This window comes from Hyphomicrobium sp. ghe19 (genome assembly GCF_902712875.1).
GTDB lineage: Bacteria > Pseudomonadota > Alphaproteobacteria > Rhizobiales > Hyphomicrobiaceae > Hyphomicrobium_B.
Genome location: NZ_LR743509.1, coordinates 115,344 through 173,014, shown reverse-complemented (window position 1 = coordinate 173,014; position 57,671 = coordinate 115,344). Strand labels below are relative to the sequence as shown.

General features: G+C 56.7%; 51 protein-coding genes and 1 pseudogene (2 of these 52 cut by a window edge). 27 read left to right on the top strand and 25 right to left on the bottom strand.

What is annotated here, in order from left to right; all coding sequences use genetic code 11:
* The 5 genes in view from AACL53_RS00795 to AACL53_RS00775 are tightly spaced (at most 13 nt apart) and all read left to right on the top strand, a layout consistent with a single transcriptional unit that may run on beyond the window.
* Nucleotides 1-444 carry the 3' portion of an SDR family NAD(P)-dependent oxidoreductase gene (locus AACL53_RS00795; RefSeq protein ID WP_339081493.1) on the top strand. Its footprint begins 327 nt before the window's first position, so only the last 444 of its 771 coding nucleotides appear in the window; its start codon lies off the left edge, out of view; the stop codon is at nt 442-444.
* Nucleotides 441-1,157, top strand: a complete 717-nt coding sequence (locus tag AACL53_RS00790; protein ID WP_339081491.1) for an SDR family NAD(P)-dependent oxidoreductase — start codon at nt 441-443, stop codon at nt 1,155-1,157. The genes AACL53_RS00795 and AACL53_RS00790 overlap by 4 nt, the downstream gene beginning before the upstream one ends.
* Nucleotides 1,158-1,170: 13 nt before the next feature.
* On the top strand, nt 1,171-1,971 hold the full coding sequence (locus tag AACL53_RS00785; RefSeq protein ID WP_339081489.1) for a creatininase: 801 nt from the start codon (nt 1,171-1,173) through the stop codon (nt 1,969-1,971).
* On the top strand, nt 1,968-2,561 hold the full coding sequence (locus tag AACL53_RS00780; protein WP_339081487.1) for an urea carboxylase-associated family protein: 594 nt from the start codon (nt 1,968-1,970) through the stop codon (nt 2,559-2,561). The genes AACL53_RS00785 and AACL53_RS00780 overlap by 4 nt, the downstream gene beginning before the upstream one ends.
* The gene (locus tag AACL53_RS00775; protein WP_339081485.1) at nt 2,558-3,448 is read left to right on the top strand and encodes a dimethylarginine dimethylaminohydrolase family protein; all 891 of its coding nucleotides are present in this window, start codon (nt 2,558-2,560) and stop codon (nt 3,446-3,448) included. Before AACL53_RS00780 ends, AACL53_RS00775 begins: the two co-directional genes overlap by 4 nt.
* Before the next feature lie 166 nt (nt 3,449-3,614).
* Here AACL53_RS00775 and AACL53_RS00770 read toward each other — a convergent pair whose 3' ends face one another.
* Nucleotides 3,615-4,364: an FkbM family methyltransferase gene (locus AACL53_RS00770; protein WP_339081483.1), complete on the bottom strand. Its 750-nt coding sequence runs from the start codon at nt 4,362-4,364 to the stop codon at nt 3,615-3,617.
* Between the two features lie 309 nt (nt 4,365-4,673).
* On the opposite strand from AACL53_RS00770, the gene AACL53_RS00765 reads away from it, so the two are divergent.
* Nucleotides 4,674-5,378, top strand: a complete 705-nt coding sequence (locus tag AACL53_RS00765) for a tetratricopeptide repeat protein (protein WP_339081481.1) — start codon at nt 4,674-4,676, stop codon at nt 5,376-5,378.
* A 68-nt stretch (nt 5,379-5,446) separates the two neighbouring features.
* Here AACL53_RS00765 and AACL53_RS00760 read toward each other — a convergent pair whose 3' ends face one another.
* Nucleotides 5,447-5,662: a hypothetical protein gene (locus AACL53_RS00760; protein WP_339081479.1), complete on the bottom strand. Its 216-nt coding sequence runs from the start codon at nt 5,660-5,662 to the stop codon at nt 5,447-5,449.
* 170 nt (nt 5,663-5,832) lie between these two features.
* Between AACL53_RS00760 and AACL53_RS00755 the strand changes: the two genes are divergently transcribed.
* From AACL53_RS00755 to AACL53_RS00745, 3 genes are all read left to right on the top strand, one after another.
* Nucleotides 5,833-6,420: a glutathione S-transferase N-terminal domain-containing protein gene (locus AACL53_RS00755; RefSeq protein WP_339081477.1), complete on the top strand. Its 588-nt coding sequence runs from the start codon at nt 5,833-5,835 to the stop codon at nt 6,418-6,420.
* A 233-nt stretch (nt 6,421-6,653) separates the two neighbouring features.
* Nucleotides 6,654-7,604: a sulfonate ABC transporter substrate-binding protein gene (locus tag AACL53_RS00750; RefSeq protein WP_339081475.1), complete on the top strand. Its 951-nt coding sequence runs from the start codon at nt 6,654-6,656 to the stop codon at nt 7,602-7,604.
* A 767-nt stretch (nt 7,605-8,371) separates the two neighbouring features.
* Nucleotides 8,372-9,730 (top strand): porin, encoded by a 1,359-nt coding sequence (locus AACL53_RS00745; protein WP_339081473.1) that lies wholly within the window; start codon nt 8,372-8,374, stop codon nt 9,728-9,730.
* A gap of 119 nt (nt 9,731-9,849) precedes the next feature.
* Here the strand turns inward: AACL53_RS00745 and AACL53_RS00740 are convergent, their stop codons facing one another.
* On the bottom strand, nt 9,850-10,137 hold the full coding sequence (locus tag AACL53_RS00740; RefSeq protein ID WP_339081471.1) for a hypothetical protein: 288 nt from the start codon (nt 10,135-10,137) through the stop codon (nt 9,850-9,852).
* 347 nt (nt 10,138-10,484) lie between these two features.
* Between AACL53_RS00740 and AACL53_RS00735 the strand changes: the two genes are divergently transcribed.
* The 3 genes from AACL53_RS00735 (at nt 10,485) to AACL53_RS00725 (ending at nt 13,811) form a co-directional block, all read left to right on the top strand.
* The gene (locus AACL53_RS00735; protein WP_339081469.1) at nt 10,485-11,480 is read left to right on the top strand and encodes a LysR substrate-binding domain-containing protein; all 996 of its coding nucleotides are present in this window, start codon (nt 10,485-10,487) and stop codon (nt 11,478-11,480) included.
* Between the two features lie 334 nt (nt 11,481-11,814).
* Entirely contained in the window at nt 11,815-12,627 is an 813-nt protein-coding gene (locus AACL53_RS00730) for a hypothetical protein (protein ID WP_339081467.1), read from the top strand.
* Between the two features lie 161 nt (nt 12,628-12,788).
* Nucleotides 12,789-13,811 carry an HAD family phosphatase gene (locus AACL53_RS00725; RefSeq protein WP_339081465.1) on the top strand — a complete coding sequence of 341 codons (1,023 nt, stop codon included), beginning with the start codon at nt 12,789-12,791 and terminating at the stop codon, nt 13,809-13,811.
* 1,596 nt (nt 13,812-15,407) lie between these two features.
* On the opposite strand, the gene AACL53_RS00720 is transcribed toward AACL53_RS00725, so the two are convergent.
* Both AACL53_RS00720 and katG read right to left on the bottom strand, forming a co-directional pair.
* A complete protein-coding gene (locus AACL53_RS00720) occupies nt 15,408-15,578 on the bottom strand; it encodes a hypothetical protein (protein WP_339081463.1) in 171 nt (56 codons plus the stop codon).
* A 189-nt stretch (nt 15,579-15,767) separates the two neighbouring features.
* The gene (gene katG, locus AACL53_RS00715; protein WP_339081461.1) at nt 15,768-17,954 is read right to left on the bottom strand and encodes a catalase/peroxidase HPI; all 2,187 of its coding nucleotides are present in this window, start codon (nt 17,952-17,954) and stop codon (nt 15,768-15,770) included.
* A 413-nt stretch (nt 17,955-18,367) separates the two neighbouring features.
* Between katG and AACL53_RS00710 the strand changes: the two genes are divergently transcribed.
* Entirely contained in the window at nt 18,368-18,637 is a 270-nt protein-coding gene (locus AACL53_RS00710) for a sulfite exporter TauE/SafE family protein (protein ID WP_339086846.1), read from the top strand.
* Nucleotides 18,638-19,052: 415 nt separating this feature from the next.
* Here the strand turns inward: AACL53_RS00710 and AACL53_RS00705 are convergent, their stop codons facing one another.
* The 5 genes from AACL53_RS00705 to AACL53_RS00685 form a co-directional block, all read right to left on the bottom strand.
* Complete coding sequence (locus AACL53_RS00705; protein ID WP_339081459.1) at nt 19,053-19,952, bottom strand: HNH endonuclease; 900 nt, start codon at nt 19,950-19,952, stop codon at nt 19,053-19,055.
* 525 nt (nt 19,953-20,477) lie between these two features.
* On the bottom strand, nt 20,478-20,633 hold the full coding sequence (locus AACL53_RS00700) for a hypothetical protein (protein ID WP_339081457.1): 156 nt from the start codon (nt 20,631-20,633) through the stop codon (nt 20,478-20,480).
* A gap of 748 nt (nt 20,634-21,381) precedes the next feature.
* Nucleotides 21,382-21,732, bottom strand: coding sequence for a hypothetical protein (locus tag AACL53_RS00695; RefSeq protein ID WP_339081455.1), 351 nt, complete (start codon nt 21,730-21,732; stop codon nt 21,382-21,384).
* 133 nt (nt 21,733-21,865) lie between these two features.
* Nucleotides 21,866-22,171, bottom strand: coding sequence for an RHS repeat domain-containing protein (locus AACL53_RS00690; protein ID WP_339081453.1), 306 nt, complete (start codon nt 22,169-22,171; stop codon nt 21,866-21,868).
* 277 nt (nt 22,172-22,448) lie between these two features.
* A complete protein-coding gene (locus AACL53_RS00685) occupies nt 22,449-23,339 on the bottom strand; it encodes an amidohydrolase family protein (RefSeq protein ID WP_339081451.1) in 891 nt (296 codons plus the stop codon).
* Between the two features lie 475 nt (nt 23,340-23,814).
* Here AACL53_RS00685 and AACL53_RS00680 point away from each other — a divergent pair, with 475 nt between their 5' ends.
* The 5 genes from AACL53_RS00680 (at nt 23,815) to AACL53_RS00660 (ending at nt 28,517) form a co-directional block, all read left to right on the top strand.
* Nucleotides 23,815-24,558, top strand: coding sequence for a sulfite exporter TauE/SafE family protein (locus AACL53_RS00680; protein ID WP_339081449.1), 744 nt, complete (start codon nt 23,815-23,817; stop codon nt 24,556-24,558).
* 663 nt (nt 24,559-25,221) lie between these two features.
* Nucleotides 25,222-26,475 (top strand): aromatic ring-hydroxylating dioxygenase subunit alpha, encoded by a 1,254-nt coding sequence (locus AACL53_RS00675; RefSeq protein ID WP_339081447.1) that lies wholly within the window; start codon nt 25,222-25,224, stop codon nt 26,473-26,475.
* An 87-nt stretch (nt 26,476-26,562) separates the two neighbouring features.
* Nucleotides 26,563-27,045 (top strand): aromatic-ring-hydroxylating dioxygenase subunit beta, encoded by a 483-nt coding sequence (locus AACL53_RS00670; RefSeq protein ID WP_339081445.1) that lies wholly within the window; start codon nt 26,563-26,565, stop codon nt 27,043-27,045.
* Between the two features lie 19 nt (nt 27,046-27,064).
* Entirely contained in the window at nt 27,065-27,436 is a 372-nt protein-coding gene (locus AACL53_RS00665) for a Rieske 2Fe-2S domain-containing protein (RefSeq protein WP_339081443.1), read from the top strand.
* Nucleotides 27,402-28,517, top strand: coding sequence for a 2Fe-2S iron-sulfur cluster binding domain-containing protein (locus AACL53_RS00660; protein ID WP_339081441.1), 1,116 nt, complete (start codon nt 27,402-27,404; stop codon nt 28,515-28,517). The genes AACL53_RS00665 and AACL53_RS00660 overlap by 35 nt, the downstream gene beginning before the upstream one ends.
* A gap of 675 nt (nt 28,518-29,192) precedes the next feature.
* Here AACL53_RS00660 and AACL53_RS00655 read toward each other — a convergent pair.
* The 4 genes from AACL53_RS00655 to AACL53_RS00640 form a co-directional block, all read right to left on the bottom strand.
* Entirely contained in the window at nt 29,193-29,516 is a 324-nt protein-coding gene (locus tag AACL53_RS00655) for a cytochrome c (RefSeq protein ID WP_339081439.1), read from the bottom strand.
* A 12-nt stretch (nt 29,517-29,528) separates the two neighbouring features.
* Nucleotides 29,529-30,737, bottom strand: a complete 1,209-nt coding sequence (locus AACL53_RS00650) for a molybdopterin-dependent oxidoreductase (RefSeq protein ID WP_339081437.1) — start codon at nt 30,735-30,737, stop codon at nt 29,529-29,531.
* Between the two features lie 540 nt (nt 30,738-31,277).
* The gene (locus AACL53_RS00645; protein WP_339081434.1) at nt 31,278-32,618 is read right to left on the bottom strand and encodes an MFS transporter; all 1,341 of its coding nucleotides are present in this window, start codon (nt 32,616-32,618) and stop codon (nt 31,278-31,280) included.
* Nucleotides 32,619-33,127: 509 nt separating this feature from the next.
* Nucleotides 33,128-34,183: a YeiH family protein gene (locus AACL53_RS00640; RefSeq protein WP_339081432.1), complete on the bottom strand. Its 1,056-nt coding sequence runs from the start codon at nt 34,181-34,183 to the stop codon at nt 33,128-33,130.
* 521 nt (nt 34,184-34,704) lie between these two features.
* Between AACL53_RS00640 and AACL53_RS00635 the strand changes: the two genes are divergently transcribed.
* The gene (locus AACL53_RS00635) at nt 34,705-35,517 is read left to right on the top strand and encodes a hypothetical protein (protein ID WP_339081430.1); all 813 of its coding nucleotides are present in this window, start codon (nt 34,705-34,707) and stop codon (nt 35,515-35,517) included.
* Nucleotides 35,518-35,618: 101 nt separating this feature from the next.
* Here the strand turns inward: AACL53_RS00635 and AACL53_RS00630 are convergent, their stop codons facing one another.
* The 3 genes from AACL53_RS00630 to AACL53_RS00620 all read right to left on the bottom strand — a co-directional run bounded on the left by AACL53_RS00630 (nt 35,619) and on the right by AACL53_RS00620 (nt 40,758).
* On the bottom strand, nt 35,619-36,749 hold the full coding sequence (locus AACL53_RS00630) for a LysR family transcriptional regulator (protein WP_339081428.1): 1,131 nt from the start codon (nt 36,747-36,749) through the stop codon (nt 35,619-35,621).
* Between the two features lie 1,745 nt (nt 36,750-38,494).
* Nucleotides 38,495-39,775 (bottom strand): porin, encoded by a 1,281-nt coding sequence (locus AACL53_RS00625; protein ID WP_339081426.1) that lies wholly within the window; start codon nt 39,773-39,775, stop codon nt 38,495-38,497.
* Between the two features lie 473 nt (nt 39,776-40,248).
* On the bottom strand, nt 40,249-40,758 hold the full coding sequence (locus AACL53_RS00620; protein ID WP_339081424.1) for a terminase small subunit: 510 nt from the start codon (nt 40,756-40,758) through the stop codon (nt 40,249-40,251).
* 160 nt (nt 40,759-40,918) lie between these two features.
* Between AACL53_RS00620 and AACL53_RS00615 the strand changes: the two genes are divergently transcribed.
* The 6 genes and pseudogenes from AACL53_RS00615 (at nt 40,919) to AACL53_RS00590 (ending at nt 45,460) form a co-directional block, all read left to right on the top strand.
* Entirely contained in the window at nt 40,919-41,800 is an 882-nt protein-coding gene (locus AACL53_RS00615; protein WP_339081422.1) for a serine protease, read from the top strand.
* A gap of 146 nt (nt 41,801-41,946) precedes the next feature.
* Nucleotides 41,947-42,297, top strand: coding sequence for a hypothetical protein (locus tag AACL53_RS00610; RefSeq protein WP_339081420.1), 351 nt, complete (start codon nt 41,947-41,949; stop codon nt 42,295-42,297).
* Between the two features lie 143 nt (nt 42,298-42,440).
* A complete protein-coding gene (locus AACL53_RS00605) occupies nt 42,441-43,493 on the top strand; it encodes a sensor histidine kinase (protein WP_339081418.1) in 1,053 nt (350 codons plus the stop codon).
* A 66-nt stretch (nt 43,494-43,559) separates the two neighbouring features.
* Complete coding sequence (locus AACL53_RS00600) at nt 43,560-43,934, top strand: response regulator (RefSeq protein WP_339081416.1); 375 nt, start codon at nt 43,560-43,562, stop codon at nt 43,932-43,934.
* A gap of 293 nt (nt 43,935-44,227) precedes the next feature.
* Nucleotides 44,228-44,377: a hypothetical protein gene (locus AACL53_RS00595; protein ID WP_339081414.1), complete on the top strand. Its 150-nt coding sequence runs from the start codon at nt 44,228-44,230 to the stop codon at nt 44,375-44,377.
* A gap of 27 nt (nt 44,378-44,404) precedes the next feature.
* A pseudogene (locus AACL53_RS00590) lies at nt 44,405-45,460 on the top strand (cyclopropane-fatty-acyl-phospholipid synthase family protein).
* A gap of 230 nt (nt 45,461-45,690) precedes the next feature.
* On the opposite strand, the gene AACL53_RS00585 reads toward AACL53_RS00590, so the two are convergent.
* The 3 genes from AACL53_RS00585 to AACL53_RS00575 all read right to left on the bottom strand — a co-directional run bounded on the left by AACL53_RS00585 (nt 45,691) and on the right by AACL53_RS00575 (nt 47,161).
* Nucleotides 45,691-45,930 carry a hypothetical protein gene (locus tag AACL53_RS00585; RefSeq protein WP_339081412.1) on the bottom strand — a complete coding sequence of 80 codons (240 nt, stop codon included), beginning with the start codon at nt 45,928-45,930 and terminating at the stop codon, nt 45,691-45,693.
* Complete coding sequence (locus AACL53_RS00580; protein ID WP_339086845.1) at nt 45,908-45,994, bottom strand: LPXTG cell wall anchor domain-containing protein; 87 nt, start codon at nt 45,992-45,994, stop codon at nt 45,908-45,910. Before AACL53_RS00580 ends, AACL53_RS00585 begins: the two co-directional genes overlap by 23 nt.
* A 930-nt stretch (nt 45,995-46,924) precedes the next feature.
* The gene (locus AACL53_RS00575) at nt 46,925-47,161 is read right to left on the bottom strand and encodes a hypothetical protein (RefSeq protein WP_339081410.1); all 237 of its coding nucleotides are present in this window, start codon (nt 47,159-47,161) and stop codon (nt 46,925-46,927) included.
* Between the two features lie 138 nt (nt 47,162-47,299).
* On the opposite strand from AACL53_RS00575, the gene AACL53_RS00570 reads away from it, so the two are divergent.
* On the top strand, nt 47,300-48,025 hold the full coding sequence (locus AACL53_RS00570; RefSeq protein WP_339081408.1) for a Crp/Fnr family transcriptional regulator: 726 nt from the start codon (nt 47,300-47,302) through the stop codon (nt 48,023-48,025).
* Nucleotides 48,026-48,106: 81 nt separating this feature from the next.
* On the opposite strand, the gene AACL53_RS00565 is transcribed toward AACL53_RS00570, so the two are convergent.
* Nucleotides 48,107-49,195: a glycosyltransferase gene (locus AACL53_RS00565; protein WP_339086843.1), complete on the bottom strand. Its 1,089-nt coding sequence runs from the start codon at nt 49,193-49,195 to the stop codon at nt 48,107-48,109.
* Between the two features lie 62 nt (nt 49,196-49,257).
* On the opposite strand from AACL53_RS00565, the gene AACL53_RS00560 reads away from it, so the two are divergent.
* Complete coding sequence (locus tag AACL53_RS00560) at nt 49,258-50,157, top strand: hypothetical protein (protein WP_339081407.1); 900 nt, start codon at nt 49,258-49,260, stop codon at nt 50,155-50,157.
* A 24-nt stretch (nt 50,158-50,181) separates the two neighbouring features.
* Here AACL53_RS00560 and AACL53_RS00555 read toward each other — a convergent pair whose 3' ends face one another.
* From AACL53_RS00555 to AACL53_RS00540, 4 genes are all read right to left on the bottom strand, one after another.
* Nucleotides 50,182-51,657, bottom strand: a complete 1,476-nt coding sequence (locus AACL53_RS00555; protein ID WP_339086842.1) for a tetratricopeptide repeat protein — start codon at nt 51,655-51,657, stop codon at nt 50,182-50,184.
* 16 nt (nt 51,658-51,673) lie between these two features.
* On the bottom strand, nt 51,674-53,068 hold the full coding sequence (locus tag AACL53_RS00550) for an HlyD family type I secretion periplasmic adaptor subunit (protein WP_339081405.1): 1,395 nt from the start codon (nt 53,066-53,068) through the stop codon (nt 51,674-51,676).
* Entirely contained in the window at nt 53,031-55,580 is a 2,550-nt protein-coding gene (locus tag AACL53_RS00545) for a peptidase domain-containing ABC transporter (protein WP_339081403.1), read from the bottom strand. The genes AACL53_RS00550 and AACL53_RS00545 overlap by 38 nt, the downstream gene beginning before the upstream one ends.
* A 109-nt stretch (nt 55,581-55,689) precedes the next feature.
* Nucleotides 55,690-57,671, bottom strand: partial view of a hypothetical protein gene (locus AACL53_RS00540; protein WP_339081402.1) — the 3' portion only. 619 nt of this gene lie beyond the right edge of the window; only the last 1,982 of its 2,601 coding nucleotides appear in the window; its start codon lies beyond the right edge, outside the window; its stop codon occupies nt 55,690-55,692.

The following is a 57,671-nucleotide window of genomic DNA, read 5'->3' as shown; positions in this document are numbered from 1 at the left end:
ATCGATATCAACGTGCGCGGCACCTGGAACGTTACGCGCGCCGCGTTGCCACTCCTGAAGCCCGGCGCACGCATCATTAATACGGCGTCGGTCTGGGCGAAGAGCGCCGTCGGAGAATTCGCCGCCTACATTGCGTCGAAGCACGCCGTCGTTGGCCTGACCCGCACGTTTGCGCGTGAGCTGGGACCGCGCGGCATGGCCGTCAATGCGGTGTGTCCTGGGTGGGTGCGAACCGTCGCCTCCGTACGCTCCGCCAAAACCATGGCTGAACGCAGTGAGCGGAGCGAGGCTGATATTTTCGCCGATGTCGTCGCCGCCCAGGCGCTGCCCGGCTTGATGGAACCGGCCGATGTCGCCGGCCTCTATCTTTTCCTCGCAAGCGACCTTTCAAACAACATCACCGGACAGGCAATTGGCGTCGACCGCGGGGAATTTCTCGGATGAGCATGCTCGCAAACAAAAAAGTTATCGTCTCCGGCGCAGCGAGCGGCATAGGTCTCGCCATTGCCAATCTCTTCGAAGTCCAAGGGGCTCGCGTTGCACGATTTGATCTAAATCCTATCTCCGCCGGCGCTGGCCCGTCATTCGCACTCGACATAACGAACGAAGCGCAAGTCGTTGAGGCGGTCAAGGCAGCAGACGAAGCCCTCGGCGGTATTGACCTCATGGTCAATACGGCAGCGATTTTTCTGATGTCACCCCTGCTCGACACACCCGTCGCCGACGCGCGCAAAGTTCTCGACGTCAATCTCATCGGCACGTTTCTCATGGTTCGCGAGTCGGTGCGCGCCATGCAGAAGCACGGCAATGGCGGCAGGATCATCCTGTTCAGCTCCGAGCTCGCTCAGCTTGGCCGCGAGCATCACGCCGCCTACTGCGCGTCTAAGGCGGGCATCAGCGCCATGGTGCGCTGCTGGGCGAAGGAATTCGGCCCGAACATTCTCGTCAACGCCGTTGCGCCCGGACCGACGGACACGCCGCTGCTCGATTTCGACAACATGCCGCCGGACTGGAAGGCGCTCGAAACGGCCAATCCGCTTCGCCGTATCGGGAAGCCGGAAGAGATCGCCGAAGCCACACTGTTTCTCGCAGCCCCCGGCTCGAGCTTCATGACGGGACAGGTAATCGGCGTCAACGGCGGCGCCTCGATGGTTTGAAAGAAGGAAAAACATGAGCGACCGACTTTTCATGAACGAGATGAGCTGGACCACTTACCAAAAGCGGATCGAAGGGGGCGCTCTCATTCTTTTGCCGGTGGGGGCAACCGAGCAACATGGGCCGCACTTGCCCATGGGGACGGACGTCATGCTGGCGACGGCAGTGGCCGTCGACGTCGCAAAGCAGCTTGATGCCATCGTCGCGCCCGCCGTGGCCTTCGGCTACAAGTCCCAGCCGAAAATGGGCGGCGGCAATCATTACTGCGGAACCACCAGCCTCGATGCCGATACGCTCGCGCACGTCCTACGCGACGTGATCAAGGAGTTTGCGCGTCACGGTGCGCGCCGTCTCGTCCTCATCAACGGCCACTACGAAAACATGATGTTTACGATCGAAGGTATCGACCTTGCGATGCGTGAACTTTCATACATGGGCATTCGCGATTTCGAAGTGCTGCGGCTCGAGTATTGGGATTTCACGCGCACGGAAACAATCGAGAAGATTTTCCCCGAGGGGTTCCCGGGGTTCGCCCTCGAACATGCGGCCGTTATGGAGACGTCGCTGATGCTCTATCATCATCCCGAACTCGTCGACATGGCGGCGTTGCCCACGGACAAGCCGGCGGACTTTCCCGCATACGATGTCTATCCGACGCGAACCGGCTGGGTCCCGTGCTCTGGCGTGCTGTCGCCGGCCACCGGCTGTGCGGCTGAAAAAGGAAAGTTGCTCGCCGCCGATTACGCAATCGGCGTCACGGACGCAATCCGCAAAGAATTTCCGAATGTGAAAGCAAAGACGCAGGTGATGGCATGAGCGAACTTCAACAGCTTCCCGCGCGGCAGGGTCGCGCCGTTGCTCTGAAAGCGGGACAATCGATCCGGATAGTGAACACCCATGGTCATCAGGTTGTCGATACTTGGGCCTTCAACGCGCAAGACCTCAGCGAATTTCTCTCCATGGAACATATGCGTGCAGCGATCGACAGGATCAGTCCAAAGCCCGGCGACAAGCTCGTTACGAACAAGCGCCGGCCGATACTGTCGTTGGAAGCGGATTCTTCGCCCGGCGTCCACGACACCTTCATCGCCGCTTGCGACATCTACCGCTACCAGGGCCTCGGCTGCACGGAATACCACGAAAATTGCGCCGACAATCTCCGCGCCGGAATGGCGGGCCTCGGCTTAACGCCGTCCGAAATTCCATCTCCGCTCAATCTATGGATGAACATTCCGATCAAAACAGATGGCTCTATCGGCTGGGAAGAACCAGTCTCGAAGCCCGGCGACTATGTCGTGCTCAAGGCCGAGATGGATTGCATCGTCGCGATGTCTGCCTGCCCGCAGGACATCGTCCGGATCAATGCAGGCGCACCGACCGACGCGCATTACGAGGTGCTGGCATGAGCTTGATCGCACCTTCCGTCGCCAACGCCGTCCCCTGGGGTCTCGACTCCGAGACCGGAGTGCTGCGGCACGTCCTGCTCGGAAGGCCCGATTTCTTTGAGTGGCGTCCCGTCAGTGCCGTCGCGCGACAAACCCTGTCGCTCGGCTTGCGCTTCGATGCCCAGCTCGCCATGGCGCAGCATCGCGCAATGGTCGACGTCTATGAGAGCGCAGGCGTGACTTGCCACTGGCTCGATGCACGGCCGGAACTCAAGTATGGCGTATTCGCGCGCGACTCGAGCGTGATGACACCTTTCGGCGCCGTCATCACCATGCCGCAGACGCGCTTTCGACGCGGCGATTACGCTCTGACATTCAAGTTCTACCAGGAAGCAGGAATTCCAATCTGGAACATGACGACTGCCGGCCATTTCGAGGGCGGCGACTTCATGGTCGTCGAGCCGGGCTTCGTTTTATGCGGCTATGGCGGCGAGCGCTCCGAAAAGGAAGGAGCGGAGCAGATGTGCGAATGGTTCCGCGCAGAGGGCTGGGAAGCTCATCCAGTTCCGTTCCCGCCGCACTTCGTGCATCTCGACGTTTCGGTAGGCTTCATCAACGATAAGCTCGTCGCTGTCGCGCCGGATGCACATCAACCGTCGTTCCTGGATCTCCTCAAATCCAAGGGCTACGAAATCCTTCCCGTCTCCTATCATGACTCGACGCAACTCGGCACGAACATCGTCGCTCTCGGAAATGATCGCGTTCTCTCGACAGCCGCCAACAAAGACCTCAACGCTCGCATGCGCGCGCTCGGGATCGAAGTCTACGATCCGGACCTCTCCATGTTCACATTGGGCGGCGGAGGACCGCATTGTCTTTGCCAAGCCCTGAAGCGTGATCCGCTTTGACGAGCCCGGACAACTGAATAGAGCTCACCGCGCGGGATCAGCCCCGATGTAATCCTTACCCTGAGTATGTGCGCCACCGATGCCGACCCAGTCGGTGGCGCATCGCGTTGCACGCGGGCGAGTGCTGTTTTGATCAATCCTGCTTCATTCCGAGGATGAGGAGCTCTCAAGCAGCCGCGCATTCCGCGTCAAACTCAACTGCCAAGGCATCCCTTATCGACCGCGCATCTTGATCGGGCTTCAGATCCAGAACGATGTCATCGATGCAGTTATGGCGCAGCATGTTCTCGAGAACGAACACACGCACGTCGCGCTCTCTTAGCTTTCCGTCTTCGTCGACAACGAAGACATCGAACAATCGCCAGATCGTCTCGGCAAACGAGAGCGGACTCCGCCGCGCTTCGAAGGCAATCGCGACGGAATTGAACTCCATGAAAATCACAGGACGATCTCGAACGAGGGTCTCGGCGGCGCCCGCCAAAACTTGCGCTTCATTCCCCTCAACATTCAATCTTATGAAATCGATCCGTGAGGAGACCGTGGCGGACCAGTTATCGATCCCGTCCATCACCGCGCGGGCTCCGCTCTCGGTGGCAGCCGCACACTCGACGGCGGTGGCATTTGACAAGCCGTTGGCCGCGAGGTTGCGGCGCAAGCGCGCCGCCTTCCTCGGTGAAGGTTCAAAAGCATAAACATGGGCCTTTGGGCAGGCCAACGCTAAGCTCGCAGTCGTCAGCCCTATGTTCGCGCCGATATCCAAGCATACGCTAGCCGCTTGGAGATGCCGCGCTGCAAATCGCGACAGACGACGCTCACCGCCACCTTGAGCCAAGGCGGCTATATTCTCGAAATAGATATCTCCCTCGTCACCCTCGTATTCCAGGTTTCGGCCCGCGAGCCTGACGCACTGCTTCATAACTTCTGACCAACTATTGGAACGTAACGCTGATTTTATGCACATGATCTTCGAGACAAACCGATGCCCTGCCTGTTTAATCCATCCCGCCACTACGAAGCACCTGGCCGGATGAGCAGTATGCAGGCAGTGACGGGAATCCGATCCGGGGGGCGGCGCTTAAGCCTGGGGAGATCTAATATTCAATATTGATCTGACTCGCATATCGCGTATCTTTTGATTCCGTTCGGCGCGATTTCGCCAAAACATATATTCGCATATTTTTGACAAATACTGCTTTGCCTTTGCCTCGTTTTGAGGAAAAACAACATGCGCCATATTGCGGTGTCATTGCTATTTTTCATTTTTTGTAGTCCGGCCTTTGCTGACGCGGCGTTTGATTGCGACAACGGGACAACACCCGATGCCCATATCGCGGGATGCACGGTGATGATCGAGTCTCAATCATCAAACCCGCGCAATCTCGCAATATATTATGGCAACCGCGCGTTGGGCTACTTCGCCAAACGCGACTTTCAACATGCAATCGCGGACTTCTCCAGCGCCGCAAAAATCAGCCCCGAACCCTATTATTACGTGGGCCGAGGCATCGTGTACGCCGCCATCGGAGATTGCGACCACGCGATAGACGACTATAACCAGGCAATCGAATTGGAACCCCTTTATCCTCGCGTGTATAACAACCGAGGCAATTGCTTCCGCAAAAAGGGAGATCTTAATGCCGCCATATCGGACTATACGCGCGAAATAAAAATCAACCCGAATGAATCGGTTGTATATTTCAATCGCGGCGTCGCATTGAAAATGCAGGGCAATTACGCTGACGCAATTACCGATTTCAGTACGGCAGTGTCACTCAACCCGAAATACGCTCTGGCGTACTTCGTCCGCGCAGACACCTATATCGACGCGGGAGACCTCAAGGCGGCCGACAGAGATTTCAAAACTGCGTCAGCGCTCGATCCAAAACTGGATCGCCAGAGCACTCAGCTGACAGTGCCGCCGATCAACTGAACAACAGCCCTACTTGCTGTCGAGTCGACGGCCTCAAAATCGATGAGGCCGCCGCAGTTCTATCGGACTCAAAGAACCCTACCGCAGTTCAGCCAACCGAACATGCGATCGCCCAATCTTTGGGTCCGGTAGCCGACGCCCCGCACGAAGCGCGTAGTGCCGTCGAATACCCCGGAGACACCCCATCCCGCTCTATCGATGCCGAGGCAATGAGCATCTGCCGCCACGGGCGCGGCGAGTGCGAAAAGACCAATGACTACTGCGAAAATTGAATGCTTAGACATGCGAAAAACTCCTTTAGTCACCCAACAATTCAGCGAGACTAAGCCGCAGTTTAGAAACGACGAGCCCCGTCGCAGATCTTGGTTAGGCTCTAATTAAATTGGAGCCCTGCTCTAAAGATGCTTGGAACGGCTTTCCCCTAAAGCGGGTTGGCGAACCAAGGAGCAAATCCATGATCCTGTATTACTCACCCGGAGCCTGCAGTCTTTCCGACCACATCGCATTGATCGAAGCAGGAATGAAGTTCGACCTCGCGAAAGTGGATCTCAAAACCCATAAGGTCGACGATGGTCGCTCGTACCTCGATATCAATCCAAAAGGCTACGTCCCGGCACTTCAATTCGATGATGGCGACGTCCTCACCGAGAACATCGCCATTCTGAGTTACGTCGCCGACAAATACCGGGCCCTCATGGCGCCTGGCCAGTTCGGTCGTTACAGACTTCTTGAGATGCTGTCCTTCATCTCGAGTGAAATACATAAATCCTTCGGGCCGCTTTTCAATCCCGCGACAACCGAGAAGGACAAGGCGAAAGCCTTCGACGCGATCCGCAAGAGATTCGACTTCACCGCTGCACGGACCGTAGGCCCCTACCTCTTCGGCGAGCATGCAACCGTCGCCGACGCGTATCTTTTCGTCATGCTGCTTTGGGCTGCGAAGAACGGAATTGACCTTCCGAAGCCGCTGAAGAGCCTTGCCGAACACATGCGCGCTCGCCCCACGGTGGACATTGCACTGAAACAAGAGGGCCTCGGCTGAACACAGCATCCTGAGCCGCACGATGTTTTGCGCGACGCGATCGAACGCGTCGGGATTCCTCTATCGTCAGCTTCTCGGCATGCGGCTTTTCCGCCGAAAGAATCCGCAAGCCCGAATAAGGAATGCGGAAATACTTCGTAGACGATCACTGCCATCCACTTCAGCCTGCAAGATGTGCGCAGCCATCTCTGATCGGCGGCATTCGAATTTTGGGAAAAAGAGGATCGCACGTCATGATCGTTTCTCGCAGGACACTTGGCGCCCTTGCGCTCGGCGCATTCGCGGCCAACCTCGGCGGCCCGGCGGCCAATGCCGAAGACAAAGTCATCCGCATCGGATACCAAAAGTACGGCAACGCAATTCTCCTCAAGGCAAAGGGAACGCTCGAGCCCAAGCTCGCCGCTATCGGCTATAAGGTCACGTGGGCCGAATTCCCCTTCGGCCCCCCGCTGCTGGAAGCGATCAACGCCGGAGCAATCGACTTCGGACATACCGGCGAGGCGCCGCCCATCTTTGCGCAGGCGGGAGGCAGTTCAATCGTTTATGTCGCAAACGAGCCGCCGGCGCCCGAAGGAGAGGCCATTCTCGTTCCGAAAGACAGCCCGATCAAATCGGTCGCGGACCTCAAGGGCAAGAAAATTGCCTACGCAAAGGGCTCCAATTCGAACTACTTCGCGGTGAAGGCCTTGGAACAGGCCGGCATCAAATACGGGGAGTATGAACCGGTTCATCTCGCCCCGGCCGATGCACGCGCGGCTTTCGAAACCGGCAGGGTCGATGCCTGGGCAATTTGGGATCCATTCTACGCTTCCGCCCAGGCGGGAACCGAGGCACGCGTCCTGACCGATGGCAAAAACATCGTATCCAATCACCAGTTCTACCTCGCGAGTAAGTCCTACGTCGGCCCCAACGCCAAGGCCATCGACGTCGTTCTCGCGGAGCTGAGGGCCGTCGATGACTGGGTAAAAGCCGATCCAAAAGCAGCGGCGGCGCAGCTGAGCGCGCCGATCGGAATACCAGCCCCGATTTTGGAAGCCGCGCTGAAGCGTCAGTCCTACGGCATCAAACCAATCGATGACGCCGTTATAGCGGAACAGCAGAGCATCGCAGATAAGTTCTTTGCTCTAGGCCTTTTGCCCAAGGCGATAACCGTGAAAGAGATCGCCTGGAGAGCAGGCACCTGAAGGTATCGACGCACCGAGCCTCGACGCTCACTGATATTTGCTGACACGCGGGGCGGCCAACTCTCAAAGATGGGAGGTGGCCGCCCCGCTGCATTTCTATATCTATAGAGACGCGGGCCGCACCACATCGCACGACGTCTCGAATTTGACGCACGAACGCGTGCGCGTCGCGCATCATTCCCAAACGCAGCCGGATGATCGGCCGAGGCTAGCGCACACGCGTCCTTGACGGATCCGCATTCCACGACTGCGCTTATCGTCCCCATTGAAGTGCGCCCCCATGCGCGCCAACACCGCGTCCGCGCGAAAAACCGTGACATCACCGCCACAACTTTTGGCCCATTCAAGCACAACATGCTCTGTGTTCTGCTGGCCAACAAAATGCATCGAGACGAAAAGTCGTTTCTATATTTCTGGAACACGACCAAATATCCAACATAAGACTTGTCGCCGCTGCTTATGCAGAAAGAAACCGCTAGCAAGCCCTCGCTTTGTTCGGTTCGCGATATGGAAATCGCAAAACGAGCAGTCGTTTCCGCAATCCTCCTTTCGTTCTAAGCAAAGCACCGGCGCATTCCTATGCGTTGGAAATCTTCTCATTTCATATCCGAATTTCCCTCAGCTCTATTTGTCCTCCATCGGGCCTTATCCGGCGGTGACCGGCACTTAGGGGAAAGTGCCAATCAACCCGGATGACCAAGTTCTCCCACGAGTGGGTGAACGTCTTGAGGCGCCGAACGATTGGTATTTACCTTGGAGGTATTGGAATGTTCGGGGGGACTAACAAACGAGCGGGCATCGCTGCCGGCATCGCTGCAGCTGGACTAGCGTTTGCGGGCACCGCGCCTGCATCAGCCGCAGATCTCGGGGGGAATTGCTGCGCTGACCTCGAAGAACGCGTCGCTGAGCTCGAGGCGACGACAGCCCGCAAGGGTAACCGCAAAGTGTCGCTCACGGTCTCCGGCTTCGTCAACGAAGCCTTGGTAGGTTGGGACGACGGACGCGAGCGCAACGCCTACATCGTCACGAACGAGACGGCGCAGGACCGTTTCCGCTTCGTCGGGCAGGCCGAAATTACGAAAGGCTGGACCGCTGGCTACCTGCTTGAACTCGGCGTGCGCGGCGCGCGCGAAGATCGTTCAAGCCAAAACGGTCCAAGCAGTGACAATGGCGTGAGCGTTCGTCATAGCGCCTGGTATCTCGCCGGAAAAGAGTACGGAAAAGTCTGGGTCGGACAGACGTCGGACGCAGCTGACGGTATTACCGAGATCAATCTCGCGAATACCAATCACTTTGCCTACACCAACAGCTGGGGCAACACGTTCGGCGATGGCGGCTCCGGCTTCTACGTCCGTCGTAAGGACGGCGTCTTGAGCAACGTACGTTACGGCCAGTTCGTGGCACCGGGTGCCCAGCAGGCAGCCCCCGGTGAAGGACACCGCTTCAACGTCGTCAAATACGAGACGCCGACCATCGCTGGCTTCACCGGATCGGCAGCCTGGGGTGAAGACGATATCTGGAACGTTGCACTTCGCTACACCGGAGAGTTCTCGGGCTTCAAACTGGCTGGCGGCATCGCCTACACGGAATCGAACGATTTCGGATCGGCCGATCATACCTCTGCGGTTTCGCGTGGTGTGGGCGACACGAGCGAGATTGGCCTCAGCGGATCGATCCTGCATGTTGAGACCGGCCTCTACGCCTCCGGTGCCTACGGCCGCCTTCATGACGCCGGTCTCGATGACCTCTATGGCCGCAACGTCGACGATAACACCAGCTTCTGGACTCTGCAGGCCGGTATCGAACGCAAGTTCCTTCCGATCGGTAAGACCACGCTCTTCGGCGAGTACTTCAATCTCGATCGCGGCGCCGGTTACACGACGAGTGCTACTGGCTCAGGCATTATCAACGCGTCGACCCTTGGCACCGGCTTCAATCAGGTGGCCAACTCGCAAATTCAGGGTTGGAGCATCGGCCTCAACCAGAACCTCAGCGAAGTGGTCGATCTCTACCTCGACTACAAGCATGTTCAGCTCGACGTGACGACGACGAATGGAACGGCCACGCGGGACGCGAGTATCGACTCCATTCAGTTCATCACGGCTGGCGCACAGATCAAGTTTTGATCGAAGAGGGAAAGTCTTTTCACCCCGTCTAGGCTTCTCTCCTCATGCGATCACGAACGAGGGCCGCATCCTAATCTGATGCGGCCCTCGAATTTTCCACAAAGCGCTTCGGCTTGAGCTCAGCCGCCGTTCTCGCGCATCGTATCCCAGAAATCGACCGTTGCCTCGCGGAGCGTCCCGCGGCAATCGCGGCCGCAATCGATGCGCGTTCCGTGGCGCAGAACGAGTTGCCGCCCACCGTCGCCGCGGCGCAAGCCGGCTGTGTAGCAGCCGTTCCCATATCGACTGCAAGCGGTCAGCGAACCGTTGGAGTTATCTGCGCCTGCTCGTTGTCCGGCCGCGGCTGGCATCGCAGCAGCCGAGAGGAGTCCAAGTGACACCATGACGAAAGTCAGATTCCGCTTCATTCGTCGCCTCCTTCGTTATTACATTTTCAACAATGCATATTACGAAGTTGGCTCTAAGAATATTACTTCTGGTGCAATAGAACTGAAAAAATGTGCCTTCTACAATAACAGCAAAAAATCCGATTTATCGATCAGAAAAAAATGCGATCGAACTCTCGCGGCGCCATGCGCTCGCACACGCGAGCCGCCGCGCAGCTATTGCGAAATGAATATCAAAAGAAGAAGAAGTTCATTGGCTTGGCCGAGAGAGGACATAACTTATGGCATAGACCAATAAGCCGGAATGGGCTGCACGCGTGATCGGCCGGCGATCGCGGACTGGGCGTGCATGCGTTGAGCGAGGGGCGATGAACTTCCAGCAGTTGCGAATTCTCCGGGAAGCGATCCGGTACAAGTTCAATATAACAGACGTCGCAAACGCTATTTATGCTTCCCAGTCGGGCGTCAGCAAGCAGATCCGGGAGCTTGAGGAAGAGCTCGGGTCCCCTCTCTTCGTCCGTCGCGGCAAGCGTCTCCTGGGCCTGACAGATCTCGGCGCCAACGTTGCCCGAATGGCGGAGCGCGTTCTCTTTGAAGCCGACAACATCAAGCAGGCCGCCGCACAATTTGCCGTGGAGGATCAGGGCGTCCTGCAAATTGCGACGACGCACACGCAAGCGCGCTACGCTCTCCCGGGCGTCGTCGTTAAATTCAAGGAGAGCTTTCCGGCGGTGCGGCTAGACCTGCGGCAGGCAAATCCGAAGGATATCGCATCGCTCCTGCTCGCGGGCGAGGCCGACATCGGCATAGCGACCGATGTCTTTGCCGGTATCGACGACATCCTCACGCTCCCATTCTATGCGTGGACTCACATAGTCATCGCGCCTGCCGGCCATCCTTTAGAAAGCCGCAAAGGCGTCTCTCTCGAAGAGATCGCTCAGTATCCAATCATCACATATGACACCGGCATCACCGGGCGCCCGCGTATCGACGAAGCTTTCGAAAACGCCAACGTCGTACCGCATATTACGATGACGGCCCTCGATGCAGACGTCATCAAGGCCTATGTCGTATCGGGCTTGGGCATCGGGATCGTCGCACCAATGGCATACGATGCCGCTCGCGATGTGGGTATCAGCGTCATCGACTGCGCGGAGCCAATCGCGCCGAGCACGACGAGCATCGCCATCCGCCGTGGGCGGCTGCAGCGCGGCTACGTCTATCGCTTCATCGAGCTATGCGCGCCGCATCTGACCGAGCAAGACATTCGCGATACGGAGCTGCAGACCGAAGGCGAACACCCGAAAGTGTTCGCCCGCACCAGCGCGCTTCACTGGAACCGGAGCTTGGAAGCTATCGCTTGATGAGCAGGGCTCCGCGTATCTATCGCGCCATGCCCCGTTATCGTCCGGTTGAGTCTACGAATGAGGATATTCGCATCGCGCTTTTGCTCGCGGCGAAGATCGACTGAATCTGTTCCTGACCTTTGATTTCTTGCATCCGGCACGATGGCTGTGGCGGAGCAGCGACGTTCGTTCCGTACACCGATGGTATAGTTGCGAAATTGATTTGAAAATTTCCATTCTGCACGGGTCCGAGAAAATGAATTTCATCGCCAAGAACATATTGTTGGCCTCTTCCCTAGCTTTTCTGACTTCCAACTCCGCAGGCACGGCTGCAGCAGCCGATCTCGGAAGCATGGAACAACGCACTCTCGCTCCGATGAGCGAATGGACCTTCGTCTTCACGACCTACGGCTGGATACCGTGGATGTCGGGAAACATGGCGGTTAGGGGCCGCGCCTTCGATGTGAACGCCAACCCAGGCGAAATTTTCAGCCATCTCGACTGGTCGACGCTACCGGCGTGGATGAGCTACGCGGAGGCGCGCAACGGTCCCGTAAGTCTCTTCAATGACATTGTGTATGCCAACATCACTGGCGCGAAAAATTTTGCTCGTGCATCCGATCGCCAAATAATTGACTCCTCGCTCGGAGGCGCCGTTTCCGTCGACTACGAGCAGGTGATCGTCGAATTCGGCGGCGCCTATGAAGTCTGGTCTGGCCAGAACCCGATTGCGACGGGATCGACCTCTCTCGATCTTCTCGCCGGCGGCCGCTACTGGCATCAGGACGCGGATATTTCCGCTAACGTCTCGGCCAGCGTGAATATCGGCGACCTTTCTGTCTCCGGCAATCGCGTCACGGCGCGATCAGGGTCCGTCGACTGGGTCGATCCGTTTATTGGGGCGCGTCTGCGCAATCAGATTGCACCGGGAGAAGAAATCATGGTGCGCGCTGACGTCGGAGGCTTCGGCGCAGGCAGCGAAGCATCTTGGCAAGTTCTCGCCACCTATAATTGGAAAATGTGCACGTCGAGCGGTTACGTTATCGACGGCTATCTTGGCTATCGCGCGCTGTCCGTCGATTATTCGCAAGGCTCTGGAAATACCGAATACAAATTCGATGTCCTCCAGCAAGGCCCGGTCATAGGCACGACATTGCATTTCTGAGAAAGCCCAGTCGACCGACCGCGCGGACGATAGGTGCCGGATGCAGTTTATTAACGAAACAATCGTTCTTGATCGCGCGACCGCACCCAGCAACGAATATGATCTCACGTTTCTCGGAATCGGCTGCTAGCGGCCGCGACCGGAGATCGGAGATCGACATCATGCAGCGCAATGATCGCCGCTTGCGAACGGTCTTGCTGGCCTTCTGCACGCTCGTGGGTCTGCTGTTCCTGCCATCCTTATTGCTGGCCCAGGCGGCCGATCCGCTACCATCCTGGAACGAGGGTCCAGCCAAAACGGCGATCATCGAATTCGTAAAAGCTACAACAGACCCGGCGAATCCTAAGTTCGTATCGCCCGAGGCGCGGATCGCGACGTTCGATCAGGACGGCACGACGTGGGTCGAGCAGCCAATGTACGCGCAGGTGATGTACTGCCTGGACCGTGTCGCGGCGCTGGCCGAGAAAAAGCCGGAACTGAAATCCATCGAACCCTTCAAGACCGTGCTGTCCGGCGACCGGGAAGCAATGGCGAAGTTGCCGAAAGAGGATCTCTTGAAGATCCTCGCTGCCACCCTCTCCGGCATGACGGTCGAAGCCTTCAACGCCGAAGTGAAAACGTGGATCGAAGAGGCCAAACACCCCCGTTTCAAGCGGCTGTACACGGATCTCACCTATCAGCCGATGCTCGAAGTGATGCGCCTCTTCCGTGACAATGGCTACAAGACCTATTTCGTTACCGGCGGTGGCCAGGATTTCGTACGCGTATACGCCCAGAGAGTTTATGGCGTGCCGCCGGAACAGGTGGTCGGCAGCGCTGGCGCGACAGAATTCGGCTACGACGCAGATGGTAAGCCCGTCCTCACCAAGGTCCCGAAACTTCTTCTCAATGATGACAAGGCCGGCAAACCCGAAGGCATCCACTTCGTCGTCGGGCGGCGCCCCGTTGCCGCCTTTGGGAACTCGATCGGCGACAGAGAGATGCTGGAATACACCCAGGCTGGCGGCGGCGCTCGCTTGATGCTGCTCGTGCACCACGACGATGCCGAACGTGAATACGCTTACGGGCCTCAATCAAAAGTCGGAACATTCACTGACGCACTGATGGACGAGGCCAAAAGCAATGGCTGGATTGTCGTCAGCATGAAGCATGATTGGAAGCGGATTTTCGCGTTCGATCAATAGCGCCGCGACCGCTACCGACATCAGCCTTTTTGAGCCGTTCGCCCCGTCGGACGGGAAATCGTGCAATCGCTTAAAGCCCCGACAAAATCGATCTTTCTTGAACATTTGCGCACGAAGCGCGCTGCCGCAAATTGATGAGCATTCTATTGGTTAAGCATAAAAAAAAGAACGCGGGAACTGCGAGGTATAGCGCCGGTTTGCGCGAAGAGTGGCAAAGGCCCTCGGGTGGCTCAAGGAGCAAATCAATGGCTATCAGAACTGCATCGAAAATAAAAATTGCCATATGTGCAATGGCGCTCGCGCTTGGCGGGGGCGCAATCACAACGTCAGCAGAAGCATGCGGTCTCGGCCTAGGTTATGGCTGGAGCGGTGCGGCCCCGGTAGCTGCCGGCTATGGCTGGCGCAGACCCTGGGGTTGGGGCGGCGCCGGTTATGGCTGGAGATCAACCTACCCGGTTGCCGCTGGCTGGGGGTGGGGTTGGCGCAGACCGTGGGGCTGGAGAGCTGGCTGGGGTTGGAGAGGCGCGGGCTGGGGTTGGCGTAGACCCTGGGGTTGGAGAGCTGCTGGCTGGGGCTGGAGAGGCGCCGGTTGGCGAGGAGGCTACGGCTGGAGGGGCGCTGGTTGGCGAGGAGGTTACGGCTGGAGGGGCGCTGGTTGGCGAGGAGGTTACGGCTGGAGGGGCGCCGGATTCCACCGCGCCGGCTTCGGTGGCTTCAGGGGCGGTGGCTTCAGAGGCGGCTTCCGAGGTGGCCTCCGCCGCTAAATCAGTACCGAAGTGGCGGACAGAAAGAATTCCGTCCGCCACCTCTCTAAGCCGATTTCAATATCCGGACCGCAGATGTCCGCTGCCGGACGCCTTCTGCGTGTTGGATTTTTCAAATACAATTTTTTCGGACGAATTGGTGTAGCACTTTCGAATGTTCGCGCATCGCGCGGCCCCAGACGGATACCCTCCGCCTGCGCGCTCGCCGGCCAATGCCTTGCACACGGTGTCGACGCCCGCCGGCGTTAGCCATTTTTCACGCGCGCCCGCTTGGGCAGCGCCACAGTCTGCGGCGAGTTCATTTCCGCCAACGGATTTGTGGGCGCATTCGTGTTTGAACACGAACATGCGAACCGCCGCCGGCTGCTTCTGCATGAGCGTGTGGTTAATATAGATTCCCCTGCCCGGGACGAACCTTCCTTCCATCGGAAGACTGGAATCCGAAAACACAGGCGTTGAGCCGCAGCTCATCGACTGGCCAGCAATTTTGACAGACGCCGCCTCGGCGCGGTGCACACAGATAGTCGCCATGGCTGCCGCCATGAAAATCAGCACAAATCGATGTTTCACTAGAGAAATCCCCCGTGGTTTCTTGCACGTTCAACATCAGAATGTGCTTAGAATCGGGCACTAGCGATCACGATTGCCGCAGATGGATGGACTTGGATCTGCTGACTCGCGATGAAAAGCGGGAAGCTGACGACGGATCAAAGCATCAAATTGATCCGATAAAATAAGGGATTTCTAACGATACCCCGCGCGTCGACGGCGACGAGGTCGAGCGTTCCTTCGGCAGACTATGTCGCGTGACCAATCGTCATTATGCGACGAGTCATTTTGGCGTGGTGCCGCAAACGTCGACAAGCTTCGCAAGGTTCGCAACGCTCGGCGGGAACGCGAACGCAATGTGCGCGTCGAAGAGCAACTCGCGTTCAACGAGATGCGCCTGCCGCTGACTGAAATAGACGGTGGCGGTTTGGCATTCGGTCCGGAAGATCAGCATCAGGGCGCTTCCAGTGGGGCACTACGGAACGCGCGATCAGTCTGCATCATGACGGCAACCGCGAAGTTATTGCTTGGCAGCGCCCCCCACAAAAAAAGCGGCCGACGAGTATGTGTCGACCGCTTCTTTTGATGATTACGGATCTGATCAGTCGAGATCAATTTCCGCCGGCAGGTACGTGCGACCCATCTAGGCTTTCTTATGAATGTCGAAACGGTCGGCATTCATCACTTTGGCCCATGCTGACGCGAAGTCGTTGACGAACTTGCCGCGAGAATCGGCACATCCATAGACCTCCGCGAATGCGCGTAGCTGGGAATGCGATCCGAAAATCAGATCGACGCGCGTCGCGGTCCACTTGACCGCTTTCGTCTTGCGATCCCGTCCTTCAAACAAGTTCTCGCCTGCCGGCTGCCATTCCGTAGCCATGTCGAGCAGGTTCACGAAGAAGTCGTTGGTCAGCGTGCCCGGCGACTTCGTGAACACTCCGTGCTTCGACTGACCGGCATTTGCACCGAGGACGCGCAAGCCGCCGAGGATCACCGTCATCTCCGGACCCGTGAGGCCGAGCAATTGCGCGCGATCGACCAGCGCTTCCTCCGGGTTCATGAATTGCCGCTTGCTACTGATGTAGTTCCGGAATCCATCAGCGCGCGGCTCGAGTGGCGCAAAGGATTGAACATCTGTCTGATCCGCCGACGCATCTGTACGGCCGGGTGTGAAGGGGACGGAGACGTCGACGCCCGCGTCCTTCGCAGCCTTTTCAACCGCCGCACAACCGCCCAGAACGATCAAGTCCGCGAGCGAGACCTTCTTGCTCTTTTGAGCGCCGTTGAATGTCGCCTGGATCTCTTCCAGCTTCGACAACACCAATGCGAGCTGCGCCGGCTGGTTGACCTCCCAGTCCTTCTGCGGCGCAAGCCGAACTCGCGCACCGTTGGCACCGCCACGCTTGTCGGAACCGCGATACGTCGAGGCCGAAGCCCATGCTGTCGACACGAGCTGTTGAACCGTCAAGCCGGAAGCAAGGATTTTGGCCTTGAGGTCCGCGACGTCCGATTCACTCACCAGCTCATGATCGACCGCCGGGATCGGATCCTGCCAGATCAACGTTTCTTTTGGAACCAAAGGTCCCTGATAGCGGGAAACCGGTCCCATATCGCGATGAGTAAGCTTGAACCACGCGCGAGCGAATACATCGGCAAACTGGTCCGGATTCTCGTAGAAACGGCGTGAGATCTTTTCGTAGGCGGGATCGAAGCGAAGCGCGAGATCCGACGTCAGCATGGTCGGCACATGCTTTTTCTTCGGGTCGTATGCATCGGGAATCGACGCTTCCGCGTTCTTTGCCCGCCATTGGAACGCACCGGCGGGACTTTTCTCAAGCTCCCATTCGTACTGGAAAAGATTCTCGAAGAAGTGATTGCTCCACTTCGTCGGAGTCTGCGACCACGTCACTTCGGGTCCCCCGGTGATCGCATCGGCACCGAAACCGGTCCCATGAGTGCTCTTCCAGCCGAGGCCCTGATTCTCGATGGCTCCGGCTTCCGGGTCCGCTCCGATAAAGGACGGATCGCCCGCGCCATGCGTTTTGCCGAACGTGTGACCGCCGGCAATAAGCGCAACGGTCTCCTCATCGTTCATGGCCATGCGGAAGAACGTTTCTCTGATGTCCCTCGCCGACGCTACCGGATCGGGATTTCCATTCGGTCCTTCAGGGTTGACGTAGATCAAACCCATCTGGACCGCGCCAAGGGGTTCGCTCAGCTCACGCTCGCCGCTGTAGCGTTCATCACCGAGCCAGGTCCCCTCGGGGCCCCAGTACAGTTCTTCCGGTTCCCAGGTATCCACCCGGCCGCCAGCGAAGCCGAAGGTTTTAAAACCCATGGATTCCAGAGCGACGTTGCCACTGAGAACAAAGAGGTCCGCCCACGAGATCTTGCGTCCATACTTCTGCTTGATGGGCCAAAGCAGACGGCGTGCCTTATCGAGATTAGCGTTGTCCGGCCAGCTGTTCAAAGGAGCGAACCGCTGTTGGCCACCGCCCGCACCGCCTCGTCCGTCGGTGATACGGTACGTACCGGCGCTATGCCACGCCAAGCGAATGAAAAGACCGCCGTAGTGGCCGAAGTCGGCTGGCCACCAATCTTGCGAATCCGTCATCAACGCATGCAGGTCTTTGATGACGGCATTGAGATCGAGCGACTTGAACTCGGCGGAGTAGTCGAAACCATTTCCCATGGGATCGGACAACGAACTGTTGCCGTGCAGGATCTTAAGATCGAGGTGATCCGGCCACCAATCCAAATTGGATCTGGAACGCAGCGTTTTACCCTTCGGCGTTCCGTGCACCGGGCACTTAGAAATTTCGTTCATGTCGCTCTCATCATTTCCAACTTCGCCAGACGCGCCATCTATTACCAGATGATGCCCAGTTCGAAAGAACCAAGACGTCGCCCTGTATGGCCCTCATTCTGCCAACTGGGAGACATAATGCGGCTGAGTCGTGCCCCGAACTTGCCGAATGGGGTAAACGTTAGGTCCTGTTTGTCCGTTGAAGGCATCTCGTAAAAGGGAAACGGCACAACCACGGCGCTTAAGGGCTTTTTATCCCGTCGAGACGCCCGATTTCAAGCTGGACACCGACGGCCGCATGAATGCCTCGGCTCGACACGCGCGAAAGTAAATAAGGGGTTGAACGGCCGTCCCAAAGACGCTCGCTAGCGCGTCTTCACCCAAACAATCCTCGCGGAGGCTGCTGCTCCAGTAGAAACCTCCACGGTCGGAGCCTGGGTTTCGGCTACGGCCTTGGCACCGGACACTTCCCCGGGTTCTTCGAAATCGGCGGCGGCTTTCTCATCGTGCTGGGTCTCGTTGGTTCGGCGGGGATGCCGATCCTGAACGCGGTAGGCACGTCGCTGATTGCCGTCACTGCGTTCGGGCTCACGACCGCGATGAATCATGCCTATTCCGACCTCGTCAATTGGCCGCTCGCACTCGTATTCATCGCTGGCGGCCTTGTCGGAGGATGGGTGGCACCCACGTTGCCAGCCACCTAGCCAAAGAGCAGGGAATACTGACGATCGTATTCGCGGCACTCATCTTCGTGGTCACCGCATACACAATCTGGAAAAGCCTTTCCGCGATCAGCTTGTAACAAGACCGACCGCCCGTCGATGAAATCGGAGGAAGGGCTTCCCGAATTTCAATCCCAAACTTTGCCGATGCGCAAAGCGCATACGGAAGCGGTGATTGCACCGTTCTCACAGGAGACGTCACAGCCTTAAGAAGTTCCCGCGAAACGCTGCCAAACAAGACCGATCACGTTCCGCCGGCGGAAGTGTACGCATCGACGGCTTTGCCAACCGGCAAACATTCCTCCAACGTCAACCCCGCGCCCACGGCGTTTGCATTGTATTGGAAACGGACCCACAACATTTTCGCGATCGAGAGAATAGCAGTCGGCAAGCGAAGTCAGCTTTTGAAGCAATTCTCTCGATGCCATGCTAGAAAATGCGGATGCGGTCGATCCCCGACGCGATCCGGAGCAAATGCGAACCCCGTCCGATTGATGAAGGCTCGAATGCCATCCACGTCGTTCACTTGGCGTGAGATCAAGATTTCCAGATCGTCGCCCAAGCTGATTAATCCTCTGTCGAACATCCAATGAGCCGTGCCCGACAGAGCTAGACCGTTATTCACGACATCCGGCCCATTGGCCTGAACGGGCCGAATATGCGCGGCGTCTACCTCCGCACGTCCTCCACCGTTGATAAGCCTCAGCCCACTCACTGCGCAGCGTTCGCTATAAGCGCGCAGCACAATCTTTCGAAACACACGATCGCGCACAACTCGCGAGGTGAGCAGCTCCACGCGATCGCGCTGTTGCTCAAAAATATAAGTTGTCTGCCCTTCTTCGAAGCCGGTGACGGGCTCTGGTGCGCCCGCTCGCGGGAGCAGCGGTTCATGATCATCAAGACCGCGCTCGATGATGCTATTAAAGTCTTGAGGCGAAATCGGGCGAACCGCCGCCTGAGCGCGACCCGAGAGCTTTCCTTGCTCGTTGAGCAATCCACGCTCGATCGGGCCATCGGCATCGCTGAACGGAACCGGGCGAGCGAAGTCGAGATAGGACCCCGGCTCGATCAGCGCCAGAAACATTTCGGGGGCCTTCGGGTCTGGTATTATTTGCTCCACCCGCGCAATTGCGAAGTAGCCCCGCGTGCCAGCGACCTTCGTTGGCTCCAGGTAGACGACCCAATCCTCAATACTTCCCTCGGCGCGACCGACATATTGCTTGGGAAATTGGTACCGCTCAGCCGGGCTATCGTCGTAAATCGAGTCAGACCGATGCATGAAGACGCAATAGCTCATGCCAAGGGATGCACCCGATCGTCAGGCCAAAGCTCACACCCGACAGCTATTTTCGGCAGCACAGCATAGTGCGGCGAGACAAACCGAAGGCCAGTGAAGCTCTGTGGGATCAATCGTGCGAGTTTAAGAACATTGACGGAGAGGGAGGCCGCCTCCCTCATGGCCAACAGATTGATACGTCTCGGAAAAAATCTAAATGCCTGACAAATCACCCTACCAATCACCCTATCGGCAGTTGGTTGCGTGGGCGTGCAACCAGCTTGGTTTGCAGCTCGAAAAGCTTCTTACCACCCTCCTTTAGAAAAGCAGACTACGAATCTGGGGGTCGTGGGTTCGAATCCTTCCCGGCGCGCCATTCCCGGACAACTGCGGGCGCCGTCTGATCGAGGCCCTGCGATGCGGCTTTGGCCAGGACGGCCTTCGAGCCGGATATGCGGATGTCCTTGTCCGTGACCGTAACTTCGCGAACCGCGAGCCGGGCGTAGGCTTGCTTCAGCTCGGACGGACCATTCTGTAGCTTGTCTCTCAGCAGGACAGCGAGCCGGGCGAGCTTTTCCGGCGTGATCGTTGCTCGCCATTCGCAACGCGCTTCTGCAGCTCGGCAATTTCCACGGCAAGCTCGTCGCGCTGCACCTTGAGACCAACGAGACGCTCTCGAAGGCTCGGGTCTTCAGCCGCCATGCCCCCTGCTCGACCAGGGTCAGGAGACGGGTAATGGCGGCTTCGGCATCCTTGTGAGCGTGGCGGAGCCGGCCGATCCGTTCCTTGCTTTCGGTTGATCTGCTATTGGCTGATTGCAGGTAGGCGTTCAGAAGATCATGCAGCCGATCGGGTTGCAGAATACGGCTGCTCACCTGATCGATGACGATTTGGTCCAGACGGTCCATCTGGATGCGCATGCCCGTGCAGGCGGTGGCTCCCTCCTTGAGTTTGCGCGAGCAGCAGTAGTAGCGATAGAGACCGCCCTTGCCGGTGTTCTGGATGAGCGCTGCCCCGCAATGCCACAGCGCGCCATGCCGGCAAGGAGCGTCGGCCCGTTGACAACGCGAGGCGCCAGCCGCTTGGGGCTTCGGCTTTGCAGCAGGGCCTGGACGGCATTGAAGGTCTGCTCATCGACGATAGCAGGCACCTCGAATGCGACCCACTGCGATGGCGGCCGTCGCCGAGCGCTCCGGCTGTCGAAGCGGTGCGTGACGTCGAGCTGATGTGGCTCACCGGCGGCTCGGCGCCGGACTTTAAGACCATAGCCGACTTTCGAGTTCTCACACCGTCACTCCCCCAATTGCGGACATTGGTGGTTCGGCGAGGCAGATCGATTCCGGCCCGGGCTTCGACGACTGCAATTCGGTGATGAGCGATATGCATCTGGCAGAAAAAATTTCCTACGCCACGGGGGCTTGATTTCGGCCAATACCGTTGCAGAAGGCTGTTAGCCTCGTTCTTCGCGCCGCGAGACTGGTGTCCTTGCTTTCGCAGTGCGCCACTTCTTGAAAGCCCCAATCTGTCGGATCACTAGCTTGCCGTTCATATCGCGGACGCTGATGATCTCGCCCTGGATGTTGCGGTACTTGCGAGTGTCGTCCCATTCCAATTCGAACGACGCCGTATCATTCTTGGATACAAATTTTTGACTGCCAGCATTGAGGGAGGAATAGCTCTCGCCGTTCACCTCTAGCACGTGAAGGTGCAATGCGCCGGTGTTGCCGCCCTTATTTGGCGGGCGGTATTTCTCCTTCAGGAACGTTCGATGCCTTTCCACTTTTGCGTTTTCAACCCGCATCACGCCACCGCCGTTGTGTACGGCCCATCGTTTGGCCAAGGACAGAATTGGCAGAATTATCGCGCGCTCTTGTGTTGCAAGCTGGCGCTCACTCGTCCGCCCGGACTTGGCTTAAGACCAAGAAGGAAAACTTTTAATTGGCACCCTGTGAGCCCCCGCGGACGCCTCCAGACGTGCAGGCCTGCAGGGTTACATTCTTGTGAAGATCACAACCCTGCGCGGGGCAGACGAGGCTGATGTTGGCGATGTCGGCTGCCGCATCGTACGTCATCATCGTCACGGCCTCCGACGCGCCAGGATTCACCGCGACCGTGAGCAAACGGTCGAAATCGTCGTAGTTGAGATTGGTAATGATGCCGTTTGGATCAATGACCTGGGTCGACTGACCGCGTGCGTTCTCACCTAGACTTGGCAGCGACAGCGAAGAGTCGATCGGCATATTCGGATTCGGCCAGCATTCATTCAGCACACGTCGGTCACATACCGCACGGATCGTGTTCCCTCAGGACTTCTAAATCGCGCAATTGCAAAAGACGAATAGCTGACGAAGGCTCCTGCGCGAACTGTCCGTATTGTTGCAAGACTCCAACAATATGGTGCGCCCATACCTGACGCTGAATGTAGGTTAGGACGCACTCGTTGCCGTCCAAGCGCGGTCGCTTTTTTCCGCGCTTGGACGATTTGCATGGCGTGCTCAAACGTCGAGCACCGACGCCTCATGCATCTACGGTCACACCGGCATCCACGGTGACACCGAAAATGCGTTGGGCATTCTGATACGTCGCGGCCGCATAAGCTTCATCAGAGAGGCCGAGCGCCTGAAAATCTTCAACGCCCTGCTTCATCGGCCGGAACGGATACGAGCTACCGAACAAGAACTGGTCCTTCATAAAGCCGTTCGCCGCCTCTACGTAGAGCTTGCCGCCCGGCGCAAAGGTGTACATGTCCGGCGACACAAAAATGTTCTCGTTGCGAAATGCGACAGTGATTATGTCCGCAACGCGCGGATAGAATCCGTGACAGCAAACGATTTTGAGCTTCGGGAACGTTTTGGCGACGATATCAATCGCGAACGGATCATTGAATGTGAGATCGGGCGTTGTTGGGCCTGACATCACAAAGGCCGGGACGTTGAGCGCCTGGCAGCTCTCGTAAAGCGGCATCAATCGTTCGTCGTGCGCCTTGAGGGGTTCCGCATAAAACCCGGCGTCAATATTGATGCCTTTGTGGCCAAGTACCTTCACCGCGCGAGTCACCTCCTCGACAGCCTTGGCAGTTCCGAGCTCGATTGGATCAACAGAGGCGACAGCAAACAGTCGGTCCGGAGCGACCGTTGCGACCTTTGCAAGTTCATCGTTGCTGACACGCACGCCGGGCACGCTGCGGGCCACCATCACCGCAGCCGTAATTCCAGCCGCGTCCATCTCGGCGACGAACCCCTTCGCATCGCGTGCGCGCGCGAAGTGATCGACATCTCTGCTGCCGACCCGCTTGTTGAGCCAGCGCACGACCTCGTATTCCGGTGTGGATGGCGTCGAGCCGAAGAATTTATGCAAAAAAGCCGGGCGGCTCCGCATGTCAATTACGGGGCTGGCACTGCGAGACATATTGTTTCCTTTTGTTGCGCTATTGCTAATGTCTTTGTCCGCAGACTGACGGCTAACCACTTATAGGATGCGGCGCTGAGCACTGGCGGATTCCAGTTTCACTCTGCGAGGACGCAGCCACTCTGATGGGCAACGGAGGCCGAAAAAATTTGAAATTTCGGATCAGACCATAGGTCCATCCTAATTCGGATGGACCTCTCGGGCGTGAACGTGCTGCGTCATTTGCACTTCTCTGGAGTTCACACCAAGGAACTCCCTATCATAATATCGGCTCGAATTATTTCTCCTCGAAGAGCGGCAAACTCATAGTGAGTTGCGTGTGCTCCGCAGCAGCACATGAATTAAGGCTGACTTTGTGCAGTCGGTCGCTAGAGATTCGCAAGCTGCTGCCTACTTATAAATTGAAACATCCAATTCTAGGTCCGTCGTCGGGTCGTCTATGCTGTCTCTGTCTTGAGATGCCAAGGACGGGAACGTGACACCGATTATCGCTATCGGCTTGATCGCCGGTTTTTTGATTGGAAGCGTCGGAATCGGGGGGGTGATCGTTGTGCCCGCCCTTACGTACCTGACCGGTCTCGACATCCAGTACGCCATTGCCGCAGCCTTGATGGGTTTCATCTTCACGGGAATTGTCGGAACAGTTCAATTTGCGAGGAAGGGATCCATCGCGTGGGGATCCGCCGGAGTTCTCGTCGCAGCCGCCGTTCCCGCAGCCCTATTTGGGAGCTTGATGGTTCAGAAAGTCAGCCCGCTGATCCTCAAATGTTTGATAGGCGCTCTAGCAGCGCTATCAGGGCTTCAGGCTATCTTTGGTAGCGGCGTACTCGAAAGTCCATCGGCCACGGCGCTGTCTTCGCGACGACTGGCGACGGCTGGCGCCTTCACGAGCTTCTTCTCGACGGTTAGCGGCACCGGCGGCCCCCTGCTGCTTGTTCCGATTCTGATGTGGCAACAGCAGGCGGTCCTTGGCGCCATCGGACTGAGTCAGGTCATCCAGCTCCCCATTTCGATCGTCGCAACACTAACAAACATGGCATTGGGAACCCTTGATCTCTATCTCGGAGGCATGTTGGCTGTCGGGTTATCAGTCGGCTGCTGGCTTGGTGCATCGGCCGCTCATCATCTTCCTGGGAAGGTGCTTAAACTTATTGTCTCCTGCGTGCTGGTAGTCGTTGGCTCCGCGATCGTTGTGGACGTAGCCCGGTCTTCGGCTTAGCAAGCAGAACAGGCGCTGAAAGCGCATCCTGGATGCGCCAACCAAGCGCAAACCTTCACATTGTCGGCATAATACGCGTCGTAGACGGTTGGGTCTCGGCAGCTACATTTCCACTTCCGGAATGCTATTGAATCTTTCAATTCATATATAGGAAATCGGAGTTTCCAATTATGTTGAAACTCCATTTATTAGCCAGAACTCCCACGACCTCTTCTTTCTCCAAACGCTTCCAAGGCGACTCGGTCCGAATATTCATTCGGACTTTTTTTTACCCGGAAACCAACGATCTTCCGGCAATCGTTTTTCTTCGCCTGCACCAATCCAAAACTGAACTGAGTCCCTTCCGGCCGTCCGCCGAAGCATCGGAACCAATGCTAGAGTACCACAGCGTTGAAGACGCGCGAACCAGAGCATCTATTGCGTGAACGGTCTGTATTCCGACCCCGCAACCTTTCAAAACAGCGATAATGGAGACCAAAAGAAAGCCGAAGGCGAAATTGTTTTCGCGCATGAATGCTGCGCATATCATGGCCCGGACCTATATATGCATAACGAACTTTAATCCCCCCAAACCTCCTCAACCCGCCATGGGGCTGCTATTGATTGACACAAGCGCGCCGAATGGTGCGATCGGGCAGAACAAAAACAATCAGGAGGATCGAAATGGCTGCACGAACTTATGACCAGTGGATGGCAAAGCCGCCGCTGCAGCAGGGAGAGTGGATCGATAGCCGCTGCTATAGCGACCATGAAATCTTCGAAGAAGAAAACGAGAAGATTTTCAAGAACACTTGGATTCCGGTCTGTCACGAGTCGGAACTTTCGAAGCCTTACGACTTCCGTACGACGTCGATTGCGCGTGAGCCCATCATCGTTTGCCGTGGACCGGACAACCAGGTTCGTGCATTCCTGAACGTTTGCCCACATCGCGGCATGATGATCGAGCGCCGTCCTTCTGGTAGCTTCCTCGAGGGGCAACCTTCAGGCAACCCAAAGCGCATGACGTGCATGTTCCACGGTTGGCAATTCGACATGAAGGGTGGCTGCGTCTATGTCAGCCGCGAAAAGGAAGGCTACCAGGATCGCCTCTGCAAGGACGACGTTGGCTTGCGCCGCCTTCGTTGCGAAGTGAAGTTCGGCGGATTCGTTTGGGTCAATCTGAACGATAAAGCCCCATCTCTCGAAGACTGGGCCGGCAAGCCGTTCGAGTGCTTGCGTAAGTCTCTCGAAGCTGAGCCGCTTCAAGTGTTTCACTATCATAAGGCGATCGTCGATACGAACTACAAGCTTTGGCATGACACCAACGCCGAGTTCTATCACGACTTCATGCACTATCATAACCGCGTGACGGGCTTTAACGACGCTTATTTCGCGCGCAAGAACGAGGCGTTCGACAACGGACACGTCGTCGTCGGCACCTTCGAGGTGAACTACGATAAGTACGAAGGCTTCGAAAGCCGGGCCGCATTGTCGTTCCCTCATCTGCCGCCGAACCAGTGGTACATGATTGACCTGTTCCCGGGCATAAACTTCAACCTGCGAGGATCGGCGCTCCGTTGCGACGTCGTCACCCCGCTCGGCCCGAACAGGACGATGATCGAATTCCGCGGTCTCGGATTGAAGAGTGACTCGAAGGAAGACCGCATGACGCGGATCAACCACCACAATTCGATCTGGGGTCCATTCGGACGAAACCTGCACGAAGATCTCATCGGCGTTCAGGGTCAGGGCAATACGATGCATCCCGGAACTGAGCCCCGTCGCGTGCTCCATGGTCGCCAGGAAAATCAAACGATCCATGACGAAAATGGCATGCGGCACTATTACGATGAGTGGGGCCGGTGGCTGAACAGACTGCCGAGCAGTCCCGATAAGCCGTATTCGTCGCCCGCATCGGTTACGACAGCGGCAGAATAACTTTTACATCAGTTCGGTGACCAAAGGCGGGAGAACGACAGCTACTCTGTCGTTCTCCTCCAAACCCTAATCTTTGGAGAGATGACAGTGTCTACGTGCGAAACCGTTCGCGACGCAATTTATGAAGCTACTAGGCTACTCGACGATCAGAAGTGGAACGACTGGCTGTCGCTCTGCCACGAGTCTTTCGAGTACTCGATCACTTCGTGGAGTCCCGAAATCAATTGCGACATGACCTATCTTGCGGCGAACAAGAAGGACCTGCATCACCTCATCGATCTACTCCCGAAGCACAACACGGATCATTCGCCGCTGCATCGGCATACGACGGTCTATTCGGTGACACCCTCGGAAGACGGCAAAACGGCCACGGCCGTCAGCTCGGTAATCATTTTCCAAAACATGTTGGATGGCACCAACTCGCACATCGACGCCGGCGAAAGCCGCCTATTCGTGATCGGCAGATATCTTGACACGCTGAAAGTGGAAAACGGCAAGAGCGTTTTCCTGAAGCGCGAGCTCAAACTGGAAAATCGCCGGCTCGACAAAGGTTCGCACTGGCCACTCTAAGATACGGAAGAGCGCTGTCATGACATGGAAGAAGGTTTGTGACGTCGGGGATGTTGACGTGAATTCTGTCAAGATCTTCGACGTCGGAGGGGTAAACGTTCTTATTACGAATTACGGCGGGGGTTTTAGGGCAACTCCACCGGTTTGCCCGCACATGGAAGAGCCGCTCGCCGAATCCGGAATTGTCGCCAATTGCGTTTTGACGTGCTCGAAACATCTTTGGGCATGGGATCTTCGTACCACCGACATGATCGGAGAAACCGAAAAGCCGCTGAAGTTTTATGAAACGCGGGAAGAGGACGGTGCACTGTTCGTAAACATGGTTGAAGAGCTCGTTTATGAATTTGAGAGCGGGGATGAATTCGACGATGATTTCTTCAGTCAAAGCTGAATACCTGCTGCCGGCCGAATCTTCTGCAACAGAAGATCGTGTGGCAATCACTGTTCAAACTCCAACTGGGGCGTTCGAGTTTCCCTGCGAAAATGGGGAAACACTGCTGCACGCAGGCTTGAAATCGGGGCTGACGCTCCCATACGAGTGTGCAACAGGCACGTGCGGTAGTTGTCGCGGCCGGCTGATGACGGGCGAAATCGTTATCGGCTGGGAAGAGTCTCCGGCGCTGGCGAAGCTAAAGAGAGAGAAGGGAGACATCTTGCTGTGCCAGGCGAAGGCAATGTCCGATTGCCTCGTGCGCGTACCAGCCAAAATAACCCAGATCTCTACCGAAGACGCGCCGGCGAACTTCAGAGGAACGATATGCGATAGCCGCGTACTGACTCGCGACGTCATGGAATTCGCTGTCGATCTATCGACTCCAATGTCCTTTGAGGCTGGCCAGTTCGCACTTATCGGTACTCCATCGGTCGTCGGCGCGCGCGCCTACTCGATGGTCAACTACGCCGACCGGACCGGCCGGATCGAATTTGTTGTCAAGCGCAAACCAGGCGGTGGGTTTTGCAATTGGCTTTTTTCCGAACCGGTCGATGGCACTGAGATCGATATTTTTGGACCGCTAGGGCGCGCCACGTTTGAGGCAGGAGAAGATAGAGATTTGATCATCGCGGCTGGGGGTTCAGGCATCGCCGGCATGATGTCCATCCTCGAGCGAGCGACACAATTGAACCATTTCGCAAGTCATCGGGGCCACGTCTTCTTCGGAGTTCCGACCTTGCAGGATGGCTTCTATCTCGATGAGCTCTCGAAGTACGTGAGAAAAGCGCAAGGTAATCTCGATGTTACACTGGCGCTTTCTAACGAACCACCTGAGACGGCACGCCATCCGAACTATGATGAAATCCAGCTTGCGGGCGGATTCGTTCATACCGCTATGGCATCATCTATGGCGGGGCGCTATCAGAACACTCTTGCATATCTTGCCGGTCCACCTCCGATGGTTGACGCTGCGTTGCGTATTCTCATCTCGGACGGGCAGTTATCACCAGAAGCCATTCGTTACGATAAGTTCGGTTGAACTAGGCCCCAGCTGACGCTGGGCCTCCGCAGCCAGCCGTGTCTGCATTGGCGCTGTCGGCCACGCCCCCCGGCCAGACGCACCGATAAAAACTGCAGACACGGCGGTTGCATGGAAATATCTCCTCCTGCAAAAAGATATGCGTCACGGATGGATCGATATTTGTTGGCCTGCCTTTGAAGCAATAAGAACGCGCTCTACGCGCTTGCGCACAGATGGGTGCGCCCCGATCATCGGGACCGGTCTGATCGTATCCGAATAAGTGGTCCAAGTTCCCAGCGCCCCCGCTTGGCTGCTGACACCGGAGTTGCGCAGATGGCCATGGCAACCATCGTCGGTATGAAGACCTCAGACTCTAACGAGCAGAACGTCTGGCCTTACGGCGTTGTCGTGACGTCGCCATAACGCTACGACGCCCTGAATGACGATCCTCAGTTCAGCAGCTCGTCCCCGGACGCGGTCGTTGAAGCTCTCGACTAGACATTTGCCCACAGACTTGCCGGCACGATGCACGCCGTCATCGATCCCGCGGCCGCTATTTTTTTCTCGCAAATAGAAACTTTTCGAGCGAGACGCCAAAACGGCATATCTCCCAAAAAGGGAGATACGCCGGCGACGAGTTGACTCGACGAGATCGAAGATTCAGGAGACGGCGCGCTGGAAAACGCGCCTGCCTCAATAGTTTTTGGACAGGTAGTCGACGATAGCAGGCACATCGGCTTCATCGACCGGGGCGCCATAGACATGCATCATCTTGTTGACCACAGCGTTCCAAAAATCCTTTCCCTTCCCGCGCGGTTGCGTGTTGATGTAGTCGACGGAGTGGCAGGCTGTGCAGTTAGCTTCAGCTTTTTCGTAACCCGCATCAGGCGACTTCGTAAGCGTCGCAGTTTCATCAGGTAGCGTGTATTCCTTGCTGCCTGCAAAGGTGGCTGTGCTCGCAGCAACGGCCAACGCGAAAGCGGCGAGCGACACTACAGCAAGCTTGATATCCTTCATTCCACTATCTCCTTACGCCGCCTGAACGCGAACGCTTTCCACGACGTTGCGCATGTAACCGGAAGGGTTCCAGCGCTGCTCCATGGGTTGCACCTCCCCGCTGCGGCTGGTCGCACGCACCAACAAGTCGTGCGAGCCGGCCGGTAGCTTCACGTTTGTGTGCCAAGTCCGGAATGAATACTTGCCGAGATCCTCGCCGAGCTCGGCGGCACTCCAGGTCTTTCCACCATCGCTCGAGATGGCAACCTCTTTGATGCCGCTGCCGCCGTCGAAGGCCATACCGCGAAGCAGCGTATCGGTGCTTGCGCGGACCGTGGCGCCATCCTGAACATTCGTAATGAATGACCGAACGTTGAAGCGGCCGATCGGCACGGTTTTGTCCGGCTTGGTGCCCGGCGGAACGCATGCGCAGGAATTGTCTGGTATGCGATAGGCTGTCTTCATCCAGAAGTTTTCGAGTACCTCGTCAATTACGTTGATCTTATTGACGTGCTTGACCCAGTAGGTGCCGTAATATCCAGGTACGACGACGCGGAGCGGATAGCCATTCAGCCACGGCAGATCGCTCCCGTTCATCGACCAAGCAAGCATCACTTCACCATCACGGGCATGATCGATATCGAGAGCCTTGGCGAAATCCGGAGTTTGGGGCATCACCGGCTTGTCGAGCCCGTCGAAGACGACCTGCTTGGCCTCCGGCCGCACGCCGGCCTTGTCCAGAACGGATTTTAGCGAGACGCCCACCCAGCGTGCATTTCCCATTGCGCCATTGGCGAGCTGCCCGCCTCCCATGCGTGGATTGAACAGCCCGCGGCTATTGCCTGAGCACTGATTGACCGCCACGATCTCCGTCGGCGTCGTCGCCTTGATATCCCGAAGCGAGAGCGACAGTGGCGAATCTACTTTGCCGCCGACTTCGAGCCGAAAGGTGTCGGTGTCGATCGAAAGTGGGATGTCGCCAAGATGATAGCGAACAAAAAATGCGTCGTTGGACGTAATGGCTCCTTCGTCAAAAACCGAGAAGGGCGTTTCTAGTTGCGGGGGGCGCTCGGTGAGTCGGATCAGTGGTCGCTTTTGCGGGTAAGCCACGAGCGGCCGCTCGCCATTGTCGAACGGCAAGGTCACGGATTCTGCAACGGCTCTCCGCGCACCGAGATACCCGCTTGTGAGAGCGGCCGCCAATCCGCCAGCTCCTTTGATGATATGGCGCCTATCGAGCATTCTTTTCGTTTCCCCGATCTTATTGATTGTCGTTTGAATAACGGAAGGGCGTATCGATCCCCAAAATGACGTGGAGCCCAACGTCCCGTCGAATTAAGCGAATTCGGGTTTCGCCCGAATGGAGGAGTTAACTGTTCGGGAGATTATCAGGGCCGCAGCAGGACGATCTAATGCAAAGATTCAATCGCTAAATCGACAGGTGCAATCATTGCGCCGAGAGAGACGAGAACCGTCCAGCCGTAACGGACTATGTGTTCTCGCTGCCAGCCGGGCTGCCTGGCACGCATTTTTTCGATCATCGGCGATGAGGATTTTTTGAGTCGTTTTTTCAATGCCAACCTGTGCGTCGCGCCGCAGATATAACAGTTCAAGGAGCGGCACAGCCGTGAATGGCACACTCCGATGGGCATTCAACTATAACGCGGCGAGATATACCGGCAAAAACATCAATAAATATACCAGGCAAACAACGATTGGAAAGCAAGCGAGCGGCGCTCGTTCAACGCGCCGCTCGCAGTCTTTCTTGATGATCGCTAGTGCTTAGAGCTGGACTTCTTCAAGCTCCTTGCCTGCCGTCTCCGGTCCCATGAGGTATCCAATGATCGTCAGGACCCACAATCCGGCAGTTGCTAGGAACGGACCAGTCGGACCGTATTCCGCGATTCCCCAGCCGACGAGGAACGGTGCAAAGATCGAGACTGCACGACCGCCACCCACCATGATGCCAAAGCCGGTACCGCGAAGCGATGTACGGAAGAACTCGCTGAGGTAGGTGTCGCCAATGCCCCAAAGCCAACCGAGCATGCCGACCATCAAGCCGCCGTACACGAGGAAGGTGTCCAGGTTATCCGCAGTCGATGCCATGACCGTGCATGCCATCATGATCACGGCACCGAGAATCCCTGCTGGCCGCCGGCCGATCCAATCGGAAAGTGCGGTACCAATGAAGGAAAGGAAGAACTGAGCCACATAGAAGAGCATGGCGTAGTAGATCGATTCCTCAATGGTCACATTGAATTTTTTAATCATGAACGTCGTGAGGAAGAACGTGATACCCCAATATCCGCATGTGTTTGCGGTATAGAGCAGCCATCCAACCACGATGCGCTTTTTCGCACCCGGAATCGCCCAAATGCTTTCGCTCGGGCGGTTCGCTTCGCCGTCTTTAGCTAGGCGCTCCATTTCTTCTTGCGCTTCCTTGAAACGCGGAGAATCTTCGACCGAGCTTCTTAGCCAATAGACAAGAGCAGCCGGAATCGCTGCGAAAATAAACGCCGATCTCCAGCCGTATTCCGGAACGATAGCCAATGCCGTTATAGCCGCAATGACATATCCAGCGGAATAGAGGGCAAACATAATGCCGCCTGTTCCGATGGCACGATATTTCGGCGGCCACATTTCTGCGGTGTATGGCGCTCCAACCGCCAATTCGCCCGCTCCGCCCACGCCCGTCAGAAAGCGCAGTCCGGTGATTGCATATAAGTTGCTCACCATCCCGCCAAGCACCGTCGTTGTGCCATATAAGGCGATAGAAAATTTTAGAGAAGCTCGCCGGCCAACCTTGTCGGCCAGACGCCCGAAGAAAATCGTTCCAATGGTATAGCCGACGAGGAATAGCGAGCCGATAACACCAATGGCCTTTACGTCGATATCAAGCTCCTTGACCATCAGCGGACTCAACATCCCGAAGATGTTTACCGCGTAAGAATCAAACCCGTATCCTACGCCAGCGGCGATAGCTACGAGCAAAGCCTGCTTAAACGGGACGACTGTTCCGGTGGCCGTTTGTGTATGTTCTGCTGCTATACCTCCTATTGTTTCGCTGAGTTGATCGTTCGGCTTTGCCGAACGCGTCGCATCTCCCGCGTATGATCCCTGCATGGCGTCGGTGTTGCTCCCTAGTTTTTTCTATTTTGTAAGCAGCAGCATTACCGCCCAAGACGACCCCCCGGTAAAATCAATATACCAAATTTAGAAATAGGCCGGCATATCAAGCCATATAATTGAAGCGCGAAATCAATGCCTATTTTATCCTCCTACATTTGAAGAGGAACCGCATATTTGAAGAGTGATGAATACCGGCCGATGCTGAATGCGAAAGAGCAGACGGCAACTCGGAGGAGGAAACATTAACTTGGCATAAAACTCGGCCGACGCAGCGCGACGGAAATGCCGGCATCGAGCTGACATGGATGTTGCAGCACAATATGAATGAGCAACGTTTTCGGTGTCGCGACGGGGTCCAGCCCAGATAGAATTTCTGGGCTGGAAAGCTTGCCGCCAGGGATGCGCGCCCCTCAGGATTGACGCTCTTCAGCTATCATACGCACCGACGAAGTTGTTCCTGACGAGGGCTTTATTGGCATTGTACCGTCGACCCAAGTTCCGATCTATCGAATGTAGAGCAAGCCTACAGTCATCAATGTACCGATGACAAGCGTCGTGCCCAAGAGATTGACGATGTGACGCCAGCCGAGATTGGTGATGGCCTTCATCGAAGTATTCAGGCCTATCGCGGAAATTGCAAGCAGAAGACCCCACGTGCTCAGCCCAACTGTAACTGACTTGACGACATCATAGCTTTCTGCGATCGCCGGAATCGATGAGCAGATGCTGTTGATGATGCAGAGAACGAGGAACATGATTGCGAAGGTCGGCATCGCAACGCGCGCCTCCTCACGTTTTCCGATCAATTGACTTACATAGAAACCGAGGATCAACACGACAGGCAAGAGCAAGAAGACGCGAAACAGCTTCACGATGGCAGCAGCATTTCCTGCCGTATCGGAGATGGCGTATCCTGCTCCCACAACCTGGGCAACATCGTGAATTGTGCCGCCAAGCATGATTCCCGTCGTCTTATCGTCGAAACCAAGATAGTGACAAAGGGGTGGATAGGCCAGCATGGCCAACGTCGCGAGGAGATTGACTCCGACAACCACGAACGCCACATCCGTGTCCCTGCCCTTATAGTTCGGCAACACGGTCGATGTCGCGAGTGCGGCCGAGGCTCCACAAACAGCCGTAGCCGATCCGACCAACATCCCAAAGAATACGTTCTGTTTGAGAAGTTTCGCAATTCCGATTCCGGCAGCGATCGTCGCCGCCATCGATACAATAACCATGATGGCGACGGGCGCGCCCAGATTGATGATGTCGCCGATGGCGACGCGCATCCCCAGCAACGCCACTGCCCATCTCAACAGCGGCTTCGCGCAAAGAGCCAAGCCAGGCTGAAACAAGGAGTTGCGTGCAAGTGCGTGCAGGCTGATCGCAAGAACCAACGCGATCACCATCGCGGGAAGCGGAAGTGCTTTCGGCATGTGCGGCGCTAGAAGTACCGCAATGACTGAAACGAATGCCGCCAGACCTATGCCGGCGATAGCATCGCGATGTCTCGCAGTCTGCGCGTAGCGAGATCCTCGGATCGAGATAGAACCTTCCATAAAGCCGCCCTTCGGGTGCGCTTCGCACCCACCAGTTGATTGACTCTGCTGGTAAGCCGGATGCTTTTCCCAAGTGCGCGCCCAGCTCTTCATTGGGTGTTGGGTGCGCACGCCAGCAATGAGTCAAACGACTAGCAATCAAGAACGGCGTTATCTATTTGAGGCTTTCTTCTGTTCCATCGAGACTGGCTATCGCTTATTTGCGCATTCGCAAAATTTCAATCTCGATGAAATCGCCAGCGCCTAATTGTGAATTAGCGAAATCAATTAGAGCTCGCCATGACTGCCGCATACGCGCTATCTCCACACAAGGTGAGACGGCAGCACATTTCGGAAATCCACGTTGGCGATATTCCGAAATTTCCCCGAACTTCATCTTGGAGCGGACGCAGTATCTATAGGAAATATCTATTCCCTAAATCAGACAATTCAATTCCGATCGTGACGGCGAGCGAGTACATATCGCGATGACGGCCTTATGTGTCGCTGGTAATATCCGAACGTTGAATGGAGACACGCTGATGTCTACGAACGAAACTGCTTTTCAGCCAGAGAGTCCTACCGATACGCTGCGCGACGCCTTTTCACAGTCGCACAATGCCGTTCAGTGGCTCGCTAGAATGGTCAGCAGCTTTAGAAGCTTAAATGCAGGCTCAGACATCGCATTGCGGTGGAATGACGAACGAAACGCGTTTGTAACTGACGATTTTGCTGATGGTCTCCAGATGGAGATGAGGCTCCCGGAGCTTACCCTGCAGTTTCTTGAACACGGCCAACCAGCCAAGCATGAACTTCAAATGGAGGGTCGCACGTCGGCCCAAGTCGAAGCTTGGATATTGGTCGAGTTACTGCATAGAGGTATCGATCGCGGCCGCTTTTCGAAGGATCTCCCCTACGTCATCCCGCACCCAATGGCCGGCGACAGTGTGGAATATTCTCCGGACTTCCGCGAAGGCGAGCTAAAGACGATTCTTAATTGGTTCAGTGCGGCTGCCAATCTTCTGAAGACGATTGGCCAGAAACCGGGCAAGGAACATGATTGCCCATCGGGACTTACGCTATGCACAAGGGATTTTTCTCTTGAGGCGGAAGTTCCTCTGATTGGTCAGGCTGCAACCACACAGAACAATGGAATCCGCATTGGTTTCTTCCCGTTGCGAATGGGCGTCGTTGATCCTCACTACCGGGTGGCACGGTCGGAGTCATCGAAGGGTCCGGACGTTTTTGAGATCATCAAGGTATCTGGCACGTCGCCTGCAGAGATTGCAGGTCCAGCGATGACCAAGAGGATATCCGAAGCGGTTGCAAAGCTGCAAAAGCTGACAGTGCAGTAGGCTTCCACTGTCGCGATGCTGGAATGCGGCACTTCTATTGATGGCCGCATTCCAGCTCAGTCTTTTTCGTCCGGGATCGCGGACAGAATACGCAGTCGGGCCTAAACCGGCTCGGCCATCATCAAGTTCACATTGTCATTGAGTGACTCGTCCGACGAGCTGGGTGCAGCTTGCCGTTTGGTCGATTGACAAAGCTCCTCGCCGATACTTCTCCGTCTTTTTACTCGCCTCTTCTCTGAATTCCGAGCTTCTGCTTCCGCGAGCACTCGGGGCTTCGAAACGATTTTCGGCACTTTATTACTTTGCTCAATTTCATGAGACAGCTGCGCAGCGAGCTCACCCGTTTTATTCATCTGGCGGATGATTTTGACGAGCGCTTTTGCCATGGGCATGGCCGTTTCGCCCTCCGCCCAGAATATCGCTATGTCTTGGCTTGCCACAGGATCCACGAGATCGAGCGCACGCGTACCCGGATGTAACCCCGGCATTTTTGTGAAATGCGATGGAATGACCGTACACAACTCAGTGTACTGAACCTGAAACATCAGATGGAGTATCGATTCTGATTCGATTTTTGGTTCTGGTCTGCATCCTACTTTTTCAAACATTTTGTCGACGAACACCCGTTCGCGAAGTTTGGGTCGCAACATTGCCAGCGGCAGCCGGGACGCCGCCTCCCAACTGATTGAGGTGCGATCTCGGAACTCGTCCGTGTCGGGAACAAGCAGGCTCAATTTTTCACTGTATACGGGCAGCGTGTTGCGCCGGCCCATGTCCGATGCTTCGACATAGGTGAACGCAACGTCCAGCGAGAATTCATTCAATCCAAGTCGCATGGCATCATTGCCGATGAATTGGACATCGATGATGATACCGGGGTGACGCTCTCGGACCCGACGCAGCAGAGATGGGAGCATTGGCGACATCGAGGGCATCGCGCCGATGCGAAGGCGGCCACGGAGATCATTCGACATGGAAGCGATTTCGTCCCGCATCGCATCGCAGTTCGCGACCACGCTTCGCGCCCAACGCGCAACCTTCTCACCCTCCGGTGTTAAGCCGCGGAACCGCTGGCCACGGCCTCGCAAGAAGATCGGCGCACCGAGCTCAAGTTCGAGGAGCTTGATCCCCGTCGAAAGGCTAGGCTGCGTGACATGGCATCTTTCCGCCGCGCGCCCGAAGTGCCCCTCTTCTGCAACTGCGATGAGGTACTGAAATTGCTTCAAGAACATCAGACGACTCCTCCTCTCCCGACGAAGGTCACACTTGAGATTCTGTCTAATAAGTAGGATAAATCAATCCCTAGATCTGATAGATTTTCTCTATTCTATAATGTATATGCTCTAAATTTCACGGCGGCACTTTCCTCATTCTGAGTTTCGATCGGAGACGGGGCGAACGACTAATTGGTCGAGACCAAACATCACCCCGCTTGCAATCCTCTCCTCCCTGAATCCTTACCACTCGGATGAGCGAGTCAGGCCTTTGAGCTCCTGCGCGACTGCGATGTGTGAGGCGACATGAGGCGGCCGCAGGCCGGCAAGTGACATAGCCCGGCGATGGCTTCTTGCGTGTCCGCCCCGAGCGCAGCCCTTCGTTCGTCGTCATTAGAACGGACACTCCGCTCGAGGTGACAGTGTCCAGGCTTTTCGAAGTCGATATGCGGGAGGGCGACTTTGTTTTTGCAGCGGAGCCGCTTGGCAGCGTGTCGTCCAAAGCGCCTGCGTTCATCTGTTCAACGCCCGAAAGGACTACGGCACCTTTCTCGATCCGCCTGAGTTCATGCATCAAGCCAGTGTCATCGCTGCGACCCGGAAGCGCGTGCAAAGCAATTTAAGAATTGGCTCAGCCTAACTTTTTCATCGTATCACTAGCACTTCCACTCGCCGCCAAAATACGCGCCTGCCCATATTCAGGAGACAGCTCAGCGCAGTCTCCTGAATACTGAGATCGCGAGCGAAGCGGTTTGACATCTCGACGATGATCGCCCGCACATCGTTGCTGGCGGTCCGTTCGAGGGAGTTCGCGAAGCCGGGCCAACTCTCGATTGGATCGGAGCCGGAGACTGCGGTGCCGCAAAGACCAGTCGACGATCTCCACCGCTGCCCGGGCCGCGAAGTTTTGAATCGCGTCCCGCATGCTGATCGCTCAAAGCATCTCAATGTTCCCCGATTTTGACGACTGGCCGAAATTGTTGCTTGCCGGAGGACGCGCTTGTAGGCCCAACGGCCCGCCAAGCGGCATTACGGGTATTTGGAGCTCGCGCTCGCCGCCGAATAGAACCATTCGGGCAAAATTTTAGGCCGTCGTTTCCGACCTCGCAACACGGATGGAGTGCAAGACGGCGCCCCCGCCTGCAACGGCGCTGTTCGCGATAGAGACGATGCCGATACCCAAGGCGCAAAGGATAGCGCAGCCTCGAATCACAGCGGCTCGTCCGTAACGGTTCAAAAATGAACCCTCCGCTGAAGCGGCCCAGGGTCATCGCGACGGCGAACGCGAAGAAGATCAACGATCCCGAAGCCTGGTCGTACCCGTAGCTGTCGACCATGATGAGGGGTAGCCAATCGTTGGCTGCGCCCTCCGCCAAAGCCATTCCCAAGATGATGAGACCGATGAGGAGAAGGCGACGCACTCGCAGCAAAGGGAAGATGCCCGACGACGGCCGGGACGGGGCCGGACTGATCGTCAGAAAACTCTTCTTGCGCCGGACATAGTCCGGCAACGGCCGCCGACGGGACCTTAAGAGCCAACAGCGGCTTCGGAATCTCAACATCAAATATAGGTCGGACCGCGCTTTCGTCGCCGGCGATTTTAATCCCGAGAACGAAAACAGGGTACGTGGAAAGCCGAAGACGTCCATTGACGACTTCGGCGGAATCGTCGCGATCGGATTCATGAGGCACTGAAGGAACCGAGCTAGTACCTTCAATTACCCATCAAACACCTTTGACGTAAGGCTGGTCCGCCCATTCACTTAGAAAGATATTTGTGATCCGAAGGAAAAGGTGTCAGCATCTTCTAGGTTGCGACCAGGGACGTCGACTTGATGATGTCTATAACGTAGCCAAACTAACATGGCAGCATCGTCGATTTCCTGAGCAACGCCGAGTCCCCAAATTGTGGTCCCTGATCCTTCTATTACCTTGGCGCCGCCTTGGGTATTATTCACATCAAAGATTGCAACGCCGTCGGTCGACCGCAGGTATTCTCCGAACGGAATTGTGTGACCGAGTGAGGTCGGTTTCAGTCTATCTCCGACCTTGAGATAGTATGTATCTGTCGTCGGATTATTCATTTTATTGACCTGTTGGTTGATGCGCCCCCACGCGCCGAGAGCGAACAGGCCTGTTGGTTTATGCTCCACATAGGTGCCAACTTGCCAGACATTCAGACGATCGTCTGTTGCAAAGGTATTATTGAGCGGGTTTTTCCAATTCATCGCTGACTCGGAATAACTGAGAATGCCCTGAACTCTCAGATCTCCGAGGTTTTGGTTAAAGTATCGGAGGGCCAATGCCCAACTATCACGTTTGGGCTTCCAAGAAGCGGTCGCCACGAAACCCGCTAGCGTCGGACTGTCGTATCTAATGATCTCTTCTCGACCAGAGTCGCAATCGCCAGGGCCGGCACCGTTGCCGCGACAAGAGCCAATTTGCGACCAAACGAGTTTTTCGCCGGCTCCAATGTCTCCTTGAACATCGAAGGCGTAAACGTTGTAGGCCTGCCAATAGGCAGCCCAAATAGTGCCAGAGCCATCGATCGTCTGAGGGCCCTGCGAGTCTGCAGTCTGACGTTTACCCACGCTGAGCTGACCCAATTGGTCGCTTTTCAGATACCAGTAGGAGAAGAATGTTTGAGGCGCATTTTTTACGCCGGTATATAACCCGGGACCATCCGGATTTTTTTGAGTAATCGAGAAAATATCGCTGTCGATAGCTTCCATGTACAAAACGAAACCGGCGGAAACGTCTTTTGCTATTTTAGCTTCACCACTGAAGCTGATATAGCTCGCCGCGCCTGTTCCCATCCCTGTTACATAGACGTTTGAACTTCGACCATCGTCCCAATACAGCACTTCTTCGGCGACCTTGCCTTGCACCGCTAGTGAGATTTTTCGATTGCCTTTTCTGGCGGCCGTATTTTCCAGCTCCTCAATTCTCTGTTCTAGGTCGTGACAGCAATCCGCTCCTGGATCTGCAGCTTGAGCGTTGGTCGCGCTAAAACAAACGAGCGCCGCGAATGCAAAGCGTTTCATTCAATCGTTTCCCCCAAGGAACCCTTGAACAACGGCAAGTCTCACCCGGCGCCCCCGCCGTGCGGACTAAAATATGCCAGATAGGATGGGGTGATCGCTGCTTCTGGCCCCCCTCGAAGCATGCGCTTGTACCATCTTCCGTGCGTTGGAGGTCTTCTGTCACGACGAATGGTCGCGATCTAATGCAAAGATTCAATCTTTAAATCGCCTGAACCAATTTCGCTGACTGCGGCGCCACGCTGAACGGTACAGGCCCTGACAGAGGAGAAAAAGATGCGAGACCAGTGGTCATGGCGGAGAGGGAGGCCGATACACACTCATCCGTCACCGTCCGTTGACGTCCATTTCCGTCTGATAAATTAATGACTTACAGGCGATTTTGCGAGAAAAGCCTTTAATATCAAAGGATCGCAAGCAAAAGCCGATCTTATGCCCGTTTTATGCCCGAGATTTCCGGCTGGACGTCTGCGACGTCACTCCAACTTCCCCGCCATGGCAAAAAGCGCGTCGAAGCTGAAAAGCTCGATCTTGCCGCGCATCATGTCGGAAACGCGCGGTTGAGTTATGCCGAGCCGGCTGGCCGCTTCGGCTTGCATCCATGCGTTCTCCGGCAGGCGTTTGATGTCAGCAGGGCAACGCAACCCATAGATGACACGACCGTCGATTACCGCCTCAATAGGATCGCCTGCATTCGCTGCGCCTTCGATCATCAATTCTCCTGGATCGTAGAACGCCATTGCTGCGATCTCTTCCAGAACTTGTTCGGCGCAAATTTCAGTTTTGGCGGACCGCTCCGCTTTTGCTGCGTCGATCGCGATCCTGATCGTGGGGTGGTTTAATAACTGCGAACCTTGCTCTTGCGCGGTCCGCTTGCTGTAGCCAGCTCGGATCGCGGCTTGCGTCGCATTGAGATCAAGCAAGTAGTTCTCGACAAATCGCCGTTGTTTTGGCGTGAGGGCTGGCTTGGTGGCGTCGGATATCATGATCCAAAACGTAAGCTGTAGATGGTTGTCGCAACCAACACGCATAAGTTTTCATAAGAAGGCGATCGCTCAATCGACGCGAACGGCGAATCATCAACCTTCGCTGGTTAGCGGGTTAATGGTCGTCAGGATGCGACACAGTTCGCGAGAAGTCGCGACGATGGCGATAGCGGAGCAGATGCTCCATTCCACGGTGAAGCTCGTCTCCATGAAAGGAGGTGCGGCTTGCAGTACCGGGACAGGCTTTTTCATGAACTTCGCGATCCGGGGAGAATCCTCAGTTCCGGCGATCGTCACCAACAAGCACGTAATAGAGGGCAGCGACCAAGTCACTGCGCTTTGCCACTTAGCTGATGATGGCAAGCCATCGGGGAAGTTTATCGCATGCGGCATGCCAACAACGCGGAATTGTGTTTTTCACCATCCAGATGCAAACGTGGATTTGTGCGCTGTTCCGATTGGCAACATTATGCAGGCAGCAATAGCGCTCAAAACACCCCTTTTTATTACTCATCTGGCTCTCGACCTCATCCCCGATGATGAAGACTGGAAATATTTCGACGCGATCGAAGAAGTCACAATGATTGGCTGCCCGAATGGGCTATCGGATGAAGCGAACAATCTTCCAATCGTTCGCCGGGGCATAACCGCTACTTCGTTGGGTAAACTCTATAATGGCAAGCCTGAATTCATGGTCGATATGGCCTGTTTTCCGGGCTCATCTGGTTCCCCGTGTTTCTGCATGATCGGGCCAGGTATCTCGACCGCAAAAAGAACAGCCTGTATGTCGCGTGAGCAGCCCATGAAATTTCCCCCAGGGCACTATGACGAGAAACAAGTTCGCGCCCTGACGAAGCTGCTCGATGACGTGTGCGCGGATTTGCGGATTAGCCCGGACAATCAACCCAAGCGCGAATGGGTCGCCATGGTAATGCTGGTTTGTTCCAACCGGGCGCCTGCCGACATTCAAGAACTACGAGCCGAAATCGCGCGCCAGTTTCTGCTGCTGGAATCGCTTGAGTCGCAAACCGTCGAAGGTTAGCCCATCAAGCTCATTCCGCCTGCGGCCTTCCCATGATCAGGTTCGGAAACTTAAATGGCCGCCGGGGAGTATCATTCCTAACGGTCGAGCTATTTTGCTCAGACCGCAATGCCAGCATGTGCTGAGCGAGATTTCCGAGGAAACAAATGAAAGTCAATTCGAGTGCCTTGATGGCGCTGGCAGCTGGTCTTGCGCTCAGCGTATCCGCCGTCACGGCCACCGCTGGTCCCCATACGGACGGTGGTGGGGGTAGCGGCATGGGTCATTCCAGCGGGGGCGCGGGTCGCTCAAGCGGAACTGGACGTAGCGCCGGCATGGGCCATAGCTCGCATGGTATGGCAGGCAACTGGAATGGCGGCAATCGTGGCCATGGCGGTCATTGGCGCGATGGCAGAGGCTACGGATTTGGCTACGGCTCCGGCGTTTACATTGGTGACGATTCCGATGACTACCGGGATTGCTATTACCGGCACCACCGTCGCATCTGTCGCGATTAAATTCACCAGGTTTGAGACATGTTGGTCCCATACCTGCTACATTGGGGCCAACCAAAGCTTTTTTCTTGAGCTATAGTATGTCGAAGTGTTCTGCCGAGTGATGGCTTTCACACCGCGAGCCTCCGGCCCTTGAGGGCCATACGATGGCTTCTGTTACCTCTCAGCACGTTGAAGCAGCCAGCACTTTCGCTGTTATCGCTTCATCCAACGAGCCGCTGCTATTCCTTACTGCCGATCTGAACGTAATCGCCGCGAGCGCATCGTTCTGCCGGACATTTCAGATTGATGCCGCCGGCATTCCTGGTCGGCAGCTTTCCGAGATCGGCGGTGGCGAGTGGGCAATTCCCCAACTCAATTCGCTGCTGAGGGCAACCGCAAGCGGGACGACCCCGATCGAGGGTTACGAACTCGAACTCACCTCAATGGACCAAAAGCCTCGAAGCTTGGTGTTAAATGCTCGCAAGCTTGACGACGGAGACAACGACCGTGTTCGGCTTCTTCTGGCGATATCTGACGTAACCGCCGCTCGTGCAGAGTCTCGGGAAAAAGATGATCTCATCCGAGAGAAGGCGATTCTTCTCCAGGAAATCCAGCACCGCGTCGCCAACAGTCTCCAGATCATCGCGAGCGTGCTGATGCAGAGTGCTCGCAAGGTGCAGTCCGAGGAAGCGAGGGGGCATCTTCAAAATGCGCACCATCGCGTCATGTCGATCGCCGAAGTTCAGCGTCACCTCGCTGCGTCAAGCCTCGGAGACGTGTCGCTTCGGCCGTATTTCGTCCAACTTTGCGAAAGCCTTGGTGCATCGATGATCCAAGACCCCAACCGTTTGTCGATCGTGGCGACCATCGATGACAGCGTCGTCAATGCCAACACGTCGGTGAGCTTTGGTCTGATCATCACCGAGCTGGTGATCAACGCTCTTAAACACGCCTTCCCAGGCAACCGGCACGGCAAGATTAGCGTCGATTTCCGGTCCGATGGAGCGAAATGGGCTCTATCCGTCGCCGATGACGGGATTGGCATGGCGACGGGTTCCGACAAAGCCACGCCGGGGCTCGGAACCGGAATCGTCGCGGCGCTCGCCAAACAACTCGGCGGCAAAATTATCGTGCGCGATGCAAAACCTGGAACCTCAGTTCGAATTGTTTACGACGAGCTGCTCGCCAAACGCAGGGAGGCGCAACCGACTGCCTAGCAGAGCGTTTCCCCTTCGCATTTCACTCAGCGATTGAATATCAGCTGCGTCCTCACCGGATAATATATGCCAATTCATAAGAACGTTGTTTTGGTGGTCGAGGATCACCCGATTATTCGCAACGCTGCTCTCGAATTTCTGGAAACCGCTGGTTTTGAGGTGATCGAGGCGAGTAGCGCGGACGAAGCTATACGAGTTCTCGAAGCGCGGCCCGAAATCCATCTCGTCTTCACCGACGTCGAAATGCCTGGTTCGATTGATGGTTTAAAGCTGTCTCATTACATCAGGGATCGATGGCCCCCGATTAAGTTGATCGTGGTGTCGGGCCGGACTGTCGTTGAACAGAGTCACATGCCCGTCGGAGCAAGATTTTTCCCGAAACCCTATAACGAGAGCGCAATCATCGAAGCTATGCGCAGGATGCTTTCGGAAGCGGATTAGCCTCAACCGGAAAATCTTCATCGCGTCCCCACATCGCTGTTCGGCTTGGAGTGTGATTGCTTCCCAGACGTGAAACCTCTTGAACTGCTCTACAGGGTTCTAGCTGTTCTAGCGGAGAAAACGTCTGAACGAATTTACGCTCAGATGCATAACGAGCGCGCTTCGAGAAGGAGGCCTACCCTGACACGCTTTGCCCTTGTTTTTTTGGTCGTCCCCTGGACCTTCGTATGTGCGTCGGAGTTTTAAACGAGGGAGCCCTGGTTCTATAGCCGCAGCGCGAAGGACGATTTAATATGATTGAAACCGTATTAAAATCGATCATCGACGGTATCATCAGAGAGGGCAACTTTGAAGTTTCATTTGCCAGCGGGAAGAGCGCCGTATTTGGCGATGGGACCGGCAGCCCTGTTGCCATTTCTTTACTTGATAAAGCAGCAGAATGAAGATGCGCGCTTCGCCCGTCGCTTGCATTGGGTGAATTGATTGTCGATGAGCGAATAAGGATAACAACCGGAACACTTCGCGACTTGCTCGATGTCGCGAGCCGAAGTATCGGAACGGGCTCTCCACGAGGCTTGCTCTCATATTTAACGCCCGAACGAAGGCTCTTTACGTGCCCTGCTCGACGAAACACTGTTAGCCTCGCAAGGAAGAACGTCGCGCATCACTACGATTTGGATCACCATTTCTATCAACTCTTCCTGGATGATGACCTTCAGTACTCCTGTGCTTATTTCTCTGATGAGAGAGACGACCTAGAAGCACAGCTTGCCAAAAAGCGTCACATCGCAGCCAAGCTGTTGCTGGCCAGCGATCAGCACACGCTCGATATTGGCAGCGGTTGGGGCGGGCTGGCAATTTACTTAGCCAAATGCTGCCGCACCCATGTGACCGGCATCACGCTATCGCGCGAACAGCTCGCAATCGCGCGTCGCCGAGCCGACGAAGAAGGTCTTGGAGCACGGGTCGAGTTTCGTCTCGCGGATTAGCGCGACGTGAGAGGACGGTTCGACCGTATCGTCTCGGTCGGGATGTTGGAACATGTGGGCGCTCGCGACTATGAGGATTTCTTTATGCGCTCGTATGAACTTCTCGGTGATGAAGGCATCATGCTTCTGCACACGATCGGGCGGTCGACCGGACCCGCTGCGACCAACCCTTGGATTAAGAAATATATTTTTCCCGGGGGATATATCCCCTCCCTTTCCGAGATTGTGCCAATCATCACACACGCAGGCTTCTCGATAGTCGACATAGAGATTTTGCGCCTCCACTGCGCTGATACGCTGCGAGCTTGGAGTGATCGCTTCGCTTTGCATCGAGACGAGGCCGCAAGGCTGTATGATGAGCGGTTCTGTCGAATTTGGGAGTTTTATCTCGCCGCTAGCGAAGCAAGCTTTCGGTACGGCGGACTTGTGGTTTTCCAACTGCAGCTGTCAAAAAGTCTGAATGCTATCCCACAAGCGCGTGGTTATGTGGAAAGAGCGGAGGCAACACTCCGAGAGGTCGAGAGACGCATCGATTGATCGTTGAGGAACTACCTTTAGCAAAAGTGATAAATCCACGGCAGGGTTGCACGCGCTTCCCAAGCTTACCCAGGCCCGCTGTGGGACCACCGGCCTGAGCTCGACCGTGACGTGCATGATGCCCGGCCAATTCTGATCATCGAATTTATCCGGGCCCGCATCGAGCGCATTGATGGAATGCAAAAGAAGCGATTTTAGGACTGTTTGGATAAATGCGCCGGAACGGCTTATCAGGGATCTGTATCAAACGGCTTCAGCCTTTTGGCTCGCAGACGTTTCGTTTTGGCGAGAACCGCAAGTCTATTGCTTTCTAGATCTTTCATCGCCTGCGGAGCATCGCGCTCGAGACGTAGTTTCATTGCCGCCGCTGCAGCACGATAGGGCCCCCGCTTTTCCTGTGTTTTATCCTCAAGGGACCGCCGCGCGCCTGCCACCGTCACTACCATTTCACCACCAACGCCGGCGCCCATAGAAGCCGCCGCCGCCGATTACAACGAGGACGATAAGCAGGATGAGAAGGGTATTGGTGTCCATGGAGGTTTCCTCGCCAGAGCCAAGCCGAGCTGCGCTCGATTGATGGACACTGCTACTTCAGAACCTCTCGTGTTCGAATAATGTTCCTTACCGTGCCGGTTAAATCATGTCTTCGAATCTTGCCGGGTCGTAGGGGTGAACGACACTCGTCTCTAGTTGCGTTTCTTAAGGAACTCGTGTGGCTGCGCCTGCTTTCCGGACCAATAGCGATCGCATCGTCGACTCGAACTTCAAAGTTCTTTGTGGCCGCCGTTCCCCCCTTTGCATCGCGTCGACATGGACGGCTCAGCTTCGGAAATAGCGCTGCTGCACTTGAGAGCCGCGTTTGCCACACAGCACAGCTTAGATCTGTCATGCTTCTAATTCGCAGTCCCTAGATGATGTCGGCCGAGCCTCGCCGTTTCTGATTCTGGCCCGTAGCGCCATCAGGCTGACGGCGGCTTTCAGACCATCGCGACAGAACGCGGACGGCTGAAGGTCGATCGACGGTCGATCCCAATAGCGGAACATTGGCCCGTCCGTGGTTGCATGTCGATGAGATCGGCGCCGCGCCCCGAATTGGGTCACCGACGCGGCATGCTTTCAGAGAGAGAGGGCTTTGCCGGTATTCAAGCTCACACCGCAACTGGCCGCGACACTTGAGGCAACTCAGCAGCAAAAACGTGCCGCGTCTGAGCTCGGCGCCGCCCTTGGCTCTTGCGTGCCAGGCGTCGATGCTCGTCTATGTTGATCCGGATGTTCGCACCGGCGCATCCGTCCAAGATTGAAGTCCTACCTGAAACGTGCCAGTTCGCGCCCGTCGTCGGCAGCCTTGCGGGTCACAGCGGTAAAGAAACATAATCGCGATAGAATTTCCTTAATATCAATAGAATTCGCAATGATATATTCAATAGAATCATTAATCGATATATACCGCGACGGGGTTTGATTCTAGCGTACGCCGTTTTTTCCAGATATGATTCTCTGAATAATCTCGATTGCAGCTTGGTGCTTTTCAGGAGTTTTAGATTGAACTGACGCTTCCTGGTGCGCGGTCTTTACGTCTATGAGCAACGCGCGCGCATCCGCCTCGCTCATAATTTTTAGCTCCGTCAATGTTACAAGTAGGGACTCGCATATTCCAAGTGCGGCCAGTCCGGATGCATCTAATGTTGAATTTTTTGCCATTACAAAATCCTTCCCGGTATTGAGCTTATATGAGTGGCTCATAGCCGTAACTGATCCAAGTTTAATTCAGCCAATGTTTGTGGTCGCAACTTCGCAATTCCTTTTTTGCGGCCTTCCTGACTTCGGAGAAAGCGGTGCATGAGCGTTGTCCAACGGGACATCCCCTTCGCGAGGAAGCTCAGTGCTTTTCTGCCTTTATCGGCCCAAGAGTTGCAGTGCTTGAGACAGCTTCAGTCCGAGCCGGTCGCAATTAGACGTGGTGCGCAGCTTATCGACGAGGGCCAAACCGGCCACAAAGCCTTCGTGCTGCATTCAGGCTGGGCGTGCAGCTATAAGGATCTCCCGAACGGCAACCGGCAGATCATTTCGTTTCCGGTGGCTGGCGATTGCCTGGGGCTGCGGAGCATGCTGCTACGAACAGCCGATCACTCTGTTTTGGCACTGACCAACGCGGTGGTGAGCGGTGTGGACGGTGCCAGCTTGCTCGAAAACGTCATGCGATATCCCCGTCTCGGCGCGGCTTTCTTTTGGGCGGCGTCACGTGACGAGTCGATGGTCGTCGAACATTTGGTCAACTTGGGTCGGCGAAGTGCCGTTGAAAGAACCGCCCACCTTTTTATGGAGCTGGTCGAACGTCTCAGTTTGGTTGGGTTGGCCAAGGGGGGAGAATTTAAGTGTCCCCTCAGCCAATTCGTTCTCGCCGATGCTCTCGGGCTCACCGCAATACACGTCAACCGGGTCTTGCGTCAGCTCCGAGAGCAGATGCTGCTGACAGTCCGGAACGGCACAGTGACGATTCACGACTTGGACGGGTTACGGCGCCTCGCTGGATACAAAGGCGGCTATTTGAACTCCCAATTCTGAGCCACTTTCGAGGACATCGGCCGTTGCAGCGAGAGAAAGCAGCGCTCGATCGTTCATACGGTAAAATGACAGCTTCGCCGCCTAGGATCCCGGGTGCGCCTCCATGGGCAACGCATCGGCGGCAAATCGAGCATTCGCAACGACGCGCTGCATGTCGGCGCTCAAGAGCCTCCCAGTGGCGAGCATCTTCAGGCTTGCATCGAGACTCTCGCGATGGTGCCCGGACCAGTACGCATTGATCGAGAACTCATCCAATAGACCCGTTTCGTAAATCCAGGGCTCGAGAAATAGCGCATCCGACGGCATGGATATTTGCAGGCCGCGCTTCGCCATCTCATATCCCTCGCTGTAGCGCTTTTTGTTGCGGCAAAATCGGCTGGCGCCATAAAGCGCCTCGGCTCGTGTCGGCAACGCGTCACTGGCGCGAAGGAAGGTATCGATTACCTCCTGGTCGGGATGGCCGAGCCGCTCTTTCATCTGGGCGGCACTATAAAGGCTGAAGAAGACCTCCTCCTGCCAGAATCCGAGTTTGGCTCTGGTTAAGTAATGCTCAGCAGCTTTTTCCCACTCGTGGCAGTCACGAAAGCTTTGCGCGAGATAAAAACGATAGCGCGCAAGCAGAAACGGATCGGTTTCGGTCTTCAACGCTGTCTCGAGCACTTCGGCATCGCGCCGGTAAGTTTGCGGATCTTTGCGACGCGCCCCGTCATGATTGCGCAGAATTCGAAGCCCGGATAGCAGCTCCGAAGGGCCAGCACCGTCGCACGTGGGATATTCGTGCAGCACACCTTCGTAACGCCAAGGCAGCGCATTTCTCATAAGTTGCGTACGCTGATAGACAGTTGCCGTATCATTAATTTCCACGGTGTAAGAGTCGGCGAGGAGCCCGGGAATCGTTTCAGGATTACCGATCTCCAGCTCGTCGTCGGCGTCAATTATTAGAGTGTAATCGGCCTTGCCACGCGCGAGCTGCAGTGCTTCTGTTCGGTTATGCGCAAAATTGCGCCATGGTCGCTCATGGAGTTCGCCAGGCAGTCGGCTTAGTTCGCTTCGAATAATCTCTTGGGTGCCATCGGTCGAGCCGGTGTCTACAATCATCCAACGATCTATCAGCGGCCGGACGCTATCAAGGCACCGCCGGATTACTGGCGCCTCATTTTTTACGATCATGTTCAAGCAAAACGTTTGGCCCACTTTGTTCATGGCAAACTCCGTCTGATTTGGACGCGCTTATGACCTTCGCCGACCAGCACATTAGACGGCGACACTTCCTGTCTCTGCTCGGCGCCGGGATGTTGCTCCCTTTGAAAGTCGTCATGGCTCATTCCAACTCTCACCCGGTATCGTTGCTGACTGCACCGTTGGAACTTGGAGGGTCGTGGCGCGGGTCGTCGCCGGCGGACGCGGTCGCAGTGATTGAGAGGATGCGGGCGGCTTGCCTGAAGAACGTGAGTCTGGTTTCCGACCATCAGCCAGAGAGACTGCGTGTTGATGATAAATCCGGGAGCAATCCTTCGATTTGGCTCCACGATGAAAATCCGACGACGGCGTGGATGACTGTCATTGTCGGCACGCGCGATTGGTGCAATCTCGCGTATCAATTCGGGCATGAACTCGGGCACGTTCTCTGCAATAGCTGGGAGGCGAATGCCAAGCCGCGCAATCCCTGCCAGTGGATCGAGGAGTCGTTGGTCGAAGCATTCTCGCTTCACGGGCTCGGTACGCTTGCTAACGATTGGGAGCGCACTCCGCCTTTCCCCCACGATGCGGCCTATGCGAGTTCCATCAGAGATTACCGTGCGAACCTGCTTTACGGCTACGGCGAGGCCGCACATGACGAGGGTGCTTCGGTTGGATTGGGCTCGTGGTTCAAAGTGCATGGCGCATCCCTCCAAACACATGGCGGACTTGATGACGCGCGCGGAGCCGTTTCGACCATGTTCGCTCTGTTTGAGAACGACCCGACTTTGATAGTCGATCTGGGGGCACTGAACCGCTGGCCGGGGCGGAGCGGCGTCCCGGTCCAAAATTATCTCGACTTATGGCAGCGCAGTTGCTTGGAGCTTGGCGTGTCGGGAAAACTACCCGTGCGACTGCGCGAGCTCCTGACGGCAGTGCGATCTGAACGATAGCGTCTTCGAAAGCGACTGATCTCATCATTGCCGGTCTCCCAAGTCTGTAACGACGTCGGTCCGAGCGCTTTCGGCAACGATCTTCAGTTGAAGTTCGGCTAAAGCCAATTGTGCTTCTCCCATCCCGCCTTCTGCAGCTCGAGCGAGCCAGATGGCAGCCTGCACTTCATCCTTCGCTACCCCGCTCCCCGATGCGAGCACGCGGCCGTACCAGAATTGCGCTTGCACCACGCCCTTGGCAGCTCGTTCCAGCCAGAAAGCGGCGCGCTCTTCATTGGGCGGGACGCCAAGTCCTTGTGCGAGGCAAACTGCGTAGTTGAACGCTCCGATCAGGTCGCCTTGCTCGGCTCTGCGCTCGAACCATTCATGGATGGGTGGCCGCTCTTCCGCGAGAAGAAGAACCGGCTCAGTCTGCATCAGCAGCGCGAGCTCCCCTTGCGCGTCGACATCCCCCGCGACTGCCGCGCGCTTGAACCAAGAGGCCGCTTCGTCAGGATCGCGGCCGACGCCGGCACCTGTGAGGTAGAGCATACCGAGCGAGCGCGCGGCCCATTTGTCCCCACGCTCGGCCGCCGTACGGAACCAGTACGCCGACTCCGCGTAGTTCGGCGGCAGGGCGCCGCCGCGCGCATACATGTCTCCGAGTTGCGACGCAGCCTCGATATCGCCGCCCAGTGCCGCGCGGCGCAACCAGCTCTCGCCATCCACCGCATTGGCCGAGCCGCCGCGGCCTTCAATCAGGAGCAGCCCCAACCGCATCTGCGCTTTGCCGTGTCCGGCTGCGGCCGCTATTTCGTAATGCTGACGCGCTGCGGACTCATCCATGACCGAGTGCGTTGCCAGTTCTGCTTCGACACCCAGCAAGTAATGCGCGGTTGGCAAGCCGGCTGCGGCCGCATGGACGAGTTCTTCGTGGACAAACGCCTTGTCTGCGCTTTCAGAATTCTTCATCAGCGCGATGACGTATCCAAGCCGGCCCTGCGCACAATCCTGCTCTGCCGATTTGCGGTACCACTCGAGCGCCGCAGCGGCATCGCACAGTTCATCGGGACCGGCCGAGAGTATATAACCAAGAAGAGCCTGAGCTTCGGCATTCCCCGTCTCAGCCGCGCGCCGTGCCCACAACTCGGCAGCGCAATAATCGACCTCGCGCTCCTCGACAGAATAGAAGAGCCCGTCGCTTGGTTCTGTGGCAGCTGGAGCTAGGCCGAAGAGATGAAGCTGGGCTAGGCGGCATTGCGCGCGCGCATGTCCGGCCACTGCCGCGCGACGATACCAGCGCGCTGCCTCGCAAGGCTGCCGCAAAATGCCTTTGCCCTCAAGATAGCATTCCCCCACGATGAAGGCCGCTTCGACGTCGCCCGCACCAGCTGCCGAAGCGAATAACTCGAATGCGCGAGTGGGCGCTTTCTCCGACAGGCGATTGGCGCGTGCACGCGCCCTCGTTGGCGAGCGCGTTGCTAAGTAGTCAAGCGATGTGGCGATCAAGTTGAATTTCATCACTTTCAGTCGCGCCTCATGGCTCGTGCATACTGCCGTAGGCAACAGGAAGAATTTTGCCGATGAAATATGCCAAAATCGAACGCGTGCCGACCTTCACATCCGCAGTGAGAGGCATGCCCGGCGTAAGACGAAAGCCCGGGGGCGTGTCATGCAACATCAGATCTCGGAGGGAAATGTCGGCCTTGTAATAGAGCGTGCGGGGCCGGTTTGGCAAAATCGAACCGGCTTCGTCCGCTGACGGCTCTGGACTGAAGCTGTCAGCGCTGATCGTCCGCACAACGCCTCGCGCAGTGCCATATTGCGCGAAGGGCAGCGTGTCGAACTTGATCTTGACCTCATCACCCGGACGGACATAACCGCTGTCAATTCCAGAAATGTCGGCTTCAATCGAAAGTGGCGAGTCGAATGGCACGAGCCGGATCAACGGCTCGGCAGCGGTGACAACGGAGCCCACGGAGACTTTGCCTACCGATAGGACAATGGCATCGCGCGGCGCGGTCAGAACGATCAGACGATTATGGAGACTAGCTTTGGAATAGTCCTGTTGAGCCTGAACGAGCTTGCGGCGCGTGTCGGCCAGTTCCTCAGAGTTTTGGCCTATCCAATGGTGGATGTATGTATCTCTCTCGGCTTCCTCACCGGCCATCTTCGATCTTGCCTGAGCAGCGTCCGATTCAGCTTGCGAACGCGATCCGGCAATATTCAACCGGGCATCGGCGGCAAGCATGGTGTTGAGCAAACTGCCGACGTTGAGATCTTGAAGTTTTTGACGCATCGCCTCGACTTTGACAGCGATATTAAGGCGGTCGCGATACAAATCAGCCTGCGCAGTATCTCCCAGAATCTGCGCCTTCAGCTGATCAATCTTGTGATTGAAATTCCGAAGCGAGAAGTTGTATTCGCGCGTCTGCTGTTCGAAAATGGACGCCTGCAGCTTGGCGTGTAAGTTCGCTCCGTCAGGCACATAGTTCGTGCCCGCCAACTGAGATTCAAGGCGTGCGCCCGTGGCCTTGAGAAGGTCAACCTGATCCTTCATCGCCGTTAAGTCGGCAACGCTGAAGGTCGGATTTAGGCGAGCGAGCACCTGACCTTTGCGGACTACATCACCTTTTTTTACGTCGATGCTCTCGACGATCGTCTGATCGAATGGCTGCAAAACGATATTGGGTGCGTCGGATACCAGTTTGCCGCTCGCCGACACAATCTTGTCGATGCGGATAAGTCCGCTGGCACAGAGCAACGCAATCACCAACAGGAAGACGAAAAGATTTGTCTGGCGCGATAGCCTCGGTACCGGCATGGCGATGATAGCAGCAGACGGACTCTCGAACTCGAGTGCCGTGAGCGCTTCGCTATTAGCCGGCACGATATCAGTCGTTTTGCGCAAAACTTGGAGCGGGTACGACATGAGCTTTTCCTCGAACATCGACATGACGATTCTGCTGCAGCCAAAGATGGCGATAGACAGCGCAGCGCTCGACCAATTTGCTGTGGGGTGCCAAATCGACGACTTTGCCGCGATCAAGCACAAGGGTCTGATCACAATCGACCAGCGAAGAGAGACGGTGCGAGACGATGACCATCGTCCGCCCGCGAGCAATGCGCAGGAGGTTGGCGTTGATGAGCGCCTCGCTCTCGGGATCGAGCGATGACGTTGCCTCGTCGAGGATCATGAGCTTTGGATCCACGATGAGCGCGCGTGCTATGGCTAATCGTTGTCGCTGGCCGCCGGACAGGTTAGGCGAGCCCTCTTGAATCCAGGTCTCGTAGCCTTGCGGCAACCGCTCGATGAACTCCTCGGCGCCGGCGAGCCTGGCGGCGCGCACCGCATCCTCGAAGTTGAGACCGGCGCGTCCGGCGAGAATGTTGTCTTTCACCGTTCCGCGAAAAAGAAAGTTTTCCTGCAGGACGACACCGAAGCTCTGACGGAGATGGCGCAGGTTGATCTCACGCAGATCCGTTCCATCGATTTTGATCGAGCCCGTATAATCGCTGTTGATTCCCATCAGCAGACGCGTGATCGTCGATTTTCCAGAGCCCGACCGGCCGACCAGCCCGAGCATAGTTCCAGGCTCGATCGAGAAGCTTATATTGTCCAGGGCGGGGGTCTTTGTGCCCTCGTAAGTAAAAGTTACGTCCTCGAAGCTGATCGCACCTTCGAATTTTGGTCGCAGACCTTGCGTGAGTGCGCGCCTCTCGGTCGGCCGGTTCAACACCCATCCGACTTGCGAGAGTGCTTGTCGTGCTTCCTGCACATCTTGGAGAAGTCGTGCGAGGTTTACCAGCGGCCCAGCGACACGGCCGCCCAGCATCATGAAACCGATCAGGCCGCCGATCGACAGCGCGTTGCTGGAGCTCAGCGCGATATAGGCGCCGAGTGCCAACACTCCGGCCTGAGTGTACTTCTCAAAGGGCATCACCAATATCATGGGCCAATTGCTCAGTCTGCCCATCTGCAGATTGAGCTCGCCCAGCTTGGCAACACGTAAATCCCATTCCGCAGCTCGATTGCTTTCGAGGCAGAGCGACTTAACTGTGCGGATACCATAGATGCTCTCGATCAATGCCGAGCCCTTGTCCGATTCTGCCTGGATCAGCTTGTTCGTCATCCGAGCTAGGGGGCGGAGAAAAGCCGCAATGACGAGTGCGATGCAGCCGGCGGCGATCAGCACGGTCCAGGCGAGCGTCGCCTCCATGTAAAACAGCACAGGGAGCAGGAGCAGCACCATGGCCACGTCAATGAACGTCGCCATCATCCTTCCAGTAAGAAACTCCCGTACGCGGTAGAGTTGCCCGACCTTGTAGGCTAGTTCGCCAGACTGGTTGCGCTCGAAGAAATCAATCGGAAGTGTCATCAGCCGGTCGAAGACCGCAAGATTCAATCTTGTGTCGAGCCGGCACGCAAGAATGACGAGCAGCATGCGCCGCGACCACGTGATCAACATTTCAAAGCACAGCGCGATGATCATAACGATGACGATCAGCGTCAGCGTGTTCATGCTGTCATGCAAAATAACGGTATTGAGCGTCGTCATGATCATCAGCACAGGCAGCACGCTCAGTATCGTGATGGTGACTGAACCGATCGCGACGTCGCGCAAAATCGTGCGTTCGCCCCAGACTAAGCGCGTGAGCAACCCAAGATCGAACGGCTCGTCGTTAGCGCTGCCTTGGCGCGCGGCCCGCACCAACAGGGCGGTGCCGTCCCAAAACTGCTTGAGGCGCAGCTCGTCGACCTGCATTGGCGCGGCGCCGGGATCGTGAGGATTGCGCAAGAGTAAAACCCCATGCTCGCGATCACGGTTGATGACGAGGGCTGCACCCCCGTTGGCGAGCAGGAGAAGAATTGGCGCGGGACTATCGATTTTCATCAACTGGCGGAAATTGAGACGCACGCCGCGGGCCCAAAGCCCGGATTGACGAAACCAATCAACAAGCTCGGCAGAGCAGGGCGAAGCTCCGTCACCGCCGCTCCTGATAGCTCGAGGGTCGGGATCGATGCTGTGATAGCGGGCGATGTTCATTGCGCCAGCCACTCGGACATGCAGCTGACCAGTGGCAAGTTCACGAGCCCTGACGCTTATCGCAGTCACTTCGACAGAACCGCGCTCCGCGGAAGATTCGCCGCCGGATCTCTCGAATACGTCCGATATCAGGGCTTGCGACGGGAGGCCCTTCTGAAATTTGCTGTGAGGCACAACGGATTTCGCGCTTGAGGCACGTGAGTTGACCGCCATGTCGAGCAGCCATTGGAGCGCGATTGCGCCGATCAAGCACCAACTCAAAAGAAGAAACGTTTCTGCGCCGCTGCTCCCGAGTTCAATGCCATCGATCACGACGAAAAGACATATTGTGACGAGGAGAATGTTTAGCGCCTGCGAGAGACCGCCTGTCTTCAACAATTCCCTATGATGATCCATCACAAACCACGCTCAAAAGCTGATCAACACTGCGAGAACCGGTGACCCACTTCCCGCAATTGAAAAGGAAAGAGACCGGCCGTAACGCCGATCTCTTCCCGATGAAGCATTAGTGTTTTGGCAACGTCAGATTGCGTGCATGGCTCTCAAATGCAGGCGGCAGGGTCGAGCCCGAGCTGCACGTGGGATTGATATTTCCTCCACATGCCGGCGGCGCCTGGTTCGTTTTCGGTGCGAACAACGAAGATGCACCGTGTGGAACCAAATCCGTCAGAGACAGCGCAGTACTCAAAGTCGGCTTGCAGCCCTGGTGAGCCACGTCGCAAGATTTCGACTCACCATCAGTCTTTGATTGATCAGTCCTTGATTGCGAGCTTCCGTAGCCATTCTTGCTTTGACCTGTGATGAAGCTCATGCCGCCGCTGGAATTGCCTTGGTTGCCCCAGCCAGACGAGATGTGTTCATCACCGCGACCATTTCCGGTATTCCCGGTTCCTTCCGTGCTGCCGGTTTTACCGGTCGCACATGTGGCACCTGTCGCTCCGGTATATCCGGTTGGTCCTGTATGCCCGGATGGGCCCTTCGGACCGGTATACCCGGTTGGTCCCGTGTGCCCGGATGGGCCCTTCGGACCGGTACACCCGGTTGGTCCCGTGTGCCCGGATGGGCCCTTCGGACCGGTATATCCGGTTGGTCCCGTGTGCCCGGATGGGCCTGTCGGACCGGTATTCCCGGTTGGTCCCGTGTGCCCGGTTGCACCAGTCGCACCAGTCGCACAGGTTGCACCCGTGGCACCGGTAGCTCCTGTGCCGCCGGTAGAACCTGTGGCACCCGTCGCACCGGTAGCTCCCGTGCCGCCGGTAGAACCTGTGGCACCCGTCGCACCCGTGGCACCGGTAGCTCCCGTGCCGCCGGTAGCACCTGTGGCACCAGTCGCACCCGTCGCACCGGTAGCTCCCGTGCCGCCGGTAGCACCTGTGGCACCGGTAGCGCCCGTCGCGCCGGTGGCACCTGTGGCACCAGTCGTTCCGACGCCCGTCGCTCCAGTTGCACCCGTGGCACCGGTAGCTCCCGTGGCACCAGTCGAACCTGTGGCACCAGTTGCACCAGTTGCGCCTGTCGTTCCGACGCCCGTCGCTCCGGTTGCACCGGTGGCGCCGGTGGCACCAGTCGCACCAGTTGCACCGGTCGCGCCGGTTGCACCCGTGGCACCGGTAGCTCCTGTGCCGCCGGTAGCACCTGTGGCACCGGTAGCGCCCGTCGCGCCGGTGGCACCTGTGGCACCAGTCGTTCCTACGCCTGTCGCACCAGTCGCACCCGTGGCACCGGTAGCTCCTGTGCCGCCGGTAGCACCCGTGGCACCGGTAGCACCCGTAGCACCGGTAGCGCCCGTGGCACCGGTATCACCAGTCGTTCCTACGCCTGTCGCACCAGTCGCACCCGTGGCGCCGGTATCACCGGTAGCTCCGGTCGCACCTGTAGCTCCTGTCGTTCCGACGCCCGTCGCACCGGTTGCACCAGTGGCACCGGTATCGCCGGTAGCACCCGAGGCACCGCTCGCACCGGTAGCTCCAGTCGCGCCTGTAGCACCTGTAGCTCCTGTCGTTCCGACGCCCGTCGCACCGGTTGCACCAGTGGCACCGGTATCGCCGGTAGCACCCGAGGCACCGCTCGCACCGGTAGCTCCAGTCGCGCCTGTAGCACCTGTAGCTCCTGTCGTTCCGACGCCCGTCGCACCGGTTGCACCAGAGGCACCGCTCGCACCGGTAGCTCCCGTGGCTCCAGTCGCGCCTGTAGCACCTGTCGTTCCAACGCCCGTCGCACCGGTTGCACCCGTGGCACCGGTATCGCCGGTAGCACCAGAGGCACCGCTCGCACCGGTAGCTCCGGTGGCTCCAGTCGCGCCTGTAGCACCTGTCGTTCCAACGCCCGTCGCACCGGTTGCACCCGTGGCACCGGTATCGCCGGTAGCACCAGAGGCACCGCTCGCACCGGTAGCTCCAGTCGCGCCTGTAGCACCTGTCGTTCCAACGCCCGTCGCACCGGTTGCACCCGTGGCACCGGTATCGCCGGTAGCACCAGAGGCACCGC

Excerpts from the sequence above, each read along its gene's own strand:
- AACL53_RS00790 (WP_339081491.1), top strand. The coding sequence starts at position 441 with ATGAGCATGCTCGCAAACAAAAAAGTTATCGTCTCCGGCGCAGCGAGC.
- AACL53_RS00785 (WP_339081489.1), top strand. The coding sequence starts at position 1,171 with ATGAGCGACCGACTTTTCATGAACGAGATGAGCTGGACCACTTACCAA.
- AACL53_RS00780 (WP_339081487.1), top strand. The coding sequence starts at position 1,968 with ATGAGCGAACTTCAACAGCTTCCCGCGCGGCAGGGTCGCGCCGTTGCT.
- AACL53_RS00775 (WP_339081485.1), top strand. The coding sequence starts at position 2,558 with ATGAGCTTGATCGCACCTTCCGTCGCCAACGCCGTCCCCTGGGGTCTC.
- AACL53_RS00770 (WP_339081483.1), bottom strand. The coding sequence starts at position 4,364 with ATGAAGCAGTGCGTCAGGCTCGCGGGCCGAAACCTGGAATACGAGGGT.
- AACL53_RS00765 (WP_339081481.1), top strand. The coding sequence starts at position 4,674 with ATGCGCCATATTGCGGTGTCATTGCTATTTTTCATTTTTTGTAGTCCG.
- AACL53_RS00760 (WP_339081479.1), bottom strand. The coding sequence starts at position 5,662 with ATGTCTAAGCATTCAATTTTCGCAGTAGTCATTGGTCTTTTCGCACTC.
- AACL53_RS00755 (WP_339081477.1), top strand. The coding sequence starts at position 5,833 with ATGATCCTGTATTACTCACCCGGAGCCTGCAGTCTTTCCGACCACATC.
- AACL53_RS00750 (WP_339081475.1), top strand. The coding sequence starts at position 6,654 with ATGATCGTTTCTCGCAGGACACTTGGCGCCCTTGCGCTCGGCGCATTC.
- AACL53_RS00745 (WP_339081473.1), top strand. The coding sequence starts at position 8,372 with ATGTTCGGGGGGACTAACAAACGAGCGGGCATCGCTGCCGGCATCGCT.
- AACL53_RS00740 (WP_339081471.1), bottom strand. The coding sequence starts at position 10,137 with ATGAAGCGGAATCTGACTTTCGTCATGGTGTCACTTGGACTCCTCTCG.
- AACL53_RS00735 (WP_339081469.1), top strand. The coding sequence starts at position 10,485 with ATGAACTTCCAGCAGTTGCGAATTCTCCGGGAAGCGATCCGGTACAAG.
- AACL53_RS00730 (WP_339081467.1), top strand. The coding sequence starts at position 11,815 with ATGGAACAACGCACTCTCGCTCCGATGAGCGAATGGACCTTCGTCTTC.
- AACL53_RS00725 (WP_339081465.1), top strand. The coding sequence starts at position 12,789 with ATGCAGCGCAATGATCGCCGCTTGCGAACGGTCTTGCTGGCCTTCTGC.
- AACL53_RS00720 (WP_339081463.1), bottom strand. The coding sequence starts at position 15,578 with ATGCTGATCTTCCGGACCGAATGCCAAACCGCCACCGTCTATTTCAGT.
- katG (WP_339081461.1), bottom strand. The coding sequence starts at position 17,954 with ATGAACGAAATTTCTAAGTGCCCGGTGCACGGAACGCCGAAGGGTAAA.
- AACL53_RS00705 (WP_339081459.1), bottom strand. The coding sequence starts at position 19,952 with ATGAGCTATTGCGTCTTCATGCATCGGTCTGACTCGATTTACGACGAT.
- AACL53_RS00700 (WP_339081457.1), bottom strand. The coding sequence starts at position 20,633 with ATGGCGGCTGAAGACCCGAGCCTTCGAGAGCGTCTCGTTGGTCTCAAG.
- AACL53_RS00695 (WP_339081455.1), bottom strand. The coding sequence starts at position 21,732 with ATGCGGGTTGAAAACGCAAAAGTGGAAAGGCATCGAACGTTCCTGAAG.
- AACL53_RS00690 (WP_339081453.1), bottom strand. The coding sequence starts at position 22,171 with ATGCCGATCGACTCTTCGCTGTCGCTGCCAAGTCTAGGTGAGAACGCA.
- AACL53_RS00685 (WP_339081451.1), bottom strand. The coding sequence starts at position 23,339 with ATGTCTCGCAGTGCCAGCCCCGTAATTGACATGCGGAGCCGCCCGGCT.
- AACL53_RS00675 (WP_339081447.1), top strand. The coding sequence starts at position 25,222 with ATGGCTGCACGAACTTATGACCAGTGGATGGCAAAGCCGCCGCTGCAG.
- AACL53_RS00665 (WP_339081443.1), top strand. The coding sequence starts at position 27,065 with ATGACATGGAAGAAGGTTTGTGACGTCGGGGATGTTGACGTGAATTCT.
- AACL53_RS00660 (WP_339081441.1), top strand. The coding sequence starts at position 27,402 with ATGAATTCGACGATGATTTCTTCAGTCAAAGCTGAATACCTGCTGCCG.
- AACL53_RS00655 (WP_339081439.1), bottom strand. The coding sequence starts at position 29,516 with ATGAAGGATATCAAGCTTGCTGTAGTGTCGCTCGCCGCTTTCGCGTTG.
- AACL53_RS00650 (WP_339081437.1), bottom strand. The coding sequence starts at position 30,737 with ATGCTCGATAGGCGCCATATCATCAAAGGAGCTGGCGGATTGGCGGCC.
- AACL53_RS00645 (WP_339081434.1), bottom strand. The coding sequence starts at position 32,618 with ATGCAGGGATCATACGCGGGAGATGCGACGCGTTCGGCAAAGCCGAAC.
- AACL53_RS00640 (WP_339081432.1), bottom strand. The coding sequence starts at position 34,183 with ATGGAAGGTTCTATCTCGATCCGAGGATCTCGCTACGCGCAGACTGCG.
- AACL53_RS00635 (WP_339081430.1), top strand. The coding sequence starts at position 34,705 with ATGTCTACGAACGAAACTGCTTTTCAGCCAGAGAGTCCTACCGATACG.
- AACL53_RS00630 (WP_339081428.1), bottom strand. The coding sequence starts at position 36,749 with ATGTTCTTGAAGCAATTTCAGTACCTCATCGCAGTTGCAGAAGAGGGG.
- AACL53_RS00625 (WP_339081426.1), bottom strand. The coding sequence starts at position 39,775 with ATGAAACGCTTTGCATTCGCGGCGCTCGTTTGTTTTAGCGCGACCAAC.
- AACL53_RS00620 (WP_339081424.1), bottom strand. The coding sequence starts at position 40,758 with ATGATATCCGACGCCACCAAGCCAGCCCTCACGCCAAAACAACGGCGA.
- AACL53_RS00615 (WP_339081422.1), top strand. The coding sequence starts at position 40,919 with ATGGCGATAGCGGAGCAGATGCTCCATTCCACGGTGAAGCTCGTCTCC.
- AACL53_RS00610 (WP_339081420.1), top strand. The coding sequence starts at position 41,947 with ATGAAAGTCAATTCGAGTGCCTTGATGGCGCTGGCAGCTGGTCTTGCG.
- AACL53_RS00605 (WP_339081418.1), top strand. The coding sequence starts at position 42,441 with ATGGCTTCTGTTACCTCTCAGCACGTTGAAGCAGCCAGCACTTTCGCT.
- AACL53_RS00600 (WP_339081416.1), top strand. The coding sequence starts at position 43,560 with ATGCCAATTCATAAGAACGTTGTTTTGGTGGTCGAGGATCACCCGATT.
- AACL53_RS00595 (WP_339081414.1), top strand. The coding sequence starts at position 44,228 with ATGATTGAAACCGTATTAAAATCGATCATCGACGGTATCATCAGAGAG.
- AACL53_RS00585 (WP_339081412.1), bottom strand. The coding sequence starts at position 45,930 with ATGGGCGCCGGCGTTGGTGGTGAAATGGTAGTGACGGTGGCAGGCGCG.
- AACL53_RS00580 (WP_339086845.1), bottom strand. The coding sequence starts at position 45,994 with ATGGACACCAATACCCTTCTCATCCTGCTTATCGTCCTCGTTGTAATC.
- AACL53_RS00575 (WP_339081410.1), bottom strand. The coding sequence starts at position 47,161 with ATGGCAAAAAATTCAACATTAGATGCATCCGGACTGGCCGCACTTGGA.
- AACL53_RS00570 (WP_339081408.1), top strand. The coding sequence starts at position 47,300 with ATGAGCGTTGTCCAACGGGACATCCCCTTCGCGAGGAAGCTCAGTGCT.
- AACL53_RS00565 (WP_339086843.1), bottom strand. The coding sequence starts at position 49,195 with ATGATCGTAAAAAATGAGGCGCCAGTAATCCGGCGGTGCCTTGATAGC.
- AACL53_RS00560 (WP_339081407.1), top strand. The coding sequence starts at position 49,258 with ATGACCTTCGCCGACCAGCACATTAGACGGCGACACTTCCTGTCTCTG.
- AACL53_RS00555 (WP_339086842.1), bottom strand. The coding sequence starts at position 51,657 with ATGAAATTCAACTTGATCGCCACATCGCTTGACTACTTAGCAACGCGC.
- AACL53_RS00550 (WP_339081405.1), bottom strand. The coding sequence starts at position 53,068 with ATGTCGTACCCGCTCCAAGTTTTGCGCAAAACGACTGATATCGTGCCG.
- AACL53_RS00545 (WP_339081403.1), bottom strand. The coding sequence starts at position 55,580 with ATGGATCATCATAGGGAATTGTTGAAGACAGGCGGTCTCTCGCAGGCG.